The 57,538-nt window shown below is 66.9% G+C and carries 43 protein-coding genes, 1 tRNA gene and 10 pseudogenes (1 of these 54 only partly in view); 27 read left to right on the top strand and 27 right to left on the bottom strand.

Annotated features, from left to right (window positions below; all coding sequences use genetic code 11):
• The 3 genes in view from ACFQE0_RS12745 to ACFQE0_RS12735 are tightly spaced (at most 29 nt apart) and all read left to right on the top strand, a layout consistent with a single transcriptional unit that may run on beyond the window.
• On the top strand, window positions 1–808 hold the 3' portion of the coding sequence (locus ACFQE0_RS12745) for an FAD binding domain-containing protein (protein ID WP_378970112.1). It extends 167 nt beyond the left edge of the window; the window shows 808 of its 975 coding nt (coding positions 168–975); its start codon lies off the left edge, out of view; its stop codon occupies window positions 806–808.
• 22 nt (window positions 809–830) lie between these two features.
• A complete protein-coding gene (locus tag ACFQE0_RS12740; RefSeq protein ID WP_378970110.1) occupies window positions 831–3,074 on the top strand; it encodes a molybdopterin cofactor-binding domain-containing protein in 2,244 nt (747 codons plus the stop codon).
• Between the two features lie 29 nt (window positions 3,075–3,103).
• Complete coding sequence (locus tag ACFQE0_RS12735; RefSeq protein WP_378970109.1) at window positions 3,104–4,633, top strand: acyl-CoA synthetase; 1,530 nt, start codon at window positions 3,104–3,106, stop codon at window positions 4,631–4,633.
• Here ACFQE0_RS12735 and mgtE read toward each other — a convergent pair.
• Window positions 4,630–5,999, bottom strand: a pseudogene (mgtE, locus tag ACFQE0_RS12730) (magnesium transporter). The gene ACFQE0_RS12735 and the pseudogene mgtE sit on opposite strands and share 4 nt — an antisense overlap.
• A gap of 511 nt (window positions 6,000–6,510) precedes the next feature.
• On the opposite strand from mgtE, the gene pqqA (ACFQE0_RS12725) reads away from it, so the two are divergent.
• Both pqqA (ACFQE0_RS12725) and pqqA (ACFQE0_RS12720) read left to right on the top strand, forming a co-directional pair.
• Window positions 6,511–6,600 (top strand): pyrroloquinoline quinone precursor peptide PqqA, encoded by a 90-nt coding sequence (gene pqqA / locus ACFQE0_RS12725; protein ID WP_007559225.1) that lies wholly within the window; start codon window positions 6,511–6,513, stop codon window positions 6,598–6,600.
• A 74-nt stretch (window positions 6,601–6,674) separates the two neighbouring features.
• Window positions 6,675–6,764 carry a pyrroloquinoline quinone precursor peptide PqqA gene (gene pqqA, locus ACFQE0_RS12720; protein ID WP_007559225.1) on the top strand — a complete coding sequence of 30 codons (90 nt, stop codon included), beginning with the start codon at window positions 6,675–6,677 and terminating at the stop codon, window positions 6,762–6,764.
• Between the two features lie 62 nt (window positions 6,765–6,826).
• Here pqqA (ACFQE0_RS12720) and ACFQE0_RS12715 read toward each other — a convergent pair.
• Window positions 6,827–8,073 (bottom strand): annotated as a pseudogene (locus tag ACFQE0_RS12715) (NupC/NupG family nucleoside CNT transporter).
• Between the two features lie 37 nt (window positions 8,074–8,110).
• Window positions 8,111–8,728, bottom strand: a complete 618-nt coding sequence (locus tag ACFQE0_RS12710; RefSeq protein ID WP_378970107.1) for a TetR/AcrR family transcriptional regulator — start codon at window positions 8,726–8,728, stop codon at window positions 8,111–8,113.
• 100 nt (window positions 8,729–8,828) lie between these two features.
• On the opposite strand from ACFQE0_RS12710, the gene ACFQE0_RS12705 reads away from it, so the two are divergent.
• From ACFQE0_RS12705 to ACFQE0_RS12695, 3 genes and pseudogenes are all read left to right on the top strand, one after another.
• On the top strand, window positions 8,829–9,683 hold the full coding sequence (locus ACFQE0_RS12705; protein WP_378970105.1) for an SDR family NAD(P)-dependent oxidoreductase: 855 nt from the start codon (window positions 8,829–8,831) through the stop codon (window positions 9,681–9,683).
• Between the two features lie 2 nt (window positions 9,684–9,685).
• Window positions 9,686–10,578, top strand: a pseudogene (locus ACFQE0_RS12700) (alpha/beta hydrolase).
• Window positions 10,575–12,047 (top strand): flavin-containing monooxygenase, encoded by a 1,473-nt coding sequence (locus ACFQE0_RS12695; RefSeq protein ID WP_378970103.1) that lies wholly within the window; start codon window positions 10,575–10,577, stop codon window positions 12,045–12,047. The pseudogene ACFQE0_RS12700 and the gene ACFQE0_RS12695 overlap by 4 nt, the downstream one beginning before the upstream one ends.
• A 16-nt stretch (window positions 12,048–12,063) precedes the next feature.
• Here ACFQE0_RS12695 and ACFQE0_RS12690 read toward each other — a convergent pair whose 3' ends face one another.
• The gene (locus ACFQE0_RS12690; protein WP_378970101.1) at window positions 12,064–14,013 is read right to left on the bottom strand and encodes a putative bifunctional diguanylate cyclase/phosphodiesterase; all 1,950 of its coding nucleotides are present in this window, start codon (window positions 14,011–14,013) and stop codon (window positions 12,064–12,066) included.
• Between the two features lie 284 nt (window positions 14,014–14,297).
• On the opposite strand from ACFQE0_RS12690, the pseudogene ACFQE0_RS12685 reads away from it, so the two are divergent.
• Window positions 14,298–14,757 (top strand): annotated as a pseudogene (locus tag ACFQE0_RS12685) (nucleoside deaminase).
• Between the two features lie 19 nt (window positions 14,758–14,776).
• Here ACFQE0_RS12685 and ACFQE0_RS12680 read toward each other — a convergent pair.
• Together ACFQE0_RS12680 and ACFQE0_RS12675 are read right to left on the bottom strand one after the other, a co-directional pair.
• Complete coding sequence (locus tag ACFQE0_RS12680) at window positions 14,777–15,088, bottom strand: ETC complex I subunit (RefSeq protein WP_378970099.1); 312 nt, start codon at window positions 15,086–15,088, stop codon at window positions 14,777–14,779.
• Window positions 15,089–15,128: 40 nt separating this feature from the next.
• Window positions 15,129–15,205: transfer RNA gene (locus ACFQE0_RS12675), tRNA-Pro, on the bottom strand.
• A 169-nt stretch (window positions 15,206–15,374) separates the two neighbouring features.
• Here ACFQE0_RS12675 and ACFQE0_RS12670 point away from each other — a divergent pair.
• From ACFQE0_RS12670 to tgt, 3 genes and pseudogenes are all read left to right on the top strand, one after another.
• On the top strand, window positions 15,375–15,755 hold the full coding sequence (locus ACFQE0_RS12670) for an exopolysaccharide production protein YjbE (protein WP_378970097.1): 381 nt from the start codon (window positions 15,375–15,377) through the stop codon (window positions 15,753–15,755).
• A 105-nt stretch (window positions 15,756–15,860) separates the two neighbouring features.
• A pseudogene (gene queA / locus ACFQE0_RS12665) lies at window positions 15,861–16,957 on the top strand (tRNA preQ1(34) S-adenosylmethionine ribosyltransferase-isomerase QueA).
• Window positions 16,954–18,087 carry a tRNA guanosine(34) transglycosylase Tgt gene (tgt, locus tag ACFQE0_RS12660; RefSeq protein WP_378970095.1) on the top strand — a complete coding sequence of 378 codons (1,134 nt, stop codon included), beginning with the start codon at window positions 16,954–16,956 and terminating at the stop codon, window positions 18,085–18,087. The pseudogene queA and the gene tgt overlap by 4 nt, the downstream one beginning before the upstream one ends.
• A gap of 4 nt (window positions 18,088–18,091) precedes the next feature.
• Here tgt and ACFQE0_RS12655 read toward each other — a convergent pair whose 3' ends face one another.
• Together ACFQE0_RS12655 and clpB are read right to left on the bottom strand one after the other, a co-directional pair.
• Entirely contained in the window at window positions 18,092–19,111 is a 1,020-nt protein-coding gene (locus ACFQE0_RS12655) for a hypothetical protein (protein WP_378970093.1), read from the bottom strand.
• Between the two features lie 79 nt (window positions 19,112–19,190).
• Entirely contained in the window at window positions 19,191–21,809 is a 2,619-nt protein-coding gene (clpB, locus tag ACFQE0_RS12650) for an ATP-dependent chaperone ClpB (RefSeq protein ID WP_378970091.1), read from the bottom strand.
• Between the two features lie 197 nt (window positions 21,810–22,006).
• On the opposite strand from clpB, the gene ACFQE0_RS12645 reads away from it, so the two are divergent.
• Window positions 22,007–22,777 carry an MOSC domain-containing protein gene (locus ACFQE0_RS12645; RefSeq protein WP_378970089.1) on the top strand — a complete coding sequence of 257 codons (771 nt, stop codon included), beginning with the start codon at window positions 22,007–22,009 and terminating at the stop codon, window positions 22,775–22,777.
• A 3-nt stretch (window positions 22,778–22,780) separates the two neighbouring features.
• On the opposite strand, the gene ACFQE0_RS12640 is transcribed toward ACFQE0_RS12645, so the two are convergent.
• Both ACFQE0_RS12640 and ACFQE0_RS12635 read right to left on the bottom strand, forming a co-directional pair.
• Window positions 22,781–23,962, bottom strand: a complete 1,182-nt coding sequence (locus ACFQE0_RS12640; protein ID WP_378970087.1) for a pyridoxal phosphate-dependent aminotransferase — start codon at window positions 23,960–23,962, stop codon at window positions 22,781–22,783.
• A gap of 54 nt (window positions 23,963–24,016) precedes the next feature.
• The gene (locus ACFQE0_RS12635; RefSeq protein WP_378970085.1) at window positions 24,017–24,208 is read right to left on the bottom strand and encodes a hypothetical protein; all 192 of its coding nucleotides are present in this window, start codon (window positions 24,206–24,208) and stop codon (window positions 24,017–24,019) included.
• 251 nt (window positions 24,209–24,459) lie between these two features.
• Between ACFQE0_RS12635 and ACFQE0_RS12630 the strand changes: the two genes are divergently transcribed.
• A complete protein-coding gene (locus ACFQE0_RS12630; RefSeq protein ID WP_378970083.1) occupies window positions 24,460–24,687 on the top strand; it encodes a hypothetical protein in 228 nt (75 codons plus the stop codon).
• Window positions 24,688–24,690: 3 nt separating this feature from the next.
• Here the strand turns inward: ACFQE0_RS12630 and ACFQE0_RS12625 are convergent, their stop codons facing one another.
• Window positions 24,691–26,097, bottom strand: a complete 1,407-nt coding sequence (locus ACFQE0_RS12625) for an ATP-binding protein (RefSeq protein ID WP_378970081.1) — start codon at window positions 26,095–26,097, stop codon at window positions 24,691–24,693.
• Window positions 26,098–26,312: 215 nt separating this feature from the next.
• On the opposite strand from ACFQE0_RS12625, the gene ACFQE0_RS12620 reads away from it, so the two are divergent.
• The 4 genes from ACFQE0_RS12620 to ACFQE0_RS12605 are packed head-to-tail and all read left to right on the top strand — an operon-like array spanning window position 26,313 to window position 28,945.
• Window positions 26,313–26,636: an XdhC family protein gene (locus tag ACFQE0_RS12620; RefSeq protein WP_378970079.1), complete on the top strand. Its 324-nt coding sequence runs from the start codon at window positions 26,313–26,315 to the stop codon at window positions 26,634–26,636.
• Window positions 26,636–27,337, top strand: a complete 702-nt coding sequence (locus ACFQE0_RS12615; protein WP_378970077.1) for an XdhC family protein — start codon at window positions 26,636–26,638, stop codon at window positions 27,335–27,337. The genes ACFQE0_RS12620 and ACFQE0_RS12615 overlap by 1 nt, the downstream gene beginning before the upstream one ends.
• A complete protein-coding gene (locus ACFQE0_RS12610; protein WP_378970075.1) occupies window positions 27,334–28,359 on the top strand; it encodes a molybdopterin-binding protein in 1,026 nt (341 codons plus the stop codon). Before ACFQE0_RS12615 ends, ACFQE0_RS12610 begins: the two co-directional genes overlap by 4 nt.
• Window positions 28,352–28,945 (top strand): nucleotidyltransferase family protein, encoded by a 594-nt coding sequence (locus ACFQE0_RS12605; RefSeq protein ID WP_378970073.1) that lies wholly within the window; start codon window positions 28,352–28,354, stop codon window positions 28,943–28,945. Before ACFQE0_RS12610 ends, ACFQE0_RS12605 begins: the two co-directional genes overlap by 8 nt.
• 3 nt (window positions 28,946–28,948) lie before the next feature.
• On the opposite strand, the gene ACFQE0_RS12600 is transcribed toward ACFQE0_RS12605, so the two are convergent.
• From ACFQE0_RS12600 to ACFQE0_RS12575, 6 genes and pseudogenes are all read right to left on the bottom strand, one after another.
• Window positions 28,949–29,119 (bottom strand): DUF2256 domain-containing protein, encoded by a 171-nt coding sequence (locus tag ACFQE0_RS12600; protein ID WP_378970071.1) that lies wholly within the window; start codon window positions 29,117–29,119, stop codon window positions 28,949–28,951.
• Window positions 29,119–30,279, bottom strand: coding sequence for an OpgC family protein (locus ACFQE0_RS12595; RefSeq protein WP_378970069.1), 1,161 nt, complete (start codon window positions 30,277–30,279; stop codon window positions 29,119–29,121). Before ACFQE0_RS12595 ends, ACFQE0_RS12600 begins: the two co-directional genes overlap by 1 nt.
• A gap of 3 nt (window positions 30,280–30,282) precedes the next feature.
• A pseudogene (locus ACFQE0_RS12590) lies at window positions 30,283–31,205 on the bottom strand (alpha/beta hydrolase).
• A 115-nt stretch (window positions 31,206–31,320) separates the two neighbouring features.
• Window positions 31,321–32,973 (bottom strand): energy-dependent translational throttle protein EttA, encoded by a 1,653-nt coding sequence (ettA, locus tag ACFQE0_RS12585; protein WP_378970067.1) that lies wholly within the window; start codon window positions 32,971–32,973, stop codon window positions 31,321–31,323.
• A gap of 156 nt (window positions 32,974–33,129) precedes the next feature.
• Window positions 33,130–33,402: a hypothetical protein gene (locus tag ACFQE0_RS12580; protein WP_378970065.1), complete on the bottom strand. Its 273-nt coding sequence runs from the start codon at window positions 33,400–33,402 to the stop codon at window positions 33,130–33,132.
• Between the two features lie 7 nt (window positions 33,403–33,409).
• Window positions 33,410–34,294, bottom strand: coding sequence for a DNA/RNA non-specific endonuclease (locus ACFQE0_RS12575; RefSeq protein WP_378975456.1), 885 nt, complete (start codon window positions 34,292–34,294; stop codon window positions 33,410–33,412).
• Between the two features lie 485 nt (window positions 34,295–34,779).
• Here ACFQE0_RS12575 and dxs point away from each other — a divergent pair, with 485 nt between their 5' ends.
• The 7 genes and pseudogenes from dxs (at window position 34,780) to ACFQE0_RS12540 (ending at window position 43,923) form a co-directional block, all read left to right on the top strand.
• Window positions 34,780–36,720, top strand: a complete 1,941-nt coding sequence (gene dxs / locus ACFQE0_RS12570; protein ID WP_378975454.1) for a 1-deoxy-D-xylulose-5-phosphate synthase — start codon at window positions 34,780–34,782, stop codon at window positions 36,718–36,720.
• Window positions 36,721–36,823: 103 nt separating this feature from the next.
• Window positions 36,824–37,852 carry a hopanoid-associated sugar epimerase gene (hpnA, locus tag ACFQE0_RS12565; protein ID WP_378970063.1) on the top strand — a complete coding sequence of 343 codons (1,029 nt, stop codon included), beginning with the start codon at window positions 36,824–36,826 and terminating at the stop codon, window positions 37,850–37,852.
• A pseudogene (gene hpnC, locus ACFQE0_RS12560) lies at window positions 37,849–38,746 on the top strand (squalene synthase HpnC). The gene hpnA and the pseudogene hpnC overlap by 4 nt, the downstream one beginning before the upstream one ends.
• On the top strand, window positions 38,743–39,594 hold the full coding sequence (gene hpnD, locus ACFQE0_RS12555) for a presqualene diphosphate synthase HpnD (RefSeq protein ID WP_378970061.1): 852 nt from the start codon (window positions 38,743–38,745) through the stop codon (window positions 39,592–39,594). Before hpnC ends, hpnD begins: the two are co-directional and overlap by 4 nt.
• Complete coding sequence (hpnE, locus tag ACFQE0_RS12550) at window positions 39,594–40,880, top strand: hydroxysqualene dehydroxylase HpnE (RefSeq protein WP_378970059.1); 1,287 nt, start codon at window positions 39,594–39,596, stop codon at window positions 40,878–40,880. Before hpnD ends, hpnE begins: the two co-directional genes overlap by 1 nt.
• Window positions 40,881–41,022: 142 nt before the next feature.
• On the top strand, window positions 41,023–43,020 hold the full coding sequence (shc, locus tag ACFQE0_RS12545; RefSeq protein ID WP_378970057.1) for a squalene--hopene cyclase: 1,998 nt from the start codon (window positions 41,023–41,025) through the stop codon (window positions 43,018–43,020).
• Window positions 43,021–43,218: 198 nt separating this feature from the next.
• Window positions 43,219–43,923: a phosphorylase gene (locus ACFQE0_RS12540; protein ID WP_378970055.1), complete on the top strand. Its 705-nt coding sequence runs from the start codon at window positions 43,219–43,221 to the stop codon at window positions 43,921–43,923.
• A gap of 82 nt (window positions 43,924–44,005) precedes the next feature.
• Here the strand turns inward: ACFQE0_RS12540 and ACFQE0_RS12535 are convergent.
• The 9 genes and pseudogenes from ACFQE0_RS12535 to ACFQE0_RS12495 form a co-directional block, all read right to left on the bottom strand.
• Window positions 44,006–45,537 (bottom strand): annotated as a pseudogene (locus tag ACFQE0_RS12535) (Do family serine endopeptidase).
• 230 nt (window positions 45,538–45,767) lie between these two features.
• Entirely contained in the window at window positions 45,768–48,485 is a 2,718-nt protein-coding gene (locus tag ACFQE0_RS12530; protein WP_378970053.1) for a valine--tRNA ligase, read from the bottom strand.
• Window positions 48,486–48,573: 88 nt separating this feature from the next.
• Complete coding sequence (locus tag ACFQE0_RS12525) at window positions 48,574–49,194, bottom strand: PopZ family protein (RefSeq protein ID WP_378970051.1); 621 nt, start codon at window positions 49,192–49,194, stop codon at window positions 48,574–48,576.
• A 147-nt stretch (window positions 49,195–49,341) separates the two neighbouring features.
• Window positions 49,342–50,740: pseudogene (locus tag ACFQE0_RS12520) on the bottom strand (TolC family outer membrane protein).
• Between the two features lie 216 nt (window positions 50,741–50,956).
• The gene (locus ACFQE0_RS12515; RefSeq protein ID WP_378970049.1) at window positions 50,957–51,610 is read right to left on the bottom strand and encodes a protein-L-isoaspartate O-methyltransferase family protein; all 654 of its coding nucleotides are present in this window, start codon (window positions 51,608–51,610) and stop codon (window positions 50,957–50,959) included.
• 144 nt (window positions 51,611–51,754) lie between these two features.
• Window positions 51,755–51,901 carry a hypothetical protein gene (locus ACFQE0_RS12510; protein ID WP_378970047.1) on the bottom strand — a complete coding sequence of 49 codons (147 nt, stop codon included), beginning with the start codon at window positions 51,899–51,901 and terminating at the stop codon, window positions 51,755–51,757.
• Between the two features lie 105 nt (window positions 51,902–52,006).
• Complete coding sequence (locus ACFQE0_RS12505) at window positions 52,007–53,050, bottom strand: alpha/beta hydrolase family protein (protein ID WP_378970045.1); 1,044 nt, start codon at window positions 53,048–53,050, stop codon at window positions 52,007–52,009.
• 133 nt (window positions 53,051–53,183) lie between these two features.
• On the bottom strand, window positions 53,184–53,516 hold the full coding sequence (locus ACFQE0_RS12500) for a hypothetical protein (protein ID WP_378970043.1): 333 nt from the start codon (window positions 53,514–53,516) through the stop codon (window positions 53,184–53,186).
• Between the two features lie 170 nt (window positions 53,517–53,686).
• A pseudogene (locus ACFQE0_RS12495) lies at window positions 53,687–54,714 on the bottom strand (alpha/beta hydrolase).
• Between the two features lie 287 nt (window positions 54,715–55,001).
• On the opposite strand from ACFQE0_RS12495, the gene meaB reads away from it, so the two are divergent.
• On the top strand, window positions 55,002–55,988 hold the full coding sequence (gene meaB, locus ACFQE0_RS12490; protein WP_378970041.1) for a methylmalonyl Co-A mutase-associated GTPase MeaB: 987 nt from the start codon (window positions 55,002–55,004) through the stop codon (window positions 55,986–55,988).
• Between the two features lie 266 nt (window positions 55,989–56,254).
• Complete coding sequence (locus ACFQE0_RS12485; protein ID WP_378970039.1) at window positions 56,255–56,632, top strand: CsbD family protein; 378 nt, start codon at window positions 56,255–56,257, stop codon at window positions 56,630–56,632.
• A 44-nt stretch (window positions 56,633–56,676) separates the two neighbouring features.
• Here the strand turns inward: ACFQE0_RS12485 and ACFQE0_RS12480 are convergent, their stop codons facing one another.
• Entirely contained in the window at window positions 56,677–57,462 is a 786-nt protein-coding gene (locus ACFQE0_RS12480; protein WP_378970037.1) for a 3-hydroxybutyrate dehydrogenase, read from the bottom strand.
• Window positions 57,463–57,538: the final 76 nt, after the last annotated feature.

The following is a 57,538-nucleotide window of genomic DNA, read 5'->3' as shown; positions in this document are numbered from 1 at the left end:
GTCGCAGGTAGAGGACACGGCCGAGGGCGGGCTGCGGATCGGCGCGCTCGTTCGGAATTCGGACCTCGCCGCCCATCCCCGCGTGCGCAAGGATTACGCGGTGCTGTCGCGTGCCTTGTTGGCAGGCGCCTCGGGTCAGCTGCGCAACAAGGCAACCACCGCCGGAAACCTTCTCCAGCGCACCCGCTGCTTCTATTTCTACGACACGTCCATGCCCTGTAATAAGCGGGAGCCGGGCTCCGGCTGCGCGGCCATCGGCGGCTACAACCGCATCATGGCTGTGCTGGGCGCGAGCGATCAGTGCATCGCCACCAACCCGTCCGATATGAACGTCGCGATGCGGGCGCTCGACGCCACTGTCGAGACAATCAATCCCGATGGCCAGACGCGCAGCATCGCCATGGCCGATTTTCACCGCCTGCCGGGCGACACGCCGCAAATCGAGACGGACCTGAAGAAGGGCGAACTCATCACGGCTGTGACCCTGCCGAAACCGGTCGAAGGGACGCACATCTATCGCAAGGTCCGCGACCGCGCGTCCTACGCGTTCGCAACCGTCTCCATCGCGGCGGTGATTGCGTCCGAGGGCAACGGGCGCGTCGGCTCGGCCCGGCTGGCCTTCGGCGGATTGGCGCACAAACCGTGGCGCGTCGCGGCCGCCGAGGAAGCTCTGGTCCGCACCGGCTCGGCCGATACTGCGGCCGACGCGGTGCTGAAGGGCGCACGCGGCTACGGCGCCAACGACTTCAAGATCCCTCTCACCCGCCGAACCCTGCGCGCCGTCGTCGCGCAGGCGACGCGCGCCTGACGCCGAACGCAGGACATCCGCCATGGAGATGAACCAGCCGATCGGCCGCACGCCGCTCGATGACCGCGCCGACGGCCTCGTTGGCAAGCCGCTCGACCGGGTCGACGGCCCCCTGAAGGTCACGGGCCGCGCGCCCTACGCCTACGAGAGCCGGGCGCTGACGAACCCCGCCTACGGCTACATCGTCACCGCGACGGTGGCGGCCGGAACGATCAAGGCCATTGATGCCGAGGCCGCCCGCAAGGCACCCGGTGCGATCTTCGTGATGACCCACGAAAACGTGCCGGAGCAGGGCGAGAAGAAGGAGCAGGTCTGGCCGCAGCTTCAGGGCCGCGAGATCAACTTCTATGGCCAGCCGGTCGCCTTCGTCGTAGCCGAGACCTTCGAGCAGGCACGGGCCGCCGCGATGCTCGTGAAGGTGAGCTACGACAAGGCGAAGCCCAAGGGGCTGCTGCGCGAGAACCTCTCCGCCGCCTACGAGCCGAAGCCGATGCCGACCTCGCCGGGCGTAAAGCCGGATTCGGCGCTCGGCGATTTCGATGGCGCCTTCGCCAAATCGCCGGTCCAGATCGATGTGGAATACACCACGCCGACGCAGATCCACGCGCAGATGGAGCCTCACGCGACCATCGCGGAATGGCAATCCGGCCCGGATGGCGATGCGGTCGTGCTCTATTCGGCCAACCAGATGCCGAACCGGAACCAGCCCTCCCTCGGCTCGGTCCTCAAGATCGCACCGGAGAAGGTGCGGTTCGTGACGCCGTATATCGGCGGCGGCTTCGGCTCAAAGCTGCAATCCCTGCCCGAAGCGACGCTCGCCGCCCTGGCCTCGAAAGTGATCAAACGGCCGGTGAAGGTCACCATGACCCGGCAGCAGGAATTTCATGTCGGTACGCACCGGACGGACACGATTCAGCGTGTCCGCCTCGGCGCCGACAACGAGGGTCGGCTGACGGCCATCTCCCATGAATCGTGGTCGGACACGGCGATCGACGATGGGTTCTATGAGACGTCGGCCAACGTCACGCGCTCGCTCTACGCCGCGCCGAACCGCATCACCCGGCACCGGATGGTGAACCTGAACCTGCCCATCGCCTCATCCATGCGGGCGCCGGGCGAGGCGGTCGGCCAATTAGCCTTCGAATGCGCGATGGACGAGTTGGCCGAGCGGCTGAACATCGATCCGGTCGAACTGCGGATCCGCAACGAGCCACAGGAGGATCCCGAGAAGAAGGTGCCCTTCTCCACCCGCCGCCTCGTGGATTGCATGAAGGAGGGCGCGGCCCGCTTCGGATGGGATAAGCGCGGCAAGCCCGGCGCCACCCGCGACGGACAATGGCTGATCGGCCTGGGCATGTCCGCCGCCGCCCGGCAGAACCCGCTGAAGCCATCGGCGGCCTGGGTCCGCCTCGGGCCGGACGGCGTGCTCACCGTCCGCATGGCAATGACCGACCTCGGAACGGGCACCTACACGATCCTGACGCAGATCGGCGGTGAGATGATGGGTCTCCCGGCGGAGAAGGTGCGCGTCGAACTCGGCGACACGAACTTCCCGAAAGCGGCCGGTTCCGGCGGGTCGTTCGGCGCGGCCTCCGCCGGATCGGCCCTCTATGTCGCCTGCGATAACCTCCGGCAGGCGCTGGTCGCCAAGGCCGGACTCGATGCCGGTGAGGCACAGTTCGCCGACGGCGCCGTCTCGGCAGGAGGCCGGAGCGTCCCTTTCAAGGATCTGGTGGGCACCGAAGGCCTAGAGGCCAAGGGCGAGATCAAGCCCGGCGAGATGGACAAGAAATTCTCGCAATACTCGTTCGGCGCCCATTTCGCCGAGGTCGGCGTCGATATCGACACCGGCGAAGTCCGGCTGCGGCGGATGCTCGGCTGCTTCACCGGCGGGCGCATCCTCAACGAGAAGACCGCGCGGTCCCAGGCCATCGGCGGCATGATCTTCGGCGTCGGCGCCGCGCTGATGGAAGATGCCGTAATCGACCCGCGCTACAGCTATTACGTCAACCACGACCTAGCCGAGTACCACGTCTCGACCCATGCAGACGTGCCGAATGTCGATGCGTTCTTCCTGCCCGAGCTGGACGACAAGGCAAACCCGTTGAAGAGCAAGGGGCTCGGCGAACTCGGTATTTGCGGCGCGGGCGCTTCCGTGGCGAATGCGATCTACAACGCCACGGGCATACGGATCCGCGATTACCCGATGACCCTCGACAAGGTGCTCAAGGGCCTGGAAGAACGGGAGATGCAGCGGCGGACGTGAGATCCGCCGCGCCCGCGAGGGAACGCCCGTTGACCGAGAGCCGCCAACCGCCCGCCCGCTTCAACGCCGCGCGCTACTGCCTCGGCGAGAATGCCCGACTCCGCCCGGAGAAAACCGCCCTCATCCTCGTGGGCGATGGTTCCGAGGCGCGGCTGACTTTCAGTGAAGTGGACCGGGCGGTGCGCGGTATCGGGGCGGGACTGCTTCGCCTCGGGTTGAAGCCGGGTGACCGGGTGATGATCCGCATGGGTAACGACGCGGATTACGCCCTCCTCCATTTCGGTGCGATAGCGGCGGGACTCGTCTCGCTGCCTTCATCGCCGCAACTGACGGAGGGCGAGGCCGCCTTCCTCATGGAGAATTCCGGCGCGGCGGTGGTGGCTCTGGCGGGCGGGTGCACCGTCGATCCGGCCGTGCTCGGCGACCGCATCTTGCTCGACGCCGCAGCCATTGCGGATCTCAAGGCGGGCGAGCCGCTGCACGACTATGCCGACACGGCCGCCGACGACCCGGCCATGCTGATCTACACGTCGGGCACCACTAGCCGCCCGAAGGGTGTGCTGCATGGCCACCGGTCGGCCTATGGCCGTCGGCCGATGCTCGAACATTGGATCGGTGTCACCGAGCACGACGTGATGCTCCATGCGGGCACCATGAACTGGACCTACACGCTGGGCGTCGGCCTATCCGACCCGTGGTCGGTCGGCGCGACGGCGGTGCTCTACAACGGACCGCGCGATCCGGGTGTCTGGCCTCAGCTGATCGCCCGCTACGGCGCGACGATCTTCGCTGCCGTTCCGACCCTCTACCGTCAGATCCTCAAATACGGAGATCTGCCCGCGCATGATCTCAGCAGCCTGCGCCATGGTTGCACGGCGGGTGAGGCACTCTCCAGCGAACTCCTCGACGCCTGGGCCTCGGCCACAGGCAAGCCTCTCTACGAGGCGCTCGGGATGAGCGAGATTTCGACCTACATCTCGTCCGGGCCGACGATACCCGTGCGTCCGGGCTCACCGGGCAAGCCGCAGCCGGGGCGGCGCGTGGCGATCCTGCCCGTCGATGGCGCTTTCGAGCCGTTGCCGGTGGGCGAGAGCGGGCTCCTCGCCGTCCACCGCTCCGAACCCGCTTTGATGCTGGGCTACTGGAATCGACCCGACGAGGAGGCGGAAGTCCTGCGTGGAGAGTGGTTCGTCGGCGGCGACCTCGCCCGGTTCGACGAGGATGGCTACCTCTGGTTCGAAGGTCGCAACAACGACCTGATGAAGGCGATGGGCTACCGCGTCTCTCCGAACGAGGTCGAAGTGGTGCTGGCGGCACATCCCTCCGTGGCCGAGGTCGGTGTCGCGGAGTTGCCTGTGAGGGCCGACGTCTCGGTGATCTGCGGCTTCGTCGTGCTTCAGCCCGGCGCCGCCCCGGATGCCGGGGCGTTGCTCGATTGGTGCGCGGAACGGCTTGCCGCCTACAAGCGCCCCCGCGAGATCCGCTTCCTCGACGCGCTCCCGCGCACCGCCAACGGCAAGGTGCAGCGGAAGCGGCTGGCGGAGGTGTCGCTTTCCTAAAGCAGCGTCCCGCGCAGGATCAGCAACGCCACCGAGAAGTAGATCACGAGCCCCGTCACATCGACCAGCGTCGCCACGAACGGGGCCGAGGCCGTCGCGGGGTCGAAGCCGATGCGCTGGAGCAGGAACGGCAGCATCGAACCGGCGAGCGAGCCGAAGGTGACGATGCCGACCAGCGCCGCGCCGACCGTCGCGGCGACGAGCGGCCAGTGCTCGCCGTAATCGTAGAGGCCGAGCTTCTGCCAAGCCACGATGCGGATGACGGCGATGATCCCGAGAATGGTGCCGAGCACGATGCCGGTCGGCAATTCGCGGATCGCCACCTTCCACCAATCGCGCAGGCGCACCTGTCGCAGGGCGAGAGCGCGGATCAGCAGCGAGGTCGCCTGCGACCCTGAGTTGCCCCCGAGCTCATGATGAGCGGAATGAACAGGGTTAGGACGATGGCCTTCTCGAGCTCGCCCTCGAAGCCCTGCATGGCCGAGGCGGTCAGCATTTCGGAGAGGAAGAGGGCACAGAGCCAACCGGCCCGCTTCCGGATCATCGTGAGGAAGCCGATATCCATGTAGGGCTCAGGCAACGCCTCCATGCCGCCGAAGCGCTGGACTTCCTGCGTCTGCTTCTGGACCATGGCGTCGATCATGTCGTCCACGGTCACGATGCCGATCACGTGGCCGACCGCATCCACCACCGGCAGAGCGAGCAGATCGTATTTGGAGATCAACCGCGCGGCCTCGTCACGGCTCGCCGTGGGCGAGACGGCGAGCGGCGCCCGGCCCGGCGCGACGCTGAGCACGTTGTCTTCCGGGTTGCCGGAGATCAGCCGCCGCAGGGGCACAGCCTTCGTGAGCGCGCGGGTGCGCGGGTCGAGGACGAAGATCGAGTAGATCGTCTCCCGCGTCTTCTCGACATGGCGGCAATATTCGAGGGTCTGACCCACCGTCCACGTGCCCGGCACGGTGACGAACTCGGTCGTCATCAGCGAGCCGACCGTCTCCTCGCCATAGGCTGACAGCCTGTCGACCGCACCGCGCGTCTCGGCGTCGAGGCGCGCGCGCAGATCGGAGCGGCCCGGCTCCTCGATCTCGCGGAAGACGTCGGTCACCCGGTCGGCCGACATTCCCGACAGGAACGAGGCCACCCGGTCCCTGGGCAGCATCTCGATGATCTCGCTGACGGATTCGAGCTCGGGCTGGTCGAGCACCTCGACCGCCTTCTCCATCGGCAGACCGAGGAGGATTGCGGAGGCGACTTCCGGCGCCTCGTTGTTCAGCGCCTCGACGATGTCGGGCGCGCGTTCGTCAGCCAGCCTCGCGGCCAGCGCGGCGGGTTCGACGCGGGTGTCGAAGGGAGCCATCTCGTTCATGACGCGCCTCATGGGACGAGGCGGCGCGCCGCTGGATGTCAGGCCGCTCCTAGGCCGCTCGCCGGTCCCGCAGACCGGCGCAAGGGCGGCTCAGCGGAAGCGACGGCGCGAGGCCGGGCGCGGCAGGCACGATCGGTCGGGCACGTCGCTCACTGATCTCAGGATTGAAAGGGGGCGCGGCCTCGCCAGGGCGATGCCGTGCGGCTGCCTCGTGCGCCCCGGCGCCAGTTCCGTCAAGCGCAAACGCGCCACCCCACGCGGAGTCTACGGAGGCACTGTCCGCCGCGCCACAAAGCGCCTAGCTTGCGTGGCGAACAGCAGCCGACTGTGAGAAATATAAGCTTGCGTCCGCTTGTATTGCGCCCCAACGAACGGTTATATCTTGCATATCGCAGGGCCGGAAGGCAGGCGGTTCGGTGAAAGCCGGAGCGCAGGTCGGTTCGGAACCTCTGCGGCCAGTTCGAACGGTCCGCGCCGCGGCGCCGTGGTTCTAATGCAGGAGATGGTTCAGATGGCTTGGTCTGCCCCCGTCGTGTCCGAGATCTGCGTCGGCATGGAAGTCACCAGCTACGAGTCGGCTGAGATCGACACCTTCAACTAAGGCGCTTGCGATCCTAAAGATCGCAGCCCGGTTGTCGCTTAACATCACCCGAAGTCTTACCTGGAGGAATTATAATGGCTTGGTCCGCTCCCGTCGTTTCCGAGATCTGCGTCGGCATGGAAGTCACCAGCTACGAGTCCGCTGAGATCGACACCTTCAACTAAGTCGATCAGCGACCGTAGAGGTCTCTGGGCGCCGCCTCCTCCGGGGGGCGGCGTTTTTCGTTTTAAGCGATGAACAGCCCTGCGATGGCTGCGCTGGTGAGGTTTGACAGGGTGCCTGCGAGAATCGCCCGCAAGCCATAGCGCGCGACCTCCGCCCGCCTCTCCGGCACGAGGCTCGAAAAGCTTGCAAGCTGGATGGCGATGGACGCGAAATTCGCGAAACCGCACAGGGCGAAGCAGACGATAGCCTGGGAGCGCGGATCGAGGATCCCGGCTTTCAATGTCGGCGACAGGGCGGCGTAGGCCAGGAATTCGTTGAAGGCGAGCTTCTGCCCGATGGCCCCGCCGACGAGTCCCGCTTTATCCCAGGGCACGCCGAGCACCCAGGCGAGCGGCGCCAGCACGTGGCCGAGCACGGCCTGGATCGACAGGCTGGGCCAACCGAACATGCCACCGGCCCAGCCGAGCAGGCCATCAGCCAGAGCGATCAACCCGACGAAGGCGATCAGCATCGCGCCAACGGAGACGGCGACGGCGAGGCCCTTCTGCGTGCCGTCCGCTGCCGCCTCGATAACGTTAGCCGCGCGCTCTTCCCCGAAGGTCACGCGCGTCGTCTGGATTCGCGTCGGCTCGGTCGAGGGGAAGAGGATCTTGGCGTAGAGGAGCCCCCGGGAATCGCCATCACCGAGGCGGCGAGCAGATAAGTCATGGGCACGCCGAGCGCGGCATAGCCCGCGAGGATCGAGCCTGCGGTTGAGGCGGCACCGCTCGTCATCACGGCGAAGAGTTCCGCCCCAGTCAGCAGCGGGAGGAACGGCCTCAGGGCGACCGCGATCTCGCTCTGCCCGATGGCGATGGTGATGACCGCGGAGAACGATTCGATCGGCGAGGTACCGATGATGCGCCTGAGTCCGGCGCCGAGGAAGCGGGCGGCGGCCTGCATGATCCCGAAATGGTAGAGCACGCCGATCAGGGCAGAGACATACAGGATCTGCGGCAGCACCCGCAGGGCCAGAATGAAGCCCGAGCCGCCGAACAACTCGAACATCCGGGGCTCGACCAGCCCGCCGAACAGAAAGGCTGTGCCCTTGTCGCCGAAGGCAAGGAGCGCGGCCACAGCATTGGCCACCGCCTGCAGGACCGCCTGTCCAGCGGGCACGAAGAGCACGAGGGCGCCAAGGCCGATCTGGAGAGCGAGCGCGCTCGCCACCACGCGGGGCCGTACCGCCCGGCGGTTCACCGACAACAGGAAGGCGATGGTCAGCAACAGGGCGATGCTGAGCGCCGCATGGAACAGACGGTCGATCATCCTCCCGGGGATGGAAGGATCGGGCCAAACGTCAAGCTCAGGTTGTGGTTGGCGGTGTCAGGTAGGGCAGGAAGAGGGCCCTCACCTGCTCAAACCCCCATTCCAGATCGGCGGCGTCGAGATCGGCTTTGCCCTGAAGGCGGAAGTTCATCCAATGGCTTGAGACGATCCAGGCATTGTCGAGAAGCCGCGACAGGGTGGCGTGATCGATCCGAATACGCCCGGCCTCCGCTGCCGATTCGAAGACACGCCGTGCCAGGGCCTGGGTGCGCTGTCGCAGCGCCCTCACCTCACCCCGCAGGGACGGCGCGATCTCCACCATGGCGATGCCATCGCGGTAGACGCAGCGATACCGCCAGACCAGATCGAACCACGCGCGCTGATAGCTGAGCAACGCGTCGGCTCCCTCAGGATCCGCAGGCAGATGCCCCGCCACCTTTTCGGCCTCGTTGGCGAAGGTGGCGAAAATTGCCTCCACCAGCAGGCTCTTGCGCGGGAAATGATAATGTAGGTTCCCCTCCCGCATGGCGGAGGCGGCTGCGATTTCGGCCGTCGTCACACGGCCGATACCCCGCTCGTTGAACAGAGTTAGGCTGGCCGCGACGATCCGGTCGCGGGTGCGCAGGGCGGTGGGGCTCGGAGTCGCGGCGCTCATGGCTTCGACTGTTTTAGGGTAATCACCCTAGACAGGAAAGGCCGTCGCGCCTATCAGACCCACAGTTCCGGCCTGGCCGGAGGCGAGCCGGGAGAGACCCTTGGCTGACATCTTCCGCCTGAATGGCACCGTCGCCCTGGTGACCGGTGCGGCGAGCGGCATCGGCGCGGCGCTGGCCTTGGGCCTCGCGGGCCGGGGCGCGTCCCTCATGCTCATCGACCGGGACGCCGACGGGCTGGCGGCCACCGCCGCCCGGACACGACAGGCCGGAGCCGAAACCGAGACCTGCACCATCGACCTCACCGATGCGGCCGCCATCGCTGCCCTGCCCGCGCAGGTCGCGGAACGGTTCGGGCGGCTCGATCTCCTCGTAAACAATGCGGGCGTGGCTCTAGGCGGCCGTTTCGAGGAGACTCATCTCGACGATTTCGAATGGGTGCTCGACGTGAACCTGCGGGCCGTCGTGCGCATGTGCCACGCCTTCCTACCCATGCTGAAGGCGAGACCTGCGGCGCAGATCGTCAACATCTCCAGCCTGTTCGGCCTCATCGCGCCGCCCGGTCAGAGCGCCTATTGCACCAGCAAGTTCGCGGTGCGCGGTTTCTCGGAATCGTTACGCCACGAATTCGCGGGCACGGGGCTCGGCGTCAGTGTCGTCCATCCCGGCGGCATCGCCACGGGCATCGCCCGCAATGCCCGCAATCCGCGCGTGCCGGATGACGATCCCGAGGCGGCGGAGACGATGCGGCTCGCCGCCGAGGCCGGGCGGGTGGCATTCGAGAAGCTTCTGACCATGCCCGCCGAAACGGCTGCCGCCGAGATACTGCGCGGCATTGAGCGCCGGGCGCCGCGTATCGTGGTGGGCAAGGATGCGCGCAACGCTGCGTTGATCCAGCGCCTGATGCCCGCGGGCTATTGGCGGGCCATCCTGCGGCTCTCCGGCGGGAAGGTGTGACAATGGCGAGCCTGCGCGCTCATATCGGGGCCTGGATGGTCCGTCGCCGGGTCAAGGCTCCGCTCGCCCGGGCCCAGAGCGTGGAGGATGTCCGCCGCATCCTCGAAGGCGCGGGCTTCCCGGACCCGCGCGACGTCACCTTCGAGTCCGGCAGCCTCGGCGGCGTGAAGGGCGAGTGGGTGCGGCCCTTGTCCGGAAAGGCGGATCACCGGCTGCTCTACGTCCATGGCGGCGGCTTCGTCGCCTGTTCGCCGAAGACGCATCGGCCGTTGACCGGGGCCCTGGCCCGGCGGGGCTTCACGATCTTCGCACCGGAATACCGGCTCGCGCCGGAACACCCCTTCCCGGCCGGGCTGGAGGATGTCGTTGCGGCCTGGACCGCGTTCCGGGCGAGCGGCCCAGCGAGCCTGGCGGGCGAATCGGCGGGCGGCAACCTTGCCCTCGCCAGCCTTCTTGCGGCGCGGGACCGGGGCATCCCCTCCCCTCGGCCGCATGCCTGTTCTCGCCCGTTACCGACCTGACGGCCGTCGACGGCTCGCGCATCGCGAATGGAAGCCGGGACGCGATGTTCCACGCCCGCTCCATCATCGAGGTGGCGCCGCTCTATGTCGGTGAGGGTGATCCAAAACAGCCCCTGGTCTCGCCGGTCTTCAGCGATCCGGCCGGGCTGCCGCCGCTGCTGTTCCATGTGGGCGACAGGGAGATCCTGCGCGACGACGCCGTCCGTATGGCCGAGCGGGCGAAGGCGGCGGGCGTCGATGCGCATCTGCGAACCTTCCCCGTCGTCGCCCATGCGTGGCAATTCGCGGATCGCGTCCTGCCGGAAGCGAAGGTGTCCCTCGACGAAGCGGCGACTTTCCTGAAACGCCATGCGGGCGCGGAGACCAGCCGATGAGCGCCGGTACGGATCGCGACGGCGCCCTCGCCGTCCTCATCGTCGGCGCTGGCTTCTCCGGGATCGCCATGGCGATCCGCTGCCGCCAAGCGGGCATCGGCCCGATCACGCTGATCGAGAAGGGATCCGGGATCGGCGGGACATGGCGGGAGAACACCTATCCCGGCGCGGCCTGCGACGTGCCCTCCCATCTCTATTCCCTGTCCTTCGCCCCCAAGGCCGATTGGAGCCGCCTCTACGCCAAGCAGCCCGAAATCGAGTCCTATCTACGCGATGTCGCGGATCAGCACGGGCTGATGCCGCTCATTCGCTTCGACACCACCTTGCGCCGGGCAGTCTGGGACGAGTCACGCAGCCTCTGGCGGGCGGAGACGGACAAGGGCGAGATCCTGGCCCGCGCCATCGTCTCCGGGGCGGGCGGGCTTCATCACCCTTCGCTGCCGAACATTCCCGGCCGAGAGAATTTCGCCGGGGCGAGCTTCCACACGGCGGCTTGGGACCATTCCGTAGATCTCACCGGCCGGAAAGTCGGCGTCATCGGCACCGGGGCGAGCGCGATCCAGGTCGTGCCCGAGCTTGCGGGCCAAGCGGGACATCTCACCGTGTTCCAGCGGACGCCGCCCTGGATCATGCCGAAGAATGATCGGCCGATCCCGCAAGAGCGCAAGGATCGCTACGCGCGCTTCCCGATCACGCGCCTGCTGGAGCGGTGGCGCCTGTTCTGGCGGCTCGAATTCCCCGCGCTGGTCGGTTTCACCCGCGTCTCGAAGGTGACCGATCAGGCCGAAGCCATGGCGAGGCACCACTTGCGTAAAGCAGTGCCGGACAAGGCGTTGAGGGAGAAGCTGACGCCGCGCTACCGCTTCGGTTGCAAGCGCGTGCTGCTCTCCGACGACTACTACCCCGCCCTTCAGCGGCCGGACGTGACACTGGAAACCGGCTCGATCGCTCGGATCCGGGCCGATGGCGTGGAGATGATGGACGGCACTGTCCATACGCTCGACGCGCTGGTCTTCGCCACCGGGTTCGATGTCCTCGGCGGATCGCTCAGCACCGAAATCGTGGGGCGTGAGGGGCGCCGCCTGTCCGAGGCATGGTCGGATGGGATGCAGGCCTTCCAGGGCATCACCGTCGCGGGCTTCCCGAACTACTTCATTATGCTCGGCCCCAATACCGGCATCGGCCATAACTCGATCATCGCGATGATCGAGATCCAGGCCGCCCACATCCTCACTTGCCTGAAGGCGCTGAAGAAGGGTCGCGATGCGATCGAGGTGCGCGAGCCGGTTCAGGCACGCTTCGTGGACCGCATCCGAAGCCGGATGAAGCAGAGCATCTGGCAGGCGGGCGGCTGCACCAGTTGGTATCTGGATGCGAAGGGCCGCAACACGACACTCTGGCCGGATTCGGTGCTTGCCTACCGGCGCAGCGCCCGAAAGGCGCGTCTGTCCGATTATCGCCTGCGCTGAACGCCTCAGGCGACCTTCAGAACGGGGGAGCGAAGGCATCGAGGACCGTCGCGGCCTGGGTCGGGCGTCCGAGATGATAGCCCTGCGCAAAGGGGCAGCCCATCTCGCGCAGCGCGATGAGGTCGGTTTCGGTCTCGACGCCTTCGGCCACGACTTCGAGGCTGAGTGCCTTACCGAGATCGATCACGGCCTGTACGAGTCCGCGCTTGTCGCCCGCCTCGTGGAGGCCGGTGACGAGGCTGCGGTCGATTTTCACGCGGTTCACCCGCAACTGCCGGATCCGCGAGAGCGACGAGTATCCGACGCCGAAATCGTCGATGGCGATGCTCACGCCCGCCCGGGACAGCACGGCGAGCCGTTCCGAGGCGATGGCGGAATCGAGGGCGGTGTCCTCGGTCAGCTCGATCTCCAACCCGTCCGCCGGAATGCCGAAGGCATCGAGCTTTTCGAGAATGAGTTTCTCGAAAGCCGTCTGGGTCAGCTCGCGTGGGCACACATTCATGGCGATGCGGACCTCATCGAGGCCGCGCTCACGCAGGAGGAGCTTCATCCGGTAGACGTGATCGAGGATGTAGCGCAGCACGGCTTCCGAGAGCCCGATGACCGCTGCGGCGGCAATGATGTCCGGCGGGGGCACCCAGCCGTGCCGCGGGTGCTTCCAGCGGATCAACGCCTCAAGCCCCGCGAGACGGCCGGTGGGCACGTGGAGAATCGGCTGGAACCAGACCTCGATCACCCCGTCCGCCAGGGCTTCCGGCAGATCGCGTTCGGCATCGCGACGCATGTCGAGCCGGGCGCGCAACGCATCGTCGAAGACGCGGAAGTGGTTCCGGCCCGAAGTTTTGGCGGCGTAGAGGGCCTCATCGGCGCGGACCAGCCTTTCGGTCAGGCTTTCGGTATCACCGAGATAAATGCCGATGCTGACGCCGACCCGGTCGGTTTCGAACCGGTCGAACGGCTCCGCGACCGCCGCGATGATCGCCTCGGCGAGGTCACGATAGGGCAAACCCGTGGCATCCGGATCGTACAGAACGGCGAACTCGTCGCCGCCCAGGCGGCCGACATGGCCACTTGCAGGCACCTGCTGGCGCAGACGTCGACCGACTTCCGCCAGCACCTGATCGCCGATCTGATGCCCGTAGATGTCGTTGACCGATTTGAACCCGTCGAGATCGAGCACCATCAGGCAGGACGCGGGGGCCACCTCCGCCTCCTCCGCGAAGCCGACGCGGTTGAGAAGGCCGGTGAGGCCATCCGTGACGGCGCGCATTGCCATGCGTACCGCCAACGCGCTCGCCTCGTTCTTGAGGCCGCTGGTCTGCCGGAAGCTCGCCTCGGCCTCGACGGTCGCCCGGGTCAGAGCCAGCAGATAGACCACGCAGGTGGCCGCCAAGCAGTTGTGTTCGAAGCCGCCGGTCAGGACCAGGCAAACCGCGGTCGCCAGGAGCGGCGGCACGATGAAGGAAACCGGGATGCGCGCGAAGGAGGTGCCGTAGCAAACCGCTCCGGCGGTGATGCCGCAGGTAACGGTGAGGTAGAACAGCGTTTGCGGTGAGGTATAGCCGGCGCACAACATCGGCAGGCAGCCCCAGACCGTTCCGGAAAGCAAAGCCGCGAGCGCCATGCGGTGAAGCCGCCGGTCGATGGCCGCCGCGACGTCGTCCCGCTCGATGGACGCGGAATCGTCGAGCCCCTTGCAGGGGAGACGGCAGAGGTAGACCCGCAGGATATTGGCGAGCGACGAGGCTCCGAACCAGATGCAGCCCGCCAACGTCTGATCCGATTGGATCGCGACGGCGAGGCAGGCGAGGCCGAGCATGAAGTTGATGATGAGGGCACGCAGAATGCTGCGGCGGGCGGCGTCAAGCTGATCGCGGCGGATGGCACGCTTCAGAACGCGCTCCGATGGGGCGGCGTAGCTGTCGACAATACTCGGCTCAGGGTTTGTGCCCGCGACCGCTGCCATCTTTCCATTCCTCGCGCAAAGAATGGTGTAGAGCCCGAGCGTAAATAATTCATCGAAGTCTGAGCCGGACGCCAAGATGGCTGACCGCGGTGCAGTGCGCCCCTCAATCACGTTCGGAGCAATGCCCGCGATAAGCTCATCGAGCCCCGTCCGAGATTGAGCAGTTTCGACTTTGCTCTACTCGGCGGATGGCCTGGCCCATGCCTTGCGCACTCGTACAATCCTGAACCCAGCACCGCCGCCGACGTTCAGGAAAAGCACCACAGCGACGAGAGGACGAATCGATGGCACGGCATGACGAGTACATGGACGAAGCAGTGCGAGATCGCTGCGGCCAACGTCGCTGAAGGCGGCACGCCCTATGGCGCCGTGATCGTGCGGAACGGCGAGGTGGTCGCCAAGGCCGCCAATACCGTCCACGTGAACCACGATGCCACCGAGCATGCCGAAATGGTCGCCATCCGGCTGGCAAGCCGGGCGCTGGGCCGCAAGGACCTGTCGGATTGCGTGATGTATGCAAGCGGTCGCCCGTGCCCGATGTGCCACGCGGCCATGCGGCTTTCGGGTTTCAAGGAAGGCTATTTCGCCTTCAGTGCCGAGGAAGCGCAGCAATACGGCGCGGGCAGCGCCGAAATCTATGCCGAACTCTGCCAGCCCCTCGACCGTCAGCCGATGCGACTCCAGCAGCTTCGTCCCGAAGGACCCTCGCCTTATCCGGTGTGGCAGGAGCGTCAGCGAGGCTGATGCGCTCCCGCCGTCACGGTCAGTGCGTCCAGGGCGCCGTGCGGTTGAACTTGAAATTGTCGGAGTAGGAGAGGCCCTTGCGCGCCGTCTCCTTGGCGGGCTCCTCGACACGGTAGGTGATGCCTTCGCGTCGCGCGTAGGCCACCGCCTCTTCCCGCGTTTCGAATTCCAGCCGCACCTGCTGCATCATGTCCTTCGACCCGTACCAGCCCATCAGCGGGTCGGTCTCGCGCGGGCTGGTCTGATCGAAGACCAACACCCAATGCTTCGTGCGGGCGACGCCCGACTGAGACGCATCCTTGGCGGGGCGGTAGATGCGGGCACTCGGCATGGGTGTACTGACGGCTCCAGGCATTCGGCGCTGCGGTGGATGGTCGGGGCGATAGGATTCGAACCTACGACCCCCTGGTCCCAAACCAGGTGCGCTACCAGACTGCGCTACACCCCGACGGCCATCCACGGCCGGACAGCCGTACCGCTTCGGACTCGCCTCGGCAAGGCGTCAGCGCGCCGCCGCAGCCGCTTCCTGCGGCAAAGTTGACAGGGAAGAATGTTACGGAACTAACATGCATATCCGGTGATTGCTTCTACGATTACAATCAACGGAGGAAATTCTCATGAAGGTTACTCGCGCGCTCGGAACCGCGGCTATTTTCGCGCTTATGTCTGGCGCGGCCCTCGCCGCTCCGTGTTCCACCGGCACCACCACGCCGGACAAGCAGGCGATGAACCCGAAGAGCTCGGACGTGGACAAGTCCAGCGCAAACCTCGCGGGCGGCAACCAGCCGGCCTCGCCGGGCACCGTCGGCGCCATGAACAATGTCGGCGCGACGCAGGCTCCGACTGCCACGGGCGGCACCCAGACCGCCGACAAGTCGGATCCCGCCGCCAAGAACATGGCCGGTGGCCAGCAGCCGGCCTCGCCGGGCACCGTCGGCGCCATGAACAATGCCGCTGCCGCCGGCTCGACCACCAAGATGTCCGACAAGGACTGCTGATCACGCTCTATCCCCGTTTAAACGGAGCCCGCCCGGCACAAGCCGCGGCGGTTTTCTTGTTGCACGCGGTTGAAACGTCAGTGCGTTCGGTGCACGCACCCGGCGATGCGCGTGGACCTATTCGATTTCGACCTGCCGGAGGCGAGCATCGCCCTGCGCCCCGCCGAACCGCGGGATGCCGCACGCCTGCTCGTGGTCGAACCCGGCCGCGAATTCGCGGACCGCGCGATCCGCGATTTACCGAGCCTGCTCAGGCCGGGCGATGCCCTCGTCTTCAACGACACCCGCGTCATCCCTGCACGGCTTCACGGGATCCGCACGCGTCCCGGCGCGCCGGGCCAGCGCACGGAAATAATGCTGCACATGCGCGAGGCCCCGGATCGCTGGCGCGCTTTCGCCCGGCCCGCCAAGCGCCTCGCGCCGGGCGATGACCTGACCTTTGGTCATACCGCCGAGGGCATGGCCTGCGAGGCGGGGACGCTTCGCGCCAAGGTGATGGAGAAGGCCGAGGCGGGTGAGATCGTGCTGTCCTTCGACGTATCGGGCCCGGTGCTGGACGAACGGATCGCGGCCCTCGGGGAATTGCCGCTGCCCCCTACATCGCGGGTAAGCGGCCGACCGATTCCCGCGATGTCGGCGATTACCAAACGGTCTATGCCCGCGAGCCCGGTGCCGTGGCCGCGCCAACAGCGGGCCTCCATTTCTCCGACTCGCTTTTGGCTGCCCTCGACGGCGCAGGTCTCGCGCGCCACCATCTCACCCTCCATGTCGGCGCAGGCACGTTCCTTCCGGTCAAGGCCGACGACACCGAAGGCCATCGCATGCACAGCGAGATCGGCCATCTCGATGCCGCTACGGCCGAAGCTCTGAACCGGACGCGGGAGGCGGGCGGGAGGATCGTCGCCGTGGGGACCACTGCGATGCGCCTGCTCGAAAGCGCGGCAGGCGAGGATAGGCGGATCGCGCCCTTTTCCGGCCCGACCGACATCTTCATCACACCGGGCTACCGCTTCCGGGCGGTCGATGCCCTGGTGACGAACTTCCATCTGCCGCGCTCGACGCTCTTTATGCTGGTAAGCGCCTTCTCCGGCCTCGAGACGATGCGCGCGGCTTATGCCCACGCCATCGCGACGGGCTATCGCTTCTACTCTTACGGCGATGCGAGCCTGCTCTTCCCGGCTGCACCCGGAGATGCCGCATGAACCCGACGAATTTCGGCTTCTCCCTGCACGCTCAGGATGGCGCCGCCCGCACGGGCGAGATCACCATGCCGCGCGGGCGCATCCGCACCCCCGCCTTCATGCCGGTCGGCACGGCTGCCACCGTGAAGGCGATGTACGCGTCGCAGGTGCGCGAACTGGGCGCCGACGTCGTGCTCGGCAACACCTATCACCTGATGCTGCGGCCGGGCGCCGAGCGGATGGCGCGCCTCGGCGGCCTGCACCGGTTCATGCAATGGGACGGGCCGATCCTCACCGATTCCGGCGGTTTCCAGGTGATGTCGCTTTCGGCCCTGCGGAAGATCGACGAGACGGGCGTGACCTTCCGCTCGCATATCGACGGCACCGCCTACGAAATGAGCCCTGAACGCTCTATCGAGATCCAGGGGCTTCTCGGTTCCGATATCCAGATGCAGCTCGATGAATGCGTGCGCCTGCCCGCCGAGCGCGCCGAGATCGAGAAGGCGATGCGCCTGTCGCTCCGTTGGGCCGAGCGGTGCCGCGTGGCGTTCGGCGAGCAGCCCGGCAAGGCGATGTTCGGCATCGTGCAGGGTGGCGACCTGACGGACCTTCGCGCCGAGAGCGCGCGCGAATTGGTGGATCTCGACCTTAAGGGCTACGCCATCGGTGGCTTGGCCGTGGGCGAGCCGCAGGCAGTCATGTTCACGATGATCGAGGCCACCGAGCCGCACCTGCCGCAGAACAAGCCGCGTTACCTGATGGGGGTCGGCACCCCCGACGACATCCTCGGCGCGGTGGCGCGCGGAATCGACATGTTCGATTGCGTAATGCCGACCCGCGCGGGGCGGCACGGGCTCGCCTATACGCGCAATGGCCGCGTGAACCTGCGTAACGCCCGCTGGGCCGAGGCCATCGAGCCTCTCGACGAGCTATCCTCCTGCCCGGCCGCCCGCGATTATTCCCGCGCCTATCTTCACCACCTCGTCCGCTCGAACGAGATCCTGGGGATGATGCTCCTGACGTGGAACAACCTCGCCTATTATCAGGACCTCATGGCGGGCGCCCGGGCCGCCATCCGCGAAGGGCGCTTTGTCGATTACTGCGCGGAGACACGCGAGGGTTGGGCGCGTTCTGAAAAGGCTGCCGCCTGAGATTCTATCGCGCCAGCACCCGATAGAAGCCCTGTGGGTCGTCCGCGCCCGTTCGCGCCGCGTCCTTCAGGCCTGCAACGATGCGCGCCGCGATGGGCAGGCGGTAGTGAAGCGCGTCCCAGTAATTCGAATCGTCCCGCGTGATCGATGAGATCATGCGGAAATCGACAGTCAGCGCATGATGCCGCGCGCCGATCTCCGCTGCACGCGCCTTGCAGGCGGCCTCCCGATCACCGGCCGGCGTACCGGGTTGTCCCTGCGCACGAGCATGAACGGGCATGAAGGCGAGGATCGTTTCGGTCTGCGGCGGCAGGCTGGCCAGAACCGAGTCGAGGGCGTCGAGAACCGGGAATGGCGCCTCAGGTGGGTCCGTCGTGGTCGTGGGCTCGGCCGAAGCGATGTGCATCTGCGCCCGGTGGAGGTCGTAGCTCGCCTCCGGCGGCGTGAAGACGGCGTAGCCATCTGGCCGAATGCGCGGCTTCGCGCGGCCCAGCCGGACCTGAGCCGCATTGAAGGCCGCCGTCAGCCCGCGGAGGTTCACCTGCTGCAGCACGCCCCACGGGGCGCCGTGCTCATAAAGCCAATCCGGGAAAGCATGGCTCGTCCGCGCTGCGGGACGCGCGGCGCACCAGGGTGCGTCGAGTGCGAAAAGCACAGCCTTCACCGGCCCCCTGGCGAGGAACAGGGCGGCGAGTCGCAGTTGCTCATCGGGTGTGGCCGCATTGATCGCGAGGTTCGCGAAGCGTGCGCTCAAAGCGGCATCGAGCAAGGCCGGATCGAGGAGGCGCGCCGTGGAGGTGCCGAACACAGCCGCATCGAAATCGCCACCGCGGGCGATGGCCGGGTAGGACAGCCGCTGGTTCGTGTCGACGATCGGACCCGGCGGGTGCCCCGGCGCCGCGCGCAGACCGTAAGGATCGGCCAGCGCGATGAAGCCGACGATGGCGAGCCCGGCCACACAGGTGGCGGCGAGGCAATCCCGGGCGAAGCGCCACCAGGAGTTATCTGAGCGAACGAAAGACACGCCGCGCTCGTCTGTGGCGATTGCGTCGCTTTTTCGGCCGAAGGGGGCACGGCGCCGTGAAGCGCCGCGCCCCTGTCGATCAGTTCAGGGTCGCATCGGTCGGGCGGCGTTCCGCGCCGACCGTCACATCACCGATCATCAGGCCGAGCGGGCCGAGATGAACCGGGACATGCTCCCCGTCATGGACCTTTCCGGCGAGCAGGAGTTCCGCCAGCGGATCCTGCACGTTCTTCTGGATCACCCGCTTCAACGGCCGCGCCCCGTAAGCCGGATCGTAGCCCTTGTCGGCGAGCCAGTTGCGCGCGTCTTCGTCCACTTCGAGCGTGATCTTGCGATCGTCGAGGAGTTTCTGCAGCCGCCCAAGCTGGATTTCGACGATCGCGCCCATCTCCTCACGCTTGAGGCGGTGGAACAGGATGATCTCATCGACCCGGTTGAGGAATTCCGGCCGGAAGTGCCCGCGCACGACCCCCATCACCTCGTCACGGACGGCTTCCGTGTCCTGCCCGGCGGGCTGGTTCACGAGATACTCCGCCCCGAGATTCGAGGTCATGATGAGCAGCGTGTTGCGAAAGTCGACCGTCCGCCCCTGCCCGTCCGTCAGCCGCCCGTCATCGAGCACTTGCAGCAGGACGTTGAAGACGTCCGGATGCGCCTTCTCGACCTCATCGAAAAGCACGACCTGATAGGGCCGTCGACGCACAGCTTCGGTGAGGGCACCGCCCTCCTCGTAGCCGACATAGCCCGGAGGGGCGCCGATGAGCCGGGCGACCGCGTGCTTCTCCATGTACTCGGACATGTCGATGCGCACGAGCGCCGTGTCGTCGTCGAACAGGAAGCCCGCCAACGCCTTGGTCAGCTCGGTCTTGCCGACGCCCGTCGGGCCCAGGAACATGAACGAACCGATCGGCCGGTTCGGATCCTGCAACCCGGCGCGGGATCGACGGACCGCCGTGGCGACGGCTTCCACCGCCTCACGCTGACCGACGACGCGCTTGCCCAGCGAGGTTTCCATCGCAAGCAGCTTCTCGCGCTCGCCTTCGAGCATCTTATCGACGGGCACGCCGGTCCAGCGAGAGACGACGCCCGCGATGTGGCTCGGCGTGACGGCCTCCTCCATGAGGCCGCGCCCGTTCTCGGTGCTTTCGGTCTCGGCGAGTTGGCGCTCCAGCCCGGGGATGATCCCGTAGGCTAGCTCGCCCGCGCGCTGATACTGACCCTGCCGCTGGGCGGCGGCGAGTTCGTTGCGGGACTCATCGAGCTTCTTCTTGAGCTCGGCGGCCGTGCCGAGCTTGTCCTTCTCGGCCTTCCAGCGCGCCGTGATCGCGGCCGAGCGCTCCTCCAGGTCGCCAAGTTCCTTCTCCAGCCGCAAAAGGCGGTCGCGGGAGGCAGAATCGGTTTCCTTCTTCAGGGCCTCGCCCTCGATCTTCAGGCGGACGATCTCGCGGTCGATGGAATCGAGTTCCTCCGGCTTCGAATCGACCTGCATGCGCAGGCGCGATCCGGCTTCGTCCACGAGGTCGATGGCCTTGTCCGGCAGGAAGCGGTCTGTGATGTAACGATTAGAAAGCGTAGCCGCCGCCACCAGGGCCGAGTCCTGAATGCGCACGCCGTGGTGCTGCTCGTACTTCTCCTTCAGCCCACGCAGGATCGAGACCGTATCTTCCACGGTCGGCTCCGAAACGAAGACCGGCTGGAAGCGACGGGCGAGAGCGGCGTCCTTCTCGACGTGCTTGCGATACTCGTCGAGCGTGGTCGCGCCGACGCAGTGCAGCTCACCGCGAGCGAGCGCAGGCTTCAGCAGGTTCGAGGCGTCCATGGCCCCGTCCGCCTTCCCGGCGCCGACCAGCGTGTGCATCTCATCGATGAACAGGATGATGCCGCCCTCAGCCGCGGTGACCTCGGAGAGCACGCCCTTCAGCCGCTCCTCGAACTCGCCGCGATACTTCGCGCCCGCGATCAGCGCACCCATGTCGAGGGCAAGCAGGCTTTTCTCCTTCAGGGATTCCGGTACGTCGCCGTTGACGATGCGAAGGGCCAAGCCTTCGACGATCGCCGTCTTACCGACGCCGGGCTCACCGATGAGCACGGGGTTGTTCTTGGTGCGCCGGGACAGAACCTGGATGGTACGCCGGATCTCCTCGTCGCGGCCGATCACCGGATCGAGCTTGCCGTCGCGCGCCGCCTCGGTCAGGTCGCGGGCGTACTTCTTCAGGGCGTCGTAGCTGTTCTCGGCACTGGCATTGTCGGCCGTGCGGCCCTTGCGCAGGGCATTGATCGCCGCATTCAGCGATGCGGGCGTCACGCCCGCCGCCTGCAGGGCACGACCGGCCTCGGATTCTTTCTCCACCGCGATGGCGAGCAGAAGCCGCTCGACCGTGACGTAGGAATCGCCCGCCTTCTGAGCGGCGCTCTCGGCGGTGTCGAACAGACGCACGAGTTCACGCGTCGCCTGGGGAGCGGACGCATTGCCGGAGACCTTCGGCTGTTTGGCGAGCCATTGCTCGGTCTGCGCCAGTGCCACACGGGACTGGCCGCCCGCCCGGTCGATGAGGCCCGCGCACAGGCCCTCAGGATCGTCCAGCAGGACCTTCAGAAGATGGCCCGGCTGCAACTGGGGATGTCCCTCGCGCATGGCGAGATTTTGCGCCGCCTGCACGAAGCCGCGGGCGCGCTCGGTATATTTCTCAAAATTCATAAGTCGCCTTTCCCGTACCGGCATCCGCCGCCCACGAGAGGCGCGGCGCCACCGAAACGTCGCCCTCCGGCACTCTGCCGAGCGAGGGCATCGGCGCCTTGCGACCGCCGACTTGCCGGATGTGGTGTTGCATATGCGCACCACAAGACCCGGCGGCGCTCTTGCGCGACATGTCACTTCAGGGCCACGATCCACGCATGACCGCATTGATTCATGTCATCACGCTGCACCGCTACCCCGTGAAGGGGTTGAGCCCTGAACGGCTTGACAGGGTAGAGCTGGAAACCAGCGGATTCTTTCCCGGAGATCGCCTCTACGCGATCGAGAACGGCCCATCGGGCTTCAACCCGGTGGCACCCCGTCACCAGCCGAAGACCAAGTATCTCATGCTCATGCGAGATGAGGCTCTGGCCCGCCTGCGCACCCGCTACGATGACGCGACCGCGACCCTTCATATCGAAGGCGAGGGCGAAACGCTCGACGCCAAGCTCGACACGCCGGAAGGTCGCACTGCGCTGGAAGATCTGCTGCGCCGCTTCGTCCCGGAATCGCTGAAGGGCGAGCCGAAGGTGCTGGCGGCGCCGCCGCAATACCGCTTCACCGATTCACCGACCGGCTACGTCTCGCTGATCAACCGTGCCAGCGTGCAAATGCTCGAGGATGAACTCGGCGTGCCGGTGGATCCCCTGCGCTTCCGCGGCAACCTGCTGGTCGAGGGCCTCGCCCCCTTCGCCGAATTGGACATGGTTGGCCAGGTGATCGAGGCGCCGAGCGGCCTCCGTCTCAAGGTCACCAAGCGGACGGTGCGCTGCGCAGCAACCAACGTCGACCCGTCCACCGGCCTGCGCGACCTCGACATTCCCTGGACGATCGACAAGCGCCTCGGCCACCGCGACCTCGGCGTCTACATGGAGATCATCGCCGGGGGCGGGCTCGCCGTCGGGGATTCGCTGCGCGTGGTGGGGTAGAGGCTACCCCGCCGTCCGGCTTTCGAGAAAGCCCTTCATCCGCTCCAGCGCACGCCGGATATTCTCGGCGGAGTTGGCGTAAGACAGGCGGATGAAGCCTTCGCCGTTTATGCCGAAATCCGGGCCGCCGATCGTGGCGACCCCCGCCTCGTCCAGCAGGGCCGAGGCGAGCGCCTTGGCTTTCCACCCGGTGCGGGACACATTCGGGAAGGCGTAGAAGGCGCCCTTCGGCACGATGCACGAGATACCCGGCAGGGCATTGAGCCCATCGACCACGATTGTGCGGCGACGGTCGAACGCGGCCACCATCTCGGCCACGCAATCCTGGGTTCCGTCGAGGGCTGCGATACCCGCCCATTGGGTCGAGGCGTTGACGCAGGAATGCGCGTTCACCGCGAGCTTGCGGGCATTGTCGTAGAGGGGCTTCGGCCACACGGACCAGCCGAGGCGCCATCCGGTCATGGCGTAGGTCTTCGATGCACCGTCGAGATAGATCAGCCGGTCCCGGATCTCGGGATACGTGAGAAGGGAGTGATGCACCTCCCCGTCATAGGTCATGGTGCCGTAGATTTCGTCCGACAGCACCGCCACGTCGGGATAGTCGGCGAGGCCCTTCACCAGGGCGTCGATCTCGGATTTGGGGCTCACGCCGCCACAGGGATTGGCGGGCGAGTTGACGATCAGCAGCCGTGTCTTCGGCGTGATGAGAGAAAGCGTTTCTGCCGCCGAGAAGGCGAAGCCGTTTTCCTCGCGGATCGGCACCGGCACCGGCGTCGCACCGGTGTACTCGATCATCGAGCGGTAGATCGGGAACCCGGGATCCGGATACAGGATCTCGGCGCCCGGCTCGCCGAACATCAGGATCGCCATGAACATGGTGACCTTGCCGCCCGGCACGACCATCACCGATTCGGGTGAGACCTCGACGCCATGACGGCGGAGGATGTCGCGCGAGATCGCCTCTCGCAGGGGCAGGATGCCGGTGGCGGGCGTGTAGCCGTGGTGACCATCACGCAGAGCCTTGATCCCCGCCTCCACGACGTGAGGCGGGGTCGGCATGTCGGGCTGGCCTATGCCGAGGTTGATGATGTCGCGGCCCTGTGCCGCCAGCGCCTGAGCGCGGGCGAGCACGGCGAAGGCGTTCTCCTCGCCGATGCGCGAGAAGGACGGGACGACATGCAGCATAGCGGCCTCCGGGCCGAAAAATGGACTCTTCTCAGCCGGGGCGCGAAACGGCGCTTAGGACTTGGTGCGCTCGGCGAGCTTTGACGCGGCGAAGGACATTCCGATCGCGACGGCGCCGAGGATAATGAAGGTCTTCACCGAGGCGTAGAACAGCGCCGGCTCGATACCCGTATCCGTGTAGAGCACCAGGCCGATCGCAGCGAGCGGCAGGGAGAGGAGGATGAACAGCGGAACGAGCGGGTTCATGCGGGACACTCGGAAACCGGCGCGGAGCGCGCCTGAAGGTTCAAGGCGCCCTGCATAGCATCGCACGGCGACGGTTGGCACCCCCGTTTCGGAGGAGATTGACTGCCCCGGTTCTCTGTGCCGCAGGGGTGATCCGAAGGGCGATTTGTTTACATCCCCTGTTCCACAACTGTCGTCACGAAGTACGGTGGAGCCAAATAGTGTTTACGTCCGTATCGCGCGCATCGTCCGGCGGAGACCTGAATGCGCTCGTGCGCCAGATCGCACGGCTCGTGCGGCACCCCGCCTATCGCCGCAACCAGATCGTCAGCCCGATGCTGCTCCGCCATCTCCCGTCCGATGCGGGCTATGCGTGGCATGGCGAGGCTGTCCTGCTCGAGAGGCTGACCAAGGCAAAGCTCGATAATCAGTCCATCGATCATCTGATCGGCAGCGTGCAGAACGAGATAGCCCGCCTGCGTGGCCCGGCGGGGGGGTGATCCTCAGGCTGGGACCCTGACGGTGGCGCGCAAACCGCCGAGGGGACTGTCATGAAGGGTGATGTCGCCGCCATGGGCGCGGGCGATGTCGCGGGCGATGGCGAGCCCCAGTCCTGATCCGCCCGCATCCTGGCGGGCATCGTCCAGGCGCAGGAAGGGCTTGAACACGTCCTCCCGACGCTCCGGCGGGATGCCGGGGCCATCATCGTCGATGGATACGAGGAAACTTCGCGTCTCCCGCTTCCCGCGGATCGAGACCGTCTCTCCGTAGCGGGCCGCGTTCGAGGCCAGATTGAACAGGCAGCGCCGGAACGCATCCGGCCGCACCGTCACGATCGGGCGATCCGTCAATTCGACCTCGGCCACGTGAGCGCCGAGCCGCTCGAGATCTGTCCGGAGGTCTTCGAGAAGGGCACGCATGTCGGTCGGCGCCGCCGTCTCCGCCGAATCGCCGCGGGCGAAAGCGAGGTAGCCTTCGAGCATCCGGCTCATCTCATCGATATCGCGGGTCAGGTCGTCGATCTCGTCGCTGTCTTCCAGCAGCGCCAGCGAGAGGCGGAAGCGCGTCAGGATGGTGCGCAGGTCGTGGCTTACGCCGTTCAGCATCGTCGTGCGCTGCTCCATCGCCCGCTCGATGCGCCGTTTCATCTCGATGAAGGCATGACCAGCCTGTCGCACCTCGCGCGCGCCGCGCGGGCGAAATTCGATCTCGCGGCCTTTGCCGAACCCCTCCGCCACCGCCGCGAGACGCAGGATCGGCTTGATCTGGTTCCGCAGGAACAGGATCGCGACGCCGAGCAGCACCAGCGACGATCCGATCATCCAGACGAGGAAGATGTGCGAGTTCGAGGCGTAGGCTTGGCTGCGCCGAGCGGTGATGCGCATCACGCCGCCGGGAATCGCCACGCGGATCTCGATGAGGTTCGAGCGGCCGACCGTATCGATCCAGAACGGACGACGGATTTGCCGCTTGATTTCGTCCGACAGAGCTTCGTCGAGAATCGAGAAGAACGGTCGCGGGCCCGGAGCAGGCAGCGTCGTGCCCTCCAGGATATCGAGGTCAAGGTTCAGCCGCTCGCCCGCGATCCGCGAGAGGGTTTCGGCATCCTTGTCCTGTGGGTAGCTCTCGTAGATGTCGATCAGCGCGGCGACATCGGCGACGACTGAGGCCGAGAGCCGCTTCGTCACTAACTGCCAGTGGCGCTCCATGAAGGTGTACGCGATCACCGATTGCAGAAGCACCATCGGCGCAATGATGATGATCAGCGAACGTGCATAGAGGCCCTTCGGCAGCGCATCGCCGATGGCGCGCGACAGGCGCTTCCAATGGCGGCGCGGCGCGGAGAGAGCACGGGCGGGTGGCTCGGTCGAGCGCGCCGTCCGCGCGAGTGCGGGATCCTCGGCGTTCACGGGCCGCGGCCTTTGTGGCGGGGGATCCGGTCGGCGGTGGACGGCATGGAGAAGTAAGCCTCGGCTCCGGCCCGAAGCGGGCCCACCTTCTACCGGCCGGTGCCGCCATCGCCAAGGGCGACGGGGTCGCCTCGTGACGGGGTGGCTTGCGCTGCCGCGTAGGGGCCATACCTCTGGGGCACGGGCGCTCCCGTCTCCCTCAGGCTCGCATGGCCATGCTCAGCACCGATTCCGATATCCTGTCCGCCGCGCAGGCGTGGCGGCGCGAGGGGCGCGATGTCGCCCTCGCCACCGTCATCGAAACCTGGGGCTCCGCGCCCCGGCCGGTGGGAAGCCATCTCGTCATCGACGGCGAGGGCAATTTCCTCGGCTCCGTCTCGGGCGGCTGCGTCGAGGGTGAGGTGATCGTGGAGGCCGCCGACGTGATCGAAGCCGGAACACCCCGCGTGCTCGAATTCGGCGTCGCCGACGAGACGGCATGGCGGGCGGGCCTGTCCTGCGGCGGCCGCATCCGCGTCTTCGTGGAACGGATCGACTGATGCGCGCGGACATCCTCGCCGCCCTGAACGAGGAGCGGGCCGCGCGACGTGCAGCCATTCTCGTCACCTCCATCCCCGACGGCGCTCAGCGCCTCGTGCGCGAGGCGGATATCGCGGCCGATCCCTTGTCTGACCTGCTCGGCAAACACCTCGCCTCGGGTAAGAGCGGCTTGGTCGAGACGACGGAAGGGTCGGCTTTCCTCACAGTGCAGGTGCCGCCTGTGCGTCTGGTGGTGATCGGCGCCGTCCACATCTCACAGGCCATGGCGCGCATGGCCGCCGCGCTCGATCTCGCCCTGACGGTGGTCGACCCACGCAGCGCCTTCGCCACGCCGGAGCGATTTCCGGAAATTGACCTCGTGGCCGAATGGCCGGATGCCGCCTTCGCCGGGCCAGTCCCGCCCCTGGACCGTTACTGTGCGCTTGCCGCCCTCACCCACGATCCGAAGATCGATGATCCGGCGCTGATGGCGGCTCTCAAGGCGGGCTGCTTCTATATCGGCGCCCTCGGCTCGCGGAAGACGCATGCGGCACGGGTCGGGCGGCTGACGCAGTCGGGCTTTTCGGAGACCGAGATCGGCCAAATCCACGCCCCGATCGGACTAGCGATCGGCGCGGTGAGCCCGGCCGAGATCGCCCTGGCGATCCTGTCGGAAATCGTCGCCGAGTTACGCCGGGCCCCCCGGCCGGGGGTTGCGTGAGATTCGGCCCCGTTCCCGTCGCGGACTCGGCTGGGCTCATCACCGCGCATTCCCTGCGCAGCGGAGGCGAAACCCTTCGCAAGGGTTCGATCATCAGCACCGACATGGCCGCGCGGCTTGCCGCCGAGGGGGTTCGAGAGGTCGTGGCCGTCTCCCTCGATGACGGCGATATCGGGGAAGACGAAGCGGCGGGTTCGCTGGCTGCCGCGCTTCGTGGCGACAACCTGCGGGTCGAAGAGCCCTTCACCGGCCGATGCAACCTCTTCGCGACGTCGCCCGGCCTGCTTCTGATCGACCGGTTACGCATCGATGCCGTGAACGGCGTGGACGAATCCGTCACGGTCGCGACGCTGCCCGCCTTCAAGCCGGTGGCCGAGGGCGAAATGGTCGCGACCGTGAAGATCATCCCTTACGCCGTGAGCCGGACCATCCTGGCCGAAGCGAGTACGCGGGGCGCGGGCGGCCCCATCTCGGTCGCGCCTTACCGTCGGTCGCGGGTGGGTGTCGTCTCGACGCGACTCGCCTCGCTCAAGGATTCGACCATCGACAAGACGCTCCGCGTCCTGGCCGAACGTCTCGCCCCCACGGGCGCAGAGATCGTGGCCGAGACCCGCGTCGCCCACACGGCCGATGGCGTGGCGGCAGGGCTCCGCGACGTCATCGACGAAGCGGGCGCCGACTTGGCCGTCGTGTTCGGTGCGTCGGCCATCGCGGACCGGCGGGATGTGATCCCCGCCGGAATCGAGCAGGCTGGCGGACGGGTGGACCATCTCGGCATGCCCGTCGATCCGGGCAATCTGCTCCTTCTCGGCACGCGGAACGGCGTCCCGGTGATTGGCGCTCCGGGCTGTGCGCGCTCGCCCAAGGAGAACGGGTTCGATTGGATCCTTCACCGCCTCTTGGCGGATGTGCCTGTCGGGCGGGCTGATATCGTCGCCCTCGGGGTCGGCGGCTTGCTCATGGAGATCGTGTCGCGGCCTCAGCCCCGCGCGGGTGGGACGGCGGCGGACGCCGATGATTAGGATCGGGACGATCCTCCTCGCGGCCGGACGCGGCACCCGCTTCGGCGCGCAACCGAAGATGTTGGCGGATTTCGGCGGGCGTCCACTCGTAAGACTTGCGGCTGAGGCGGCCCTGGCCGCACGTCCCCGGCCGGTCGTCGCCGTTCTCGGCGCCCATGCGGACGCGGTGGAAGCAGCTCTGACGGGGCTCGACCTGACTTGCGTGCGGAACGAGGCGTATTCGGAAGGCCTGTCGAGCTCGCTCAAAGCCGGGCTCGCCGCCCTGCCGGTCTGCGACGCGGCCATCGTGATGCTGGGCGACATGCCGCTGGTCGGTGCAGCGCTGATCGACCGTTTAGCCGACGCCTTCGAGAATGGCGGATCGACGGCGGCGGCGGTCGTTCCCGTCCATGAGGGTACGCGGGGCAATCCGGTGCTTCTGAACCTGCGGGTCCTGGCCGATGGATTGTCCGCGCTTCGCGGGGATCGCGGTGCCGGGCCATTGCTCACCGGACGCGCGGACATCATCGAGATCGAAGCGGAGCCCGGCATCACCCTTGATGTCGACACGCCGGATGCGCTAGCGGCGGCGCGGAACTTCGCCTGATCGTCACTCGCCCTGCGCTTTGGCCCCACCGCGCTTGGCCTCGCTCCGGCAGCGGTCCGAGCAATAGCGTACCTCGTCCCACACCCGTTCCCACTTCTTGCGCCACGTGAAGGGGCGACCGCATTGGGCGCAGATCTTGGTCGGAAGGTCGCCCTTCCGGCGCATGGGCGGCATCAGGCAACTCCCTTGGCGCGCGCCGCGCGCTGCCTCGCCCGCGCATCGAAATACAGGCCCAAGCCCAGCATCAGCGACAAGCCGGTGAGGTTCACCGCAACCTGTACCGGCCAGATCGCATCGAACGACCGGTAGAGAACGCGCCCGACCAGGGCACAGAGGCAGCCGACGGCGAAGATCTCCAGCGAATGCTTTCCGCAAGCCTCCGCCGCGCGCAGGAACGGCTGTTCCGACAGCCTTCGGATCGCAGGGCTGCTGAACAGCAGATAGGCGAGCGCCAGGATGTTGATGAGCCGCAGCGGCGGCACGTAGCTCTTGTTCGGCGGCTCCATGGCGAAGGGATGCAGGTCGGGCAGGCCCCACTCACCCCAGGCCCCGGCCTGGAAGAACGCGAATGTGAGGAAGGCGATAGCGAGAGCTTTGAGCACAGGATGGCGCGGCAGGAATCCGCCCGTGTTGCGGACCGCGACCGCCAGCGCACAGCCGATCACGAACAGGAATTGCCATGCGAAGGGATTGAAATACCAACCGTCATCGGCCGCCGCATTGGGCAGGTTGAGCTGATGATCGACGTTGGCCGCGAGCCAGATCGTCGCCGAGAGGGCCAAAGTTCCCCAGATCCCCTTGGTCATCCCGAGATAGACCAGGGGGAACAGCGCCAGCAGCACGATGTAGAGCGGCAAGATATCGAGGTAGTTCGGCAGGGCGTTGAGCGCGAGGCCGCGCAACAGGCCCTGCCACATACCCATCTCGATCAGCGGCTTCACGCCGAAGCGCGGAGTGAGGCCGGTGATCTCCATCCAGATCTTCACGATCAGCAGCGTCGCGATCAGCAGCCCCGCTTGGTACAGGTAGATCCGGAAGCATCGCTTCGCGATGCGCAGGAGTGTCGTGGCCACCCCAGCCCGCCGGAACAGCCCGCCATAGGCCACCATGGACGAATAGCCCGCCAGCAACACGAACAGCTCGGCGGCATCCGAGAAGCCGAGATTGTGCAGCGTGAACAACGCGGGCGCGTTGCGCGGGATGTGATCGATGAAGATCATGAGCAGCGCGAGGCCGCGCAGAACATCGACGCGGGGATCGCGCTTGCGTGCCTGCGGCTTGGGGGACGGGTCGATCGACCCGCCCTGCAGCCTCTTCGGTGAGAGGGCGTCCATCGCCTACCGCATCAACGACATGCTGGAGAGCCAGAAGCGGTAGAGGCGGGGCCATAGCGCAACAGGCGTGTCAGACTGCCCGATCCCGAATCCATGCCCGCCCACGGCGAAGCGATGATATTCGACCGGCACCTGAGCCTTTCGGCAGGCGGCATCGAGGATGCGGCTATGCTCCGCTCCGATGACCCGGTCGTCATCGGTCTGGACGAGAAAGATCGGTGGGCAACCGGTGCCAAGGTAGGTCTGGAGCGACCAAGCCTCGCTCTCGGCAAGGCTCGGTGTCTCGCCCACGAGGGAGCGGCGCGTAGTGGTCTTGTCGTTCGGCGCCTCGACCGAGACGACCGGATAGATAAGGCTTGCGAAGTCCGGTCGGGCCGACACCTCGTCGGCCCCATCGACGGGTTCATACGAGCGGAAGGCTGAGCGCGCGGCGGCCATGCCGGCGAGGTGCCCGCCTGCCGAAAAGCCCATGACTCCGACGCGGGCCGGGTCCACCTTCATCCGCGCGGATTGCGAGCGGATGAGGCGCAAAGCACGCTGCATGTCCTGCAACGGAACGTTCGACCCGTCATTCCACCCTTCGCGCGGCAAACGGTAGGTGAGGACGAAAGCGGTGATGCCCTGCGCCACCAGCCAATACGCGGCGGGATAGGCCTCCTTCACGAGGCCGATGCGGGCATAGCCTCCTCCCCCGCCACCAGAACAGCGACGCCGGTCGGCTTCTCGGGCAGGAAGGCTTCGAGGATGGGGGTGGCGATGTTGGTGACGGCGCCGCTATCGTCGCGTCGCAGGGGCCCGGTCGGCCCTCCCCCGCCGGGGGGCGTCGCAGGCCACAGAACCATACGTTCGGGTGCCGTGACCGCCCGCGCCGGCGACACTGCGAAAGCGGCGGCGAGGCCGAAAAAGAGCGAGCGGCGATCCGGCATGCGGCGTTCCTGCGGCCGCTGCATCCCGTCGCCGCCGCAGCCAAGCAAGATCGCTGGCCCGTTTAGGTTCCGCGCAGACCTTTCCCGGCGGCTTTCCGCCGCCGGGATTGAAGCCTCAGCGAGAGAACTTCTTGTACTTGATCTTCTTCGGCATGATCGAGTCCGCGCCGAGGCGGCGCATCTTGTCCTGCTCGTAGTCGGAGAAGTTGCCTTCGAACCACTCGACGTGGCTGTCGCCTTCAAAGGCGAGGATGTGGGTCGCGATACGGTTCAGGAACCAGCGATCGTGGCTGATGATGACGGCGCAGCCCGCGTAATCCTCAAGGCCTTCTTCGAGTGCCCGCAGGGTTTCCATGTCGAGGTCGTTGGTCGGCTCGTCGAGGAGCAGGACGTTGCCGCCCTTGCGCAGGGTCGCAGCGAGGTGGACGCGGTTGCGCTCACCGCCCGAAAGCGTGCCGACCTTCTTCTGCTGATCGGGGCCCTTGAAAGCGAAGGCCGCGCAATAGGCCCGCGAATTGATCTCGCGCTTGTTGAAATACAGGATGTCGTTGCCGCCCGAGATCTCCTGCCAGACGGTGGAGTTCGGATCGAGCGCGTCGCGGCTCTGATCGACATAGCCGAGGTGGACGCTCTCGCCGACCTTGATGTTGCCTGCGTCCGGCTTCTCGTTTCCGGTGATCATCTTGAACAACGTGGTCTTGCCCGCGCCGTTCGGGCCGATCACGCCGACGATGCCGCCCGGCGGAAGCTTGAAGGACAGGTCCTCAATCAGCAGCCGGTCCCCGAACGCCTTCGAGAGGTGGTCGAACTCGATGACGTTCTGTCCGAGCCGCTCGGTGATCGGGATGACGATCTGCGCCGTGGCATCGACCTTCTGAGCCTGCTTCGCCACGAGTTCCTCGTAGCGGGTGATGCGAGCCTTCGACTTGGTCTGGCGGGCCTTCGGCGAAGCCGAAATCCACTCCTGCTCGCGGGCGATGGAGCGCTGGCGAGCCATGTCCTCGCGACCCTCCTGAGCGAGGCGCTTCTGCTTCTGCACCAGCCAGGAGGAGTAGTTGCCCTCGTAGGGGATGCCCTTGGCGCGATCCAGCTCGAGAATCCAGCTCGTCACGTTGTCGAGGAAGTAGCGATCGTGGGTCACGATCAGGATGGCGCCGGGATACTGGCGCAGGTGCCCTTCCAGCCAATTCACCGTCTCGGCGTCGAGGTGGTTGGTCGGCTCGTCGAGGAGCAGCAGTTCCGGCTCCCACAGGAGCAAGCGGCACAGGGCGATACGGCGGCGCTCGCCGCCCGAGAGGGTGGCGACGGGCTGCTCGTCGCTCGGGCAACCGAGGGCCTCCATGGCCTGATCGACCTTCGAGTCGAGCTCCCACAGGCCGAGCGTCTCGATCCTGTCCTGAAGCTCGGTCATCTCGTCGGCGGTTTCCTCCGAGTAGTTCATCGCGAGCTCGTTATAGCGGTCGAGCATCGCCTGCTTCTCGGCTACGCCCTCCATCACGTTCTCGCGGACGGACTTGGTGGGATCGAGTTGCGGCTCCTGCGGCAGGTAGCCGACGCGGGCGCCCTGCGCGACCCAGCCGTCACCGGTGAAATCGGTGTCGATCCCGGCCATGATCTTGAGCAGCGTCGACTTGCCCGCGCCGTTGATGCCGAGCACGCCGATCTTGGCGTCCGGGTAGAAGGAGAGGTTGACGTTATCGAGGATCTTCTTGCCGCCGGTATAGGCCTTGGTCAGCCCCTTCATGTGATAGATGAATTCGCGGGCCATCGCGGGTCGTCCTTGTTCGGAATGGGGTTCGAGTCGCGGCGTTTGGCGGCGGGCGTCTGAGCCGGCCCTGTCGCGCGAGTCGGGATGTTTCGAGTGATCTGCTCGAACTATCAGGACGGCCCCGGAGCGGCAAGGATCGGGCCGCCTGCGCCGCTCTCAGGCGAAGGGGTTCTTCACGCGCTTGGGGGCGATGTCCGCTGCCTCGGCGACCTTTTCCGGCAGAGCCGCCGCTTCGAGCGCCTTCACGACAGCCTCGAAGGTCTCGCGCAGGAGGCGGGCCTGATCGAGGCCAATCCGGTCTTTCGTGATGTCGAGGCTGCCGTGCACGGCGATCCGCGCGGTGCCGTTCTCGATCGACAGGCCGCCGACGCTGCGCACGCTGGCCCCGTCGGCAAAGGGTTCGAACCGGTCCTTTGACGTGTCTGTCATCGTCGCCTCAAAAGATCTGGCGAAGGAATGCGCGGATCGATTTCCGCACCTCACGCATCACTTCCCGCCACAGCCACTCGCGCCATCCGTGGTCCGGCGAGCCATCCTGGCGCCGCGCCTCGCCGCGCGAGCTTGCCTGCGGGTCCGGCAGGGTCATGGCCATCGCCTTGGCCTGCGGCGAGAGGGCGGGGAAGACATCGACGCCGGTCGCTTGGCGAAGCGCTGCAAGGGACAGGCCCTGCCAGTCCCGTCCAGCCGTGTTCGCAATGAGATAGGCTCCGGCCTCTCCGGTCGCCGGGTCGTAGACGGCCTTATAGAGTTGCGTCGGGACGAGGACGCCCGCCCCGATCTCGCGCAGAGAATCCCCGGAGAAGACCACGCCGGTGACGACGTAGAGCGAGCCCCGCCGGGTCGCGAGTCGCCGCACGCTTTCCTCGATGTCGCTCCAGATGCCGCGGTTCATCGTCCGGTCCTGAGGGACAATGTTGGCGAGACTGAACGATTCCGCCTGGGCGTTCACCGACGGCATGTCGGCGGCAGGGGCGAGATGGCCCCGGTCGAAGCCGCTGCGAACGTAGTCCTCCAGCCGCGCGCGGGCCTCCGGCGGGAGCCGGGTCTCTTCATGGAAGGAATCGTCGCGCGCCACCGCGCGGGCGGCCATGATGCTCTCGCGGGTGAGATGCTCAGCCGAATAGAGCGGCGTGCGGGTCACGCCGGAATGCAGCACGGTGAAGGCTTCGAAGCACAGCGCCTGCGTCCGCTCGGCGAGCTTGGCATTGACCAGAACCGGCGCCTGCCCGCCCGCGTACAATGCAGGGCAGTCCTGAGCCTTGGCCGTAGAAATGCTTGCCGCGACGAGGAAGAAGACGAGGTAACGGAGGCGGGTCACCAGCAGGCCCGGACATGCCGCGGACCCTCCGGCGTCGGCCGGTCGCGGCGCGCGCAGGGGCGCCCGAGATTGCGGGAAAACGGACGCACGTCGCGGTCCGGCCCTCCGGGAACGGGCCGGGGGGGCAATCGCCGAGGAAGTTGCAGGCAAAGCTGAGATTGCCATTCGGCGCGCGCGGGTCGGCCAAAGCTTGGCCGGACAAAGGAAGCAGCGAGATCAGCAAAATTTTGCACAGACGAGTGACGCTCAAGGGTGAACCTCATGTGGCGGCAAGGGCACGAGACCGTAAAAAAGCGTCATCCCGACATTGATCGAAGCGTCAATCGTTCGTACGTGGAACTATCGTGATAGCGGTGGCATCCCGGATTCTCATACGGTTGCGCCCCGCTCAAGGCCCGTGCGGCGTCAGGTTCTGAATCGGCGCAACGGGCGGCACAGTGAATTAGCGAGTGCGAGCATTGGCGATCACCCCTGAGCAATCAGCGTTGCTGGATCGTGTGAACGAGCCGTCGGATCTGCGGCGTGTGCCGGAAGGCGAGCTGCAGAATGTGGCCGATGCCGTGCGCGCGGAGATGATCGACGCCGTGTCGGTGACCGGCGGCCATCTCGGCTCGGGGCTGGGCGTGGTCGAGCTGACGGTAGCGCTGCACCACGTGTTCGACACCCCCGACGACCGCATCGTGTGGGATGTCGGCCACCAGTGCTACCCGCACAAGATCCTCACCGGACGCCGCGACCGCATCCGGACGCTGCGCCAGGGCGGCGGCCTGTCGGGCTTCACCAAGCGCTCGGAGAGCGTCTACGACCCGTTCGGCGCGGCGCACTCGTCCACCTCGATCTCGGCCGCGCTCGGCATGGCGGTCGGCCGCGACCTCGACGCCGCCGCCGCCAAGGCCAAGGGCCAGAGCGCGAAGCGCCGGAACATGATCGCGGTGATCGGCGACGGCTCGATGTCGGCGGGCATGGCCTACGAGGCCATGAACAACGCCGGCGCCCTGCATTCGCGCCTCATCGTCATCCTCAACGACAACGACATGTCGATCGCGCCGCCCGTCGGCGCCATGTCGGCCTATCTCGCGCGCCTCGCCTCGGGCGACACCTACCGCACGCTGCGCGACGCGGCCAAGCAGCTCGGCAAGCTCCTGCCCAAGGCGATCTACCAGCGCGCGGCGGCGGCGGAGGAATATGCCCGCTCCCTCGTGGTCGGCGGCGGCACGATGTTCGAGGAGATGGGTTTCCACTATGTCGGCCCGGTCGACGGCCACAACCTCGACCACCTGCTGCCGGTGCTGAAGAACGTCCGCGACGCCGAGCACGGGCCGATCCTGCTCCACGTCGTGACGCGCAAGGGCAAGGGCTACGCCCCGGCCGAGGCCTCGGCCGACCGCTACCATGGCGTGGTGAAGTTCGACGTGGTCTCGGGCGTGCAGGCCAAGGCCAAGCCGAACGCCCCGGCCTATACGCGGGTGTTCGGCGAGAGCCTGATCAAGGCGGCGGATGCCGACCCGAAGGTGGTGGCGATCACCGCCGCCATGCCGGGGGGCACGGGCATCGACCTGTTCGGCAAGGCGCACCCGGACAAGACCTTCGACGTCGGCATCGCCGAGCAGCATGCGGTGACCTTCGCGGGCGGCTTGGCGACGGAGGGCTACAAGCCGTTCGTGGCGATCTACTCGACCTTCCTGCAGCGGGCCTACGATCAGGTCGTGCACGACGTGGCGTTGCAGAACCTGCCGGTGCGGTTCTGCATGGACCGGGCGGGCTTGGTGGGGGCGGACGGGGCGACCCATGCGGGCGCGTTCGACCTCGCCTATCTGTGCTGCCTGCCGAACATGACGGTGATGGCCGCCGCCGACGAGGCGGAGCTGGTGCACATGGTGGCGACCTGCCACGCGCATGACAGCGGCCCGATCGCGCTGCGCTACCCGCGCGGCGAGGGCGTCGGGGTGGAACTGCCGGAGAAGGGCGTGGCGCTGCCGATCGGCAAGGGCCGGATGGTGCGCGAGGATGCGAATGCGCGGGTGGCGATCCTGTCGCTGGGGACGCGTCTGGCCGAGGCGCTGAAGGCGGCGGACCTGCTGGCGGACCAGGGCGTGGCCGTGACGGTCGCGGATGCGCGCTTCGCCAAGCCGCTGGACGAGGCGCTGATCCTGGATCTGGCGTCGCGTCACGAGGTTCTGGTGACGGTGGAAGAGGGCTCGCGCGGCGGGTTCGGGGCGATGGTGCTGCACCTGCTGGCCGAGCGCGGCGCGCTGGATGCGGGCCGGGTGCGGGTGCGGACGATGACGCTGCCGGACCTGTACCAGGACCACGACAGCCCGGAGAAGATGTACGCCGAGGCCGGCCTCGACGCGAACAGCATCGCAAAGGTCGTCAACGAGACGCTGCCTGAGCGGAAGGACGGACGGTCGCGGCTCCGGCTCGCCTGAGCGGATCAGGCCGCGCCTTGCCGCGGCCTGCCCGGCCCGATTAGAACGCAGCGCGGTGGGCACCTCGCCCGCCGCGATTTCTTTTGTGACGTGACGAGACAGAATGGCTGAGGCCACCCCTTCCGGCCCGGTCGAGACCGGCCCCGTGCTGATCACCGGCGCGAGCGGCTTTCTCGGCTCGGCCCTGGTCGACGTCTTTCGCCGGGCCGGCTTCCCGGTGCGCATCCTCGTGCGTGCGACGAGCCCCCGCACCAATCTCACGTGGCCCGATGTCGAGATCATCACGGGCGACATGCGCGATGCGGGCAGCGTGGCTGCCGCCATGCACGGCCAGCGTTACCTGATTCACGCCGCAGCCGATTACCGGCTCTGGGCGCCGGACATGGAAGAGATCGTCCGCACCAACCGCGACGGTACGCGCCTGATCATGCAGGCTGCCCTCGATGCGGGCGTGGAGCGGATCGTCTACACGTCGAGCGTCGCCACGATCCGCCCGCCCGCCGACGGCGTGACACCTTCCGACGAGACCATGCCCCTGACGCCGGAGACGGCGATCGGCGCCTACAAGCGCAGCAAGGTCGTGGCCGAGCGCGTCGTGGAAGAAATGGTCGCCCGGAACGGCCTTCCTGCTGTGATCGTGAACCCCTCTACGCCCATCGGCCCCCGCGACGTGAAGCCGACCCCCACGGGGCGGATCATTCAGGAGGCGGCGCTCGGCAAGATGCCCGCCTTCGTGGATACCGGCCTCAACCTCGCCCACGTAGACGACGTGGCGCAGGGCCACCTCCTCGCCCTAAACGGGGGCCGGATCGGCGAGCGCTACATCCTCGGTGGCGAGGACGTGTTCCTGTCTCAGATGCTGGCGGACATTGCCGGGATGGTCGGTCGCAAGCCGCCGACCGTGAGCCTGCCCCGTGCCGTCGTTTACCCGGTGGCGTTCTTCGCGCAATTGGCCGCCCGGTTCACGGGCCATCAGCCCTTCGCCACGATCGACGGCGTTCGCATGTCCCGCTACCGGATGTTCTTCTCCGACAGGAAGGCGCGGGCCGAACTCGGCTACACGGCACGCCCATATCGCGAGGGCCTATCCGACGCGATCGACTGGTTCCGGGCCTCGGGATACCTGAAATGACCAGCCTCGACAGCGCGACCGCCGCGCGTTCCGGCAAGGGCCACCGGGACGAGAACTTCCCCGTCGCCTCGCATCTGATCCACCCGCGCCATCGCGGGGCGATCCTGGCTTTCTACTATTACGTCCGTGCGGGCGACGACGTGGCCGACCATGCCGGGCTTTCGCCCGAGCGTAAGATCGAGTTGCTCGATGGGCTCGCCGACGCCCTCACCGGGGCAGGCCCGTCGGACCCGGAAGCGGAGCCGCTGAAGGCTGAGCTCGCCATCCGCCGCCTGCCGCCGCGGCACGCGCTCGAACTGCTCGACGCGTTCCGGATGGATGCACACAAGAACCGCTACGCCGATTGGGACGAGCCTGATCCACTATTGCCGCTATTCGGCGATGCCTGTCGGGCGCTTCGTCCTCGACGTGCATGGCGAGGATCCGGCGCGGGTCTACGGCCCCTCGGACAAGATCTGCGCGGCGCTGCAGATCATCAATCACCTGCAGGATTGCGGGAAGGATTACCGAAACAACGACCGGGTTTACCTGCCGCAGGATACTCTCGACAGGCACGGTGCCACCGTCGCCATGCTGGGCGAGGCCAAGGCGGCCCCGGCCCTGCGCGCGGTGATCCGCGAACTCGCGGAAGGCTGTCTCAGACTGCTGGACGAGGGCGCGAGCCTGCCGGACCTGATCGACGACACGCGCCTCGCCATGGAAATCGCGGCGATCCATCGCCTCGCGGTGGTGCTGTCCAAGGGCCTGCTGGAGCGCGATCCGCTGTCCGAGAAAGTCCATCACGGCAAGGCGGCCTTCGCCCTGTTCGCCCTGCGTGGGGTGGTCGCCACCCTCGCCCGACGCCCGTTCCGCGGCCGGATCGTCCGCGCGGCCATTCAGGGAGCCAAAAGTTGAGCGCCACCGCGACGCCCGCTCCGGCTGGCGAGGCCGAAGCCCCGGCGCTGCCCGCCGCAGGCTCCTCGTTCTACACCGCCATGCGCCTGCTGCCTAAGAAGCGGCGCGAGGCGATGTACGCCGTCTATGCCTTCTGCCGGGCAGTGGACGACGTGGCCGACGACGGCGGCACGCGCGAGGTGCGCCGCGCCGAACTGGATCGCTGGCGCGCCGATATCGATGCGCTCTACGCGGGGCGCCCCGTGGCGCGGACTCGCGATCTCGTCGGCCCGATCGAGCAATTCGGCCTGAAGCGCGAGGATTTCCAAGCTGTCATCGATGGCATGGCCATGGATGCGGAAGAGGATATCGTCGCCCCCGACGAGGCGACCCTCGACCTCTATTGCGACCGGGTCGCCAGCGCCGTGGGCCGCCTGTCGGTGCGGATCTTCGGCATGCCGGAGGCGGACGGCATCAAGCTCGCTTGGCATCAGGGCCGGGCGCTGCAACTCACCAACATCCTGCGCGACATCGATGAGGATGCCGAGCGCGGGCGCCTCTACCTGCCCCGTGAGAAGCTCGCCGGGATCGGCCTGTCCGACCCAACGCCGATGCAGGCGATCATGCATCCGCGCATCGGCGAGGTCTGCTCGGCCATCGCCCGCGAGGCCGAGGAGCATTACCGGGCGACCTGGGAAATCATTCGCCGCAACCCGCGCAAGCCGACCAAGGCGGCACGGCTCATGGCGGCGGCCTACCATCTCTATCTCAAGGCGGTGATCCGCCGGGGTTGGGCGCCGCCCCGCGCCCGAGTGAAGCCGGGCAAGCTTCCGCTCATTCTCGTCGCCCTTCGACACGGTATCGTGTGATGGCAAAGGTCCACATCGTCGGCGCCGGCCTCGCCGGTCTTTCGGCGGCCGTTTCCTTGAGCGGAAGCGGCCGCAAAGTCGTTCTGCACGAGGCGGCCAAACAGGCGGGCGGTCGCTGCCGCTCCTATTTCGACCCGAGCCTCGACCTGACGATCGACAACGGCAACCACCTGCTGTTGTCGGGCAATGCCGATGCGTTGGGCTTCCTGCACGAGGTGAATGCGCCCTCGGACGCCTTGGTCGGCCCTGACGAGGCCGCCTTCGATTTCGCGGATCTGAAATCCGGCCAGCGCTGGACGCTGCGCCCCAATGCCGGGCGCCTGCCCTGGTGGGTGCTGAGCCCGTCGCGACGGGTGCCCGGCACCCGCGCCCGCGACTACCTCGCGCCGCTCGGAATACTGCGCGCCGCCTCCGGCAAGGCGGAAGGCGCGGGCGGGACGATCGGGCAGAGCATGGAATGCTCGGGGCCGCTCTACGACCGCCTCTGGCACCCGGTTCTGCTCGCAGCTCTCAATACCGAGCCGCGCGACAGCGATGTCGGCCTCGCCGCCCGGATCCTGCGTGAGACCCTGGGCGCCGGAGGCCGGGCCTGTCGTCCGCTCGTGGCCGAAAAAGGTCTCTCCTACGCCTTCGTCGATCCGGCCCTCAAAACTCTGACGAAGCGCGGCGCGGAGATGCGGTTCGGCCGCCGCCTGCGCAGCCTGGAGACCTCTGGCGGGCGGGTGACCTCGCTCCTGTTCGCGGACGGGCCGGAGGCCGTCGGCCCGAATGATTCGGTCGTCCTCGCGCTGCCGCCTTGGGTGGCCTCGGATGTGTTGCCCGAAATCCCCGCCCCGCAGGAGTTCCGCTCCATCGTGAACGCGCATTTCGCGCTCACACCGAAGCCGGGAAGTCCGCTTGTTCTCGGCGTGGTGAACGGTCTTACCGAGTGGCTGTTCGCCTATTCGGACCGATATTCAGTCACGATTTCAGGCGCCGACCGTCTGCTCGACACTCCTCGTGAGGAGCTTGCGAGGCAGATCTGGGGAGAGATTGCCACGCTCGGCAATCTTGCTTCGGAACTGCCGCGCTGGCAAATCGTCAAGGAGAAGCGTGCGACGTTCGCGGCCACCCCGGCGGAGGCTGCGCGGCGCGCGCAGGCACGCACGCGGCACACAAACCTCGTGCTGGCAGGCGACTGGACCGCCACAGGCCTGCCATCGACCATCGAAGGGGCGATCCGCTCCGGAAAGACCGCCGCGCACACGCTGATGTGTGCGGCATCACCGGCACGCGGCGCTGCCTGAGGCATGGCGGTTGCAACTTGAGCGCTCGCCACCGAGCCGGTTACCGGTTCGGTGTGAGGGAGCGCGGGAAACATGGGCTTGAAGCCGTTTCCGGACGCGGCGCGTTCGGGATGGGCTGCAGGCGACCGTGAGGCGAGGACACATGAGAGAGGCCGTGAACAAGATAGAGGCGCTGCAGCGTCCGAAGACCCAGGACATCAGCCTGGAGACCGTCGAGCGCAGCGTGACCGTGGCGACCCGTGCCCTGGGCGCCATGGCTCAGACGGATGGTCACATCTGCTTCGAGCTCGAGGCCGATGCGACCATCCCGTCCGAGTACGTCCTGTTCCATCATTTCCGTGGCCATCCCCCGGCCGCGGATCTCGAGCGCAAGATCGGCAACTACCTCCGCCGCACCCAGGGACCGCATGGCGGCTGGGCCCTCGTCCACGAGGGTCCGTTCGACATGAGCGCGACGGTGAAGGCGTATTTCTGCCTGAAGATGATCGGCGAGGACATTGAGGCCCCGCATATGCGCCGGGCGCGTGAGGCGATCCTCGCCCGCGGCGGTGCGGCGAACGCCAACGTCTTCACCCGCTTCCTCCTCGCCCTCTACGGCGAGGTGCCGTGGCGCGCCGTGCCGGCCATGCCGGTCGAGATCATGTTCCTGCCGAAGTGGTTCCCTTTCCACATCGACAAGGTGAGCTACTGGGCTCGCTGCACCATGGTCCCGATGTTCGTCCTGCAGGCGACGAAGCCTAGGGCGAAGAACCCGCGCGGCATCGGCATCCAAGAACTGTTCGTGACGCCGCCGGAGAGCGTCCGCTCCTGGCCGGGCTCCCCGCACGCGACGTGGCCGTGGACGCCGATCTTCGGCTTCATCGACCGCATTCTTCAGAACACCGAGCATCTGTTCCCGCGCGGCCCGCGCCAGCGCGCCATGGAGATGGCCCGCGCCTGGGTGAGCGAGCGCCTGAACGGGGAGGACGGCCTGGGCGCCATCTTCCCGCCGATGGTCAACTCCGTGCTGATGTACGAGATCATGGGCTACACGCCCGACCATCCGCAGGTGAAGGTCGCGCTGGAAGCCATCGAGAAGCTTGTCGTCATCAAGGACGACGAGGCCTATGTGCAGCCCTGCGTCTCGCCCGTATGGGACACGGCTCTCGCGAGCCACGCCTTCCTCGAAGCCGGAGGCCCCGATGCCGAGGCGAAGGCCCGCGCCGGTCTCGACTGGCTGAAGCCCCGGCAGGTTCTCGACATTGTCGGCGACTGGGCGGCGCGCAAGCCGGATGTCCGCCCCGGTGGCTGGGCGTTCCAGTATGCCAATGCCCATTACCCGGATCTCGACGATACCGCCGTCGTGGTGATGGCCATGGATCGGGCCATGCGCCAGCACGGCCTGGTGGCCGACATGCCGGACTACAAAGCGGCGATTTCCCGCGCCGTCGAGTGGGTCGTCGGGCTTCAATCGGCCGATGGCGGCTGGGCTGCCTTCGATGCCGACAACAACTACATGTATCTGAACCACATCCCGTTCTCGGATCACGGCGCGCTCCTCGACCCGCCGACCGCCGACGTGACTGCCCGTGTGGTCGGGATGCTGGCGCAGCTCGGTGAGACCCGTGAGTCCAGCCGCGCCCTCGACCGGGGCGTGAACTACCTCCTGAACGATCAGGAGGAAGACGGCTCGTGGTACGGCCGCTGGGGCATGAACTTCATCTACGGCACGTGGTCGGTGCTGAACGCCCTGAATGCGGCGGGCATCGACAAGGAAGACCCGCGGGTGAAGAAGTCCGTGTCCTGGCTCGTCCGCATCCAGAACCCGGATGGCGGGTGGGGCGAGGATGCGTCCTCCTACAAGATCGATCCGGCCTTCGAGGCAGGCTCCTCCACCGCCTCGCAGACGGCCTGGGCCCTGCTGGCGCTGATGGCGGCGGGCGCCGTGGACGAGCCGGCGGTGACGCGCGGCATCAACTTCCTGACCCGCACCCAGACTGCAGACGGACTGTGGAACGAGGAGCGCTACACGGCGACGGGTTTCCCGCGCGTGTTCTACCTCCGCTACCATGGCTACCCGAAGTTCTTCCCGCTCTGGGCGCTGGCGCGCTACCGGAACCTGAAGAAGAGCAATACCGGCCGCGTCGCCTTCGGCATGTGACCGTGCGACCGAGACGGGGCGGTTCGCCGCCCTGTCTCTCTGCGAGAGGACGCGGCGCCCTCGCCCTGATATGAGGTCGATCGCACGCCCGACCGGCGGCCCTTTCGACCCGGGCGTCCCTTGTCCTCTTCCGAACCCGATCAGCCCCGCTCCAGGCCCCCCGCCGGATTGCTCGCGGACCTGATCCAGCCCCGCACCATGATCGACCCTTCCCTCCCCGTTCTCGCCGTGACCGGACTCGCCCGCGAACGGCGTATCGCAATGGGGACCGGCGTCGAGGCCGTAGGCGCGGGTGGCGACCCGGCCCGGCTGCGCATCCTGCTCGAAGGACGGTCCGTTCCGGGGTGCCGGGCTGTGGTGAGCTTCGGCATCGCGGGTGGCCTCGATCCGAGCCTCAAGCCGGGTGATGTGGTGATCGGCACCGGCATCGTCTCGCGCGATGGCCGACGCAGCGCCGATCTCGATGCCGCCGCCGCGATGGTCGGCCTGCTCGCCGGATTGCCGAACCGGGTGATTTCCGCCGATCTCGCGGGTGTCGATGCCGCCGTCCTCTCGGTCGCCGACAAGGCGAGCTTGCGCGATTCCACGAATGCCGCCGCCGTCGACATGGAATCCCATGTGGCGGCTACCTTCGCGGGTCGGCACGGTCTGCCCTTCGCGGCGATCCGCGTGATCTGCGACCCGGCCGACCGGGCGCTTCCGGCCTTCGCAGCCAACGCGCTGACCCCCGAGGGCGAGCCCGACATCAAGGGCGTGCTGTCCGCCCTTGTCACTGGCCGCGCGCGCATCGGCGATCTCATGCGGCTCGGGCGAGATTCGAACGCAGCCTTCGCCGTGCTGGCGCGCTGCCGTTCCTGTCTCGGCGCCGGGCTCGGCATCCCCCTGCCGCCATCCCAATCCTGAAACGAAAATGGCGCCGGTCGGGAGACCGGCGCCAGTCGAGGGGCGTCACCGGGGGGAGAGGGGTCCCCCTTAACAGCCGGCATCAGCCGGCATTCTTGCTGAGCGAGATCGCCACGAAGCGGGTCTGACCCTTGGCGCTCTTCACCCGCATCAGCACGGCCTTACGACCGCTGCTCTCGGCGCTGCGCACCTGAGCAACCACGTCCGAGGGGCTGGAGACCGACTGGCCACCGACATCGAGGATCAGGTCGCCCTGCTCGATGCCCTTGGCGGCGGCCGGACCATCCGGATCGACCTGCACCACCGCGACACCCTGGTCAGACAGGCCGACCTGAGCAGCCGGGGCGAGGCCGAGGCCGAGGCGCACCTGACCGGAGCCGTCATCCTCTCGCGCCGCCACCTTGGTGCCGTCCGTCGGCATGGTACCAAGGGTGACAGTCGCCGTGTCCGACTTTCCGCCGCGCAGGTAGCCCAGTTCCACCTTCGCGCCGGGCTTCATGGAAGCGATGCGGCGCGAGAGCTCGCGGGCGCTGTCCACGGACTCGCCATTGACCTTCTCGATCACGTCGCCGGACTTCAGACCCGCCTTGGCGGCCGGAGTCCCGTTCTCGGCGTGATCGACCAGCGCGCCCTTGGCCTTCTGCAACCCAAGGCCCTCGGCGATATCCTGCGTCACCGGCTGGATCTGCACGCCGAGATAGCCACGAGCGACCTTCCCGTCCGTGCGGAGCTGATCCACGACCGCCTGCACCGTATCGGACGGGATGGCGAAGGCGAGGCCGACGCTGCCGCCCGAGGGCGAGGCGATGGCCGTGTTCACACCGACAACCTCGCCATTGACGTTGAAGGTCGGGCCGCCGGAATTGCCCTTATTGATCGGGGCGTCGATCTGCAGGAAGTCGTCATAGGGACCGGCGCCGATGTCGCGGCCACGGGCCGAGACGATACCCGCCGTCACCGTGCCGCCGAGGCCGAACGGGTTACCGATGGCGACTACCCAATCACCCACCTGCGGTGCGGTCTTGCCGAACTGCACGTAGGGGAAGTTGCCACCTTCCTTGATCTTAAGGAGGGCCACGTCGGTCTTGGCATCCTTGCCGATGACCTTCGCATCGAGAGTACGGCCGTCGTCCAACGTGACCTGCACCGTCTTGGCGTGATCTACGACGTGGTTGTTGGTGACGACATAGCCATCGGCCGAGATGATGAAGCCCGAGCCGACCGCGCCGCGCGAACCGCGATGCTGGGGCTGCATGCCGCCGGGGCCGCCATTCTCACCGAAGCGCTTGAAGAACTCGCGCAGTTGCGGCGGGACATTCTGAAGGTTCTGGCCATTCGGCCCGGTGTTGCCCCCTCGTCGTCGTCGCTCGCAGAATCATCGAGCTTGACCTTCACCGAGACGACGCCCGGCTTCACTTTGTTGACGATCCCCGCGAACGAGCCCGGCGGATGCTCCGGCGCTTCGATCGGCGACTTCGGCAGGGCCTGGGCGAAAGCCGGCGTGGTGGCGGGCAGGTAGCCGCCGCCGACGGCGCCACCGGCAACAAGCGCGGCAGCGGCGACGGAAGCGAGGGCGCGGCCGGTGTAGCGGCGGGCGAGACGGGACTGAGTCATGTGGCTCACACCTTGGAAACGATCGGGACGACGCCTGTCGCGGCCGTCGATGGGATCGTTCTACGGGGGGCCAACTCACCCCGGTGTGGCGGGTAGATTACCGTTTTGTCAGGTGGGCGGACTGCCTGCCGTCAGTGCGAGCGAAGCGCAGCAATCCGGGGACGAACCGCATGACGCGGTTCACGCTGCCCCGGATCGCTTCGCTGCGCTGGTGATGCGGGAGCGGAGTCTTACTCCCCGCTCAAGCGCGTCAGCGCCTCATCGATCTTCACGAGCCGCGCGCTCTCCGCCTCGCGACGCTCGCGGTTCTCCTCGATGATCTCCTCGGGAGCGCGGGCGACGAAGTCGGCATTGGCCATCTTGGCATCGACCTTCTTGATCTCGCCCTCGGCCTTCGCCTTCTCCTTCTTCAGGCGTGCGACCTCGGCGGCGAGATCCACGATCCCTTCGAGGGGAAGCGCGGCGACGCTGCCGCGCACCAGCAGTTGCACCGACTTGGCCGGAGGCGTCTGGGTGAAGGTGATCTCCGACAGGCGGGCGAGGCGCACGAGCGTATCGCGCCACGCTTCGACGCGCGCCTTCACCGCATCCTCCGCACCGACCAGCACGAGGGGAATCTGCGCGCCGGCCGGGACATTCGTCTCCGAGCGTGCCGAACGGATCTGGCCGATGAGGTCGACGATGAAGCCGACCTCTTCCTCGGCCGCCGCATCCGCCAGACCCGCGAGATCCGGCCAAGCGGCAAGCGCGAGAAGGCCGCGCCCCTCAATGGCCTCGCCCTTGATGCCCCACAATTCCTCGGTGAGGAACGGCATGAACGGATGCAGGATCTTGGCGACCTGATCGATCAGGAATGCGACGCTCGCCTGCGTCTCCGCCCGGGCGGCCGGATCGGCACCTTCGCCCTGAAGCACGGGCTTGGCCAGTTCGAGATACCAGTCGCAGAAGATGTTCCAGGTGAAGCGGTAGGCTGCACTCGCTGCATCGTTGAAGCGGTAGGCCGCAATGGCGGCTTCCACTTCGCCCACGGCACGGGCCGCTTCCCCGATCGCCCACTTGTTGATCGCCCCCGTCACGGTGCGGGGCTCGAAGGCGGGATCGAGCGTGCAGCCGTTCAGTTCGGCGAAGCGGGCCGCATTCCAGAGCTTCGTCGCGAAGTTGCGGTAGCTCTGAACGCGGTCGGTGGAGAGCTTGATGTCGCGCCCTTGGACAGCCAACGCGCAAAGGGTGAAGCGAAGGACATCGGCGCCGACCTGATCGATGAGTTCGAGCGGATCGACGACGTTGCCCTTCGACTTCGACATCTTGGCGCCGGAGGCATCGCGCACAAGCGTATGAAGATACACCGTATCGAACGGCACCTCGTTCGTGACGTGTAGCCCCAGCATCATCATGCGGGCGACCCAGAAGAACAGGATGTCCTTGCCGGTCACCAGGGTATTGGTCGGGTAGTAGCGCGCCAGTTCGGGCGTCTTGTCCGGCCAGCCGAGCGTCGAGAACGGCCACAGGCCCGATGAGAACCACGTGTCGAGGACGTCGGGGTCACGCGTCAGGGGAACGGCACGGCCGTGCTTGGCTTCGGCCTGCGCCTGTGCGTCGGCCTCGCTCTCGGCAACAAAGAAATTGCCTTCGTCATCGTACCAAACCGGGATCTGATGGCCCCACCAGAGCTGGCGCGAGATGCACCAGGGCTCGATGTTGGTGAGCCACTGAAAGAAGATCTTCTCGTAGTTATCAGGAACGAACTTCGTCTTGCCGTCACGCACCGCTTGCATGGCGCGCTCGGCCAGCGGCTTGACGTTCACGTACCACTGGTCGGTGAGATACGGCTCGATCACCACTCCCGAACGATCGCCGTGCGGGACCATATGGGTGTTGGGCTCGATGGTGCGCAGGCGCCCACGCTCCTCCATCAACTCGACCACGCGCTTGCGCGCAGCGGCCCGGTCGATGCCGTGCAGCGCCAGCACTTCGGCCTCGGGTGAGGTGTCGGCGAGGAACGCCTCGTTCCCCTCCACGAGCATCTTACCCTCGGGATCGAGCACGTTGATCATCGCCAGCGAGTGACGTCGACCGACTTCGAAGTCGTTGAAATCATGCGCGGGGGTGATCTTCACCGCGCCGGTGCCCTTCTCCGGATCGGAGTAACTGTCGGCGACGATGGGAATCAGGCGGCCGACCAGCGGTAGGCGAACCGACTTGCCGACAAGGGCCGTGTATCGCTCGTCGTCGGGATGAACCGCGACGGCGGTGTCGCCCAGCATGGTTTCCGGCCGGGTGGTGGCGACGGTGATGATGTCTCCCGTCTCAGTGCCGGAGGCGTCGACCACTGGGTAATCGAAGTGCCACAGGTGGCCCTTGGTCTCGATCTGCTGAACTTCGAGATCGGAGATCGCCGTCTGGAAGCGGGGGTCCCAGTTCACGAGCCGCTTATCGCGGTAGATCAGCCCGTCCTTGTGCAGGTCCACGAACGTCTTGAGCACGGCACGGCTCAAGCCCTCGTCCATCGTGAAGCGTTCCCGCGACCAGTCGCAGGACGCGCCGAGGCGCTTCAACTGCTCGACGATCGCACCGCCGGATTCGGCCTTCCAGGCCCAGACCTTCTCAAGGAACGCATCGCGGCCGATCTCCCGGCGGCCGGGCTCCTGACGCTCGGCCATGCGGCGCTCGACCACCATTTGCGTGGCTATACCGGCGTGATCCGTTCCAGGCTGCCACAGCACATCGCGTCCGCGCATCCGCTCGAAGCGGCAAAGCACGTCCTGCAACGTGTTGTTGAGGGCATGACCCATGTGCAAAGAGCCCGTCACGTTCGGCGGCGGGATCACGATGCAATAGGGCGCGGCGTCCGCACGCTCGGGGCGTCCGGCACGGAAAGCGCCCTCATCCTCCCAGGCGACGCGAATGCGCGCCTCGACGGAGGCCGGGTCGAAGGTTTTGTCCATCATCGCGAGAGTCGGGCCGAAGGCGGGCTGAGCTGAAAAACGAGCCCCCGCTTTCGGCCGTCAGGCCGCCCGCGTCAACACGGGAGACGGGTCAGCGCCCGCGTGACACCCGCTCGATTTCCGCCCGGACGAGGCGTTCGACCACCACCGGCAGGTTGTCGTCCAACCACGACTTGAGCATCGGGCGCAGCATGTCCTGCACGATGTCCTCGAGCGTCCGCGCGTTGTTGGTCAGAACCGTATGCGCCAGCAAGTTGAAAGCATGACCGACCGTGGCATCGGTGGCGGGCGAGATCAGGCGGTCGGCCGCAGGCGCCGGGCGCGGCTGCTCGGGCGCACGCTCGACCCGCGGCGGCGGCTCGGGCACGAAGGCGGGTTCGGGAGCAGCCGCGACCGGCTCAGGCTCGGGCTCCGGCAGCATCTCGTCCTCGATGGCGAGATCCTCGAAGCTGATCTCATCCAATTCGAGGGGCACCGGCTTGGGCGCCGGCGGCTCGGGCGGCGGAACCAGGGAGACCGGCGGAGGCGGCACAGGCTCGGCCGCCTCTGCGAGGTCGAGGATGTCGTCGGTCTCTGCGGGCTCAGGCTCGCTCGGCTTGGCGGCCTGATCGTCGGCGATGATCCGGCGGATGGAGGCCAGGATCTCCTCCATCGACGGCTCATGCGCCTTATCGGCAGCCTTGTCCTGAATCTGCGGGCTTGCTGCACTCATGACGACGGCGTGCTCGGATGCGATGAAACCGGAAGGTGGCCCGTTAGGAGCCGAAACTCAGTATTTCACGCCACTGAGTTACGACAAGCCGCCCGACAGCACAGTCTTGCAAAAATCGAACGGCGCTCACAGCAGAGACGGATGGGCTCAGCGGCCATCGGGCGTGCGCAGGCCGAACCACAGATCCTTGACCTGATCGTAGTGGATCTTTGCGCTGTAGGGCTCGACAGGCAGCGACGTGAAGCGTGCGGTCAGCTGGCCCATCGCCTGGACGACGCCATACGAGAAGATGACCCGGTCGCGCTGCGCCACGATCAGGTTCACGCGCGAGGTCAGCAATTCCTGCTGGGCATTGAGGACGTCGAGGGTCGTGCGCTGGCCGACGCGGGCCTCTTCGCGCACGCCGTTCAGGGCAACCTCGTTGGCCTGAACCTGCGCTTGCGCGGCGATGACCTGCGCCTTGGCGGCTTCGAGGCGGCCCCAGAAATCCACGATCTGCGCGCGGACCTGATCGCGGACCTGCTCCACCTGCACGCGGTACTGGCCAACCAGCTCCTTCTGCTGGCGGACCTGGGCGTAGACTTGGCCGCCCTCGTAGATCGGGATGCTGACGCGGCCGATCACCGAGGCGCTCACGCCGTTATCGCCGGAGAATTGGGTATCGTAACGCTGCTGGACCGTGCCCTGCACGGTCACCTGCGGATAGAGCTGGCCTTCCAGAACCTTGACCTGAGACTCGGCCGCGTCGAGCGCGTGAATTGCCGAGATGATCTGAGGGTGCTCTTGCAAACCGGTCGAGATGGCGACGTCGAGGTTTGCCGGGACGAAGCGGTCCAACGGACGGCCGGGCGCGAGGGAACGCGGCTCGACACCGATATTCTGGCGATAGATGCCGATCGACGTGCGCAGGGCGGATTCCGCCGAACTGACCTGCGACCGTGCACCAGCGAGGCGGGCCTCGGCCTGGGCGACGTCGGTCCGCGTGACTTCGCCGACGTTGAAACGGTCGCGGGTCTGCCGAAGCTGCTCTTCGAGAACCTCGACGTTGTTGCGGTTCAACTCCAGCGTGGCCGTGTTGCTCAACACGTTCATGTAGGCCTGAACGGCGTTGTAGAGCACCGTCGAGCTCGGTGAAGCGCAGCGTCTCGCGCTGGCTGTAGACGGTCGATTCGGCCCTGCGGACGTTGTTGTCGGTCTGGAAGCCGTTGAAGATCGACTGGCTGACAGTCAGGCCAGCGCCGCCGGGCCTCGTCGTCTGCTGAAAGCTGGTGCCCGAGAAGCGGCCATTCGAGTAGAGAGTGCCGATATCGGCGCTCAGGTTCACGGTCGGACGGTAGCCCGACTGAGCGATGGCGACGCCTTCGTCCGTGTACCGGGTGGTCGCCCGGCTGGCATTGAGGGTCGGGTTTGCGCGATAGGCCCGCGACAGGGCCCCTTCGAGCGTCTCCGCACCGACCTGACTCGTCGCCAACACCGCAGCGACGGCCGTGACGGCGAAGCCGGCACGGCTCTTCGCAACGCGGAAATTCGGCACTCGTTGACTCACAGTGCTCAACCCTCGCGGCTTTCGGTGTCTCAGGTTCCCGCCTCCTCGGCGAACGTGCGGCGAACCGCACCAACCTGAACAAGCCCGTCCTGAAGGGACCTTAGCCGGAAGTCGTTAAAACGGCATCGACTGAGAGGGCTCTCAGACCTGAATCCTCGCGGGTGGCGCATAAAGGCGACACCTCGCCGACCCACGAATTCTCACACGGAATGAGTATCAGAAGGCAAAAGTCGCTTCCTGAGCAAAGTCCGTGAGGGCCGGAAGAGAGGCGTCGAAGAGCGGCCGGGATCCGAACACATCCCCTGCCCTCACGAATACGGTGACCTTCGCGCCCCGGTCTGGGCCGAAAACGCAAACGAGGCGTCCGTCATCCTTGAGTTGGTCGAGAAGGGCCTGCGGCCGCGTCTCGACACGGCCGTTAACCAAGATGACGTCGAACGGCCCTTGCTTGGGGACACCGTCTCGCAGCCGCCCCTCGACCACCTCTGCTTTGCCGGCAAGGCGCTCCTTCGCAGCGGCAACCAGTTCGGGGATCGATTCGAGGGCGGTCACGGTGGCGCCGAGCTGCGCCATCACCGCCGCGGAATACCCGTACCCGGTGCCGATATCGAGGGCCTTCACACCCGGCTGAATCTTCAGAGCCTGCACCATCCGCCCGAGCACCATCGGTGCCGGGGCGACCCGAACGTCACGCTCGGCCATGCCGAGCCGGATCGGCTGGTCGATATAGGCGAAGGGCTCCTGGCTCTTCGGGACGAAGGTCTCGCGCGGAACCGAATCGAACACGTCGAGAACGGCATTGTCGTTCACGTCGAAGGTCCGCAACTGGCAGTCGACCATCATCCGCCGCGCCTGCGCGTAATCGAGCATCGGATACCTCGTCCCCGAAACGGTCCGGCCAATCGCGCAGCCGACCATGGCGCAGCTTCAGCCGTCGCGCGGGTTTACGAAGATCGGCTGCCAAAAGGCAAGGACGAGCGAAGCCGGTTCATTGCGGTGCGGTGACGGACCGGCTCAGATGCCGACGAACGGACCGGTAGGATCCTCGCTCCGCGGCACCAGCCGGTCGGTCGAGTGAAGCGGCAGGCCGGTAGCAACGGCGAGAATCAGTTGCGCGAGTCCGGCGATGGCGAGGCGGCCGGCTGTGGTGCGGTCCTTCATGGAATGACTCCGAGTGGCGTTCCCCATTTGGGGTGCCTCCCGCGATGCACCATGCTGGATGGGCCACCTCTGCTCCTGAAGCGTGCGAGCGCGCACGCCTGCCGGTCAGTCCTTCACGGGCACCCGCTTGTCGAGCCAGCCTGCCAGCCAGTCGGCGATGTCGAGACTGTTCTTGTCCTGCATCAGCATGTGCGAATTGCCGTGGATCCCGATCTCCGGGAGGAGAATCAGTTCGGCACGGCCCCCGGCGGCATTCGCGGCAGCTACGAAGGCGCGGCACAGTTTCAGCCTCGGCGCCCAGCGGGCAGACTGGTCAACATAGTCGCCGAACAGCACGAGGATCGGCAATTCCTTGTAGGGTGCGAGATCGTCCTTGGCCGGATCTGGGCAGGCAGCGGGTTCGATCGCAACGATGGCCCGGATGCCGTTGCGGTCCAGGGCCGCGGTCTGGAACGGATAGATGCCCGATTGCGAATGCGAGACGAGCACGGCGCTCTTCAGGCGCTTGGCGAGTTCCGAAAGCCCGGTCACGGTCGGGTTCGGGGTCGGCAGGGCAGCGGACCAATCCGGCACCATCTGTTTCCAGAACTCGCCTTGAGCCTCCAGGGGAAACTGCATGCCCGGGAAGGTCTTGGGGAATTCAGGTCCGAACCGGAAGATCGCCCAGGCCGCCTCGCGGCCTACCGAGAACACGGGAGGCAGGCTCCCGGTCTCGGCCTTGCCCGCCTTCGCCGCGTTGATCGTGCTGACGTTGCCGGCGGAACGCCCGCGCCAGGATTGGTCGATGACGTAGACCGGGAAGCCCCGGCGGACGAAATACTCGTCCCAGCCCATCCGGCCGTCGGGCGTCGTCTCCCAGGTTTTCCCCGTCAGGCAGCAGCCATGGATGAAGACCAGCGGCGGGCGCGCGGGCGAAACCGGCACCTGGTAGCGCACATAGATCTGATCGACCGTGACCGTCCCGGATGCCGGATAGGCGGGCAGCGTGGAGAGCGTCTCGGACGAAACGTCCCGCCCGCCCACGAAGAAGCTGCCCTGCAACGAGAGCGTAAGCGGAGCCGGAGGGGCATCGGCGGCGGAAGCGGGCGACACCGACACGGCAAAAGCCGTCAGACACAGGGCGAGAGCCCGCCGCATCACCACAAGCATTCTACGACCCCGGCGGGCGGCCTCCCGCCGGTCGGGATCCGTGCGCACCATATGCCACGAAGCAGGGCTCGTCGGCGAGGCCCGGACCGGCCGTTCCTCGACAGATCGACCGGTCCGGTACTCTTCCCCGCGCTCAGGCGTGGGCGGTGTCGTCCTCATCGATGTCGACGAGGAAGACGATGTCCGCTTCGTCTTCGTCGCTATCATCGGCATCGGCGTAGCGGGGGTCGTCCACGAAGTCGCCTTCGCCATCGTCCTCGGCGAGGGCGTCCTCGAACACCTCGACCTCGTCCTCGCTGGAGGGGCGCACAGTGAGTGCTGCCTTGCCATCCCAGAGCGGCTTGCCACCGCTCGTCATCGTCTTGATGTCTTCCTTGAAGCCGTCGCAGGTGAACAGGTCTTTGGCCGAGGCCTCATCGCTGTTGATGACCGCGACCGCCGTGCCCTCGATTTCCAGGGTGAACATGGCCGGCATCCTCTCTTCAGACCTTGCCTGCACGCTCCCGGCAGGGCGCGTGGTGCGTTGTGCGTGCCCGACCCCGGCTTCCTCGCCCGATCCGGCCGCCGACGCCGCACGCGGCTCCTGTAGGGGGAAGCGTTCCCGGGCCAAGCCCGTTCTCGCCCCGCCCCCGTGACTTATACGCCGGCGCCCCGCGCGATGGCGCGCTTCACGACGCCCTGCACTTCCGGGTTCGAGAGGAACAGGTCGTGGTTGATGAGCCCGCCCGCGTAATCCGACGCATCGGCGACGCGCACGCCCAACGCTTCCAGCTTCGCCCGATCCGCAGCACCCGCTCGGGTGCCGCCCGCGATGGCCGCCGACAATTCGAGGGCGCGATCATTGGTGGCGGAGATGACGGTGATCTTCGACACGTCCTGCCCGAGCCGGGAGACACCGTTCGAGAACAGGTCGAAATCGATATCCGGCGCTGCCAGCACCACGGCGCCGATGCGCGACATTGCGGCCTCGCCCGCCTCCGCGCGCAGCATCCGCAAGGTTTCCAGCGTCAGCAGCGTGCCCATGGAATGCGCGACGATGAAGATGCGGCCGCCGCTCGGCGTCGCCGCCAGCGCCTTCAGCAGATCCTCGAACGCATCGCGCGACCACATCGCGCTCTCGCGGTCATAGGCATAATCTAGCGTCGCGGCGGCGGATGGCCACGTGAACAAGCCCGATACGCCCTTGAAGCGGATGCCGTCCGACAGGCGTGCCGCACTGACGGCGGCCGATTCGAACGATTCGCGGTAGCCGTGGACGTAGATCAGCACGTCGCGGCCCAGCGCCGCCTGAGCGAAGGCTTCCGGGCTCCCGCGCCGCTCTCAACCTTCGGCACCGCGCCGATTGTCCAATCCCCGGTGATCACCGAGGATACCTTGCCGAGAAGCGAGCGATCCGGCGGGGAGAGCCGAACCTCCGCGAAGCTCAGGCCCCGGCCGCGATCGGATGAGAACCATGGCGAGCGCGGCGGGCTTCCCACCGGCTTACGCGTGGTGGCGACCAGCAGGACCGGCATCACGTTGAGGGCCGATTGCTTCTCCGGCAGGGCTCCGCTCGAACCGATCTCATCGGTCACGCAGCCCCCGAGAATGGGCAAGGCTCCGGCGGCGGCCGAGGCGGCGCCGACACGGAGGAGGAAGCGGCGGGAGGGGTGCCGAAGCGTCATGATCCGTCTGCGCACGAGCGGCCGAGCCGCCCTTTGAGCTGAACCGTAGCCTCAGGATCGTGACCAAGACGGGGCATCGTCGGCGATTTGCTGCGCCTGCGAAGTCCCGTGCCGCTTCGGCCACAGGCACGGCTCGCCGCTCCGGACGCGATTCGCCAGCCCCAACACGGGCTTCCCGCCGCCATGCACAGCCTTAACCTTGACCGGAAACAACCGATCGCAGCCGTTTTCACCGGCAGGCGGAATCCGCCTCTCGACGGCGGGCTCGACCCCGGCCATGAAGGAGTATGACTGCTCCGCTCGACATCGACTCCCTTCGAGATCGGCTCCTGGCCGGGGACAGGGCGGCGCTCGCGCGCGCGATCACCTTGGTCGAATCGAAGCGGGCCGACCACCGGGCCGCCGCCGCCGCGCTGATCGATGCGGTTCTGCCCCAGACCGGCAACGCGATCCGCGTCGGCATCACGGGCGTCCCTGGCGTCGGAAAATCGACCACGATCGACGCCCTCGGCTCGAACCTTACGGCGGCCGGACACCGCGTCGCAGTGCTGGCTGTGGATCCATCCTCCTCGCGCACGGGCGGCTCGATTCTCGGCGACAAGACCCGCATGGCGCGGCTGTCGCACGATCCGAAGGCGTTCATCCGGCCATCACCCTCCTCCGGTACCCTCGGTGGCGTGGCGGCAAAGACCCGCGAGACGATGCTGCTCTGCGAGGCGGCCGGATTCGACGTGATCCTCGTGGAGACGGTGGGCGTCGGCCAATCGGAGACCGCGGTCGCGGATCTCACCGACTTCTTCCTCGTCCTCATGCTCCCCGGCGCAGGTGACGAACTCCAGGGCATCAAGAAGGGCATCCTCGAACTCGCCGACATGATCGCCGTGAACAAGGCGGACGAGGGCGAAGCGGAATCACGGGCCAATGCGGCCGCCTCGGAATACCGGGCGGCCCTGCACATCCTCACACCGGCCTCGGCGACCTGGACGCCGCCGGTCGTCACGATCTCGGGTTTCCATAACCGTCGCCTCGACGCGCTCTGGTCGAAGATCGTCGATCACCGCGAGAAGCTGACGGCGACCGGTGAGATCGCCCAGAAGCGCCGGGGGCAGGACGTGAAGTGGATGTGGGCCCTAGTCCACGAACGCCTCCATCAGCGCCTCGTCGGCACCGCCGAGGTCCGCCAGAAGACAGCCCAGGCGGAATCCGGTGTCTCACGTGGTGAGACATCTCCGGCAGCGGGCGCGGCGGCGATCGCCGAACTGATCGGACTTTAAAGCCTCTCACAAAACTCCCGCTGAGCCGTCGAGGCCAGGGGGAGAACTCTCGGTGAACGGGAGTTTTGTGAGGAGCTCTCAGGCGCCGCGCAAAGCAGTTGCGGACACGCTTCGAAGATCGAGCACCACGTCCGACAAGTTCGACGGCTTTCGATCACAAGAAAAACGCTCCCACCCGGTGAACAAATCGCATCTCGCGCGTTCGATGGACGCGGGCCTCACACGCCTGCACGAGCGGCACAGGAAGCCGCGTCGAGGAGATCACCATGGTGGACACTGATCGGATCGTCGGGGGAGCCAAGGAGGCACTCGGCAAGGCGCAGGGTACGGTTGGCGACGCGCTCGGCTCGAATCGCGATTCCGTCGAGGGCCGTTTCCGCGAGGCACAGGGCCAGGCGCAGAACGCCTACGGACGGGCCAAGGATACAGCGAGCGATCTCGCGGACCGTGCAGGCGATTACGCGAGCGAGGCCTACGACCGGGCGGGCGACTACGCCGACGAGGCGTATGAGCGCGGCAGTTCCTACCTGCGCAGCGGCCACCGCACGGTGACGGCGCAGGTGGAGGAGAATCCGATGATCGCCCTGCTCATCGCGGGCGCCGTCGGCTACGGCCTCGCCCTCTTGGTTCACGGGCGCCGCTGAGTCTTCGGGGCGGCTCCGCTCGGTGGCGGGGCCGCCCCTTCGCACTACTGCGCGGTCCAGCCGCCATCCATGGTGAGGTTGGAGCCGGTCATCTGGCTCGCCGCGTCCGAGCACAGGAATACCGCCAGCGCTGCGACCTGATCCACGGTCACGAACTCCTTCGTCGGCTGCGCCTTCAGCATCACGTCTTCGATCACCTGTTCCTTGGTGAGGCCGCGCGCCTTCATCGTGTCCGGAATCTGCGCCTCGACGAGGGGCGTCCACACATAGCCGGGAGAGATGCAGTTCACGGTGATCTTGTGTGGGGCGAGTTCGAGCGCCGCCGATTTGGTGAGCCCGGAAATGCCGTGCTTGGCCGCCACGTAGGCCGACTTGAACGGCGAGGCGACGAGGGAATGCGCCGAGGCGGTGTTGATGATCCGGCCCCATCCCCGCGTCTTCATGCCGGGTATCGCGGCCTTCATCGCGTAGAACGCGGAGGACAGATTGATCGCGATGATCTGCTCCCACTTGTCGGCGGGAAATTCCTCGACCGGCGAGACGAACTGAATGCCGGCGTTATTGACGAGGATGTCGACCGAGCCGAAGCGCGCCTGCGCCTCCTGCACCATCGCCTCAATCTCGGCGGGCTTGGTCATGTCGGCGGCGGAATAAATAGCTCTTACGCCGAATTCCTGCTCGATCGCCGCGCGGTTGCGCTCGATCTCTTCGGCCTTGCCAAACCCGTTGAGCACGACATCCGCGCCTTGGGCCGCGAAAGCCCGCGCGATGGCGAGTCCGATTCCGCTTGTCGAACCCGTGACGAGGGCGGTCTTGGACTTCAGGGACATGGCAACCTCCGAGTTGGGCCGGTACCGACCGCATTAGCGCTTCACCGGGGGCCTGTGCCACGCCCGGATCGTCCAA

It is taken from the genome of Methylobacterium komagatae (genome assembly GCF_042661665.1).
GTDB classification, from domain to species: domain Bacteria; phylum Pseudomonadota; class Alphaproteobacteria; order Rhizobiales; family Beijerinckiaceae; genus Methylobacterium; species Methylobacterium komagatae.
The sequence above is the reverse complement of the archived record's forward strand: the minus strand, read 5'-3'. Positions and strand labels throughout refer to the sequence as shown.

Bases quoted from the DNA above. Each gene is read 5' to 3' on its own strand.
- ACFQE0_RS12740 (WP_378970110.1), top strand. From the start codon at position 831: ATGGAGATGAACCAGCCGATCGGCCGCACGCCGCTCGATGACCGCGCC.
- pqqA (WP_007559225.1), top strand. From the start codon at position 6,511: ATGGCTTGGTCTGCCCCCGTCGTGTCCGAGATCTGCGTCGGCATGGAA.
- pqqA (WP_007559225.1), top strand. From the start codon at position 6,675: ATGGCTTGGTCCGCTCCCGTCGTTTCCGAGATCTGCGTCGGCATGGAA.
- ACFQE0_RS12710 (WP_378970107.1), bottom strand. From the start codon at position 8,728: ATGAGCGCCGCGACTCCGAGCCCCACCGCCCTGCGCACCCGCGACCGG.
- ACFQE0_RS12695 (WP_378970103.1), top strand. From the start codon at position 10,575: ATGAGCGCCGGTACGGATCGCGACGGCGCCCTCGCCGTCCTCATCGTC.
- ACFQE0_RS12690 (WP_378970101.1), bottom strand. From the start codon at position 14,013: ATGGCAGCGGTCGCGGGCACAAACCCTGAGCCGAGTATTGTCGACAGC.
- ACFQE0_RS12680 (WP_378970099.1), bottom strand. From the start codon at position 15,088: ATGCCGAGTGCCCGCATCTACCGCCCCGCCAAGGATGCGTCTCAGTCG.
- ACFQE0_RS12670 (WP_378970097.1), top strand. From the start codon at position 15,375: ATGAAGGTTACTCGCGCGCTCGGAACCGCGGCTATTTTCGCGCTTATG.
- tgt (WP_378970095.1), top strand. From the start codon at position 16,954: ATGAACCCGACGAATTTCGGCTTCTCCCTGCACGCTCAGGATGGCGCC.
- clpB (WP_378970091.1), bottom strand. From the start codon at position 21,809: ATGAATTTTGAGAAATATACCGAGCGCGCCCGCGGCTTCGTGCAGGCG.
- ACFQE0_RS12645 (WP_378970089.1), top strand. From the start codon at position 22,007: ATGACCGCATTGATTCATGTCATCACGCTGCACCGCTACCCCGTGAAG.
- ACFQE0_RS12640 (WP_378970087.1), bottom strand. From the start codon at position 23,962: ATGCTGCATGTCGTCCCGTCCTTCTCGCGCATCGGCGAGGAGAACGCC.
- ACFQE0_RS12635 (WP_378970085.1), bottom strand. From the start codon at position 24,208: ATGAACCCGCTCGTTCCGCTGTTCATCCTCCTCTCCCTGCCGCTCGCT.
- ACFQE0_RS12620 (WP_378970079.1), top strand. From the start codon at position 26,313: ATGCTCAGCACCGATTCCGATATCCTGTCCGCCGCGCAGGCGTGGCGG.
- ACFQE0_RS12615 (WP_378970077.1), top strand. From the start codon at position 26,636: ATGCGCGCGGACATCCTCGCCGCCCTGAACGAGGAGCGGGCCGCGCGA.
- ACFQE0_RS12605 (WP_378970073.1), top strand. From the start codon at position 28,352: ATGATTAGGATCGGGACGATCCTCCTCGCGGCCGGACGCGGCACCCGC.
- ACFQE0_RS12600 (WP_378970071.1), bottom strand. From the start codon at position 29,119: ATGCCGCCCATGCGCCGGAAGGGCGACCTTCCGACCAAGATCTGCGCC.
- ACFQE0_RS12595 (WP_378970069.1), bottom strand. From the start codon at position 30,279: ATGGACGCCCTCTCACCGAAGAGGCTGCAGGGCGGGTCGATCGACCCG.
- ettA (WP_378970067.1), bottom strand. From the start codon at position 32,973: ATGGCCCGCGAATTCATCTATCACATGAAGGGGCTGACCAAGGCCTAT.
- ACFQE0_RS12580 (WP_378970065.1), bottom strand. From the start codon at position 33,402: ATGACAGACACGTCAAAGGACCGGTTCGAACCCTTTGCCGACGGGGCC.
- hpnA (WP_378970063.1), top strand. From the start codon at position 36,824: ATGGCTGAGGCCACCCCTTCCGGCCCGGTCGAGACCGGCCCCGTGCTG.
- hpnE (WP_378970059.1), top strand. From the start codon at position 39,594: ATGGCAAAGGTCCACATCGTCGGCGCCGGCCTCGCCGGTCTTTCGGCG.
- shc (WP_378970057.1), top strand. From the start codon at position 41,023: ATGAGAGAGGCCGTGAACAAGATAGAGGCGCTGCAGCGTCCGAAGACC.
- ACFQE0_RS12540 (WP_378970055.1), top strand. From the start codon at position 43,219: ATGATCGACCCTTCCCTCCCCGTTCTCGCCGTGACCGGACTCGCCCGC.
- ACFQE0_RS12530 (WP_378970053.1), bottom strand. From the start codon at position 48,485: ATGATGGACAAAACCTTCGACCCGGCCTCCGTCGAGGCGCGCATTCGC.
- ACFQE0_RS12525 (WP_378970051.1), bottom strand. From the start codon at position 49,194: ATGAGTGCAGCAAGCCCGCAGATTCAGGACAAGGCTGCCGATAAGGCG.
- ACFQE0_RS12515 (WP_378970049.1), bottom strand. From the start codon at position 51,610: ATGCTCGATTACGCGCAGGCGCGGCGGATGATGGTCGACTGCCAGTTG.
- ACFQE0_RS12510 (WP_378970047.1), bottom strand. From the start codon at position 51,901: ATGAAGGACCGCACCACAGCCGGCCGCCTCGCCATCGCCGGACTCGCG.
- ACFQE0_RS12505 (WP_378970045.1), bottom strand. From the start codon at position 53,050: ATGCTTGTGGTGATGCGGCGGGCTCTCGCCCTGTGTCTGACGGCTTTT.
- ACFQE0_RS12500 (WP_378970043.1), bottom strand. From the start codon at position 53,516: ATGTTCACCCTGGAAATCGAGGGCACGGCGGTCGCGGTCATCAACAGC.
- meaB (WP_378970041.1), top strand. From the start codon at position 55,002: ATGACTGCTCCGCTCGACATCGACTCCCTTCGAGATCGGCTCCTGGCC.
- ACFQE0_RS12485 (WP_378970039.1), top strand. From the start codon at position 56,255: ATGGTGGACACTGATCGGATCGTCGGGGGAGCCAAGGAGGCACTCGGC.
- ACFQE0_RS12480 (WP_378970037.1), bottom strand. From the start codon at position 57,462: ATGTCCCTGAAGTCCAAGACCGCCCTCGTCACGGGTTCGACAAGCGGA.